Raw genomic sequence first — 47002 nt, forward strand, 5'->3', positions numbered from 1 at the left:
CGCCCGTGAGCGACTGAACCTTGAAGCTGCAAACTCTGCCCCCGAAGACCTGCGCGAGCGCCTTGCCGCCACCCAGGCGCTGGTCGACACGGACCTCACCCTCAGCGGACCGAACCTGGCCCAGACCCACGTGGATCTGAGCGCCAAAGGCCATCTCTGGCTGCGGGGCACCGCTGAGGACCAGGCCCTGGCCCTGGACCCGTTTGTGGTGAGTCTGCAGGGGCCCATCCGCCATGGCGAGGGCAGCTTTGATCTGGCCAGCCTGCCGCTCAGCCTGCTGGCCTTGCTCACCCCCGTCCCCGGAAGCCTGCAGGGATCGCTCTCGGCTAAAGGACGGTATCGGCTGGGCAACGGCCAGCCGGAGCTTGAGGCCGAGCTGGCCCTGCATCAGGGGCACCTGGGCGAAGCCGATCTTCAGCTGGAGCGGGGCAGCGTTCTGCTCAAGGATGGTTTCCTCGACACCGACCTGGCCCTGCGTGCTGCCGGAGCCACGAGCGCCGTCGATTTCACCGGCCGCATCCCACTGGATCCTCAGGCACAGGGTCTGGAGGTGCGCCTGGCCAGTCGCGGCGATGGCCTGCGCTTCCTCACGACCCTGGCCGGGTCGTCGCTCGACTGGAAAAAAGGTAGTGCCGACATGCAGCTGCTGGTGCGGGGCAGCCTGGCCGATCCGATCGCCAACGGCTTCCTGAGGCTGCGCGAGGGCGAACTGCGCTTCATCGGCCAGACGGTGACGGCCCTCGAGGCCACGATGCTGTTCGACTTCCAGGAGCTCCTGCTGCAGGAACTCACGGCCCGGGTGGGCGAGAAGGGTCAGGTCGAGGGCAAGGGAAAACTCGGTCTGGTAAGGCCGGTGTCACCTGAACCCAGCCTCACCCTCACCCTGAAGCATGTGCCTTTCAAGCTGCAGCGGATCGACGCCTTCAGCGACGGTCAACTGGCCTTTGGCGGCAGCCTGCGGGCTCCACTGCTGGGCGGAAATCTGGCGATCCGACAGGGAAGCGTCAATGTCCAGCCGGGCCAGGTGGCTGCCGGCGGTGATGGAGCGGGGGCAAACCAATCAAGCGATGGAGGCGAATCCGACGCCAGCAAGCCAGCCGCAGGAGCCAACCCGGATGTCAATGAACTGCTGCAGCGCAACTGGGCCTTTGACCAGCCGCTGGTGCTGCTGGGCCCGGAGGTGGACAGCAGCACCAGCGACGCCCTACGCAAGGCGATCCCGAATTTTCCCTACCTGCGATTCAGGGATCTGACCCTGCGGCTCGGTCCTGATCTCAAGGTGACCGTGCCGAACGTGGCCAGCTTCAGCACCGGTGGCTCCCTGCGGCTGAACGGACCGCTGGATCCGAGCCTTCAGGCCGCCGGCGTGGTGCGGCTGCTGGGCGGTCGGCTCAACCTGTTCACCACCAGCTTCAACCTCGACCCCGATGCCCCCAACGTGGCGGTGTTCACGCCGTCGTTGGGACTGCTGCCCTACCTGGACATCGCGTTGCGCACCCGGGTCTCCGAAAATCTCTCCAGCAACCTGGGCGCCAACACCGGTTCAGGACTGAGCCTGGCGGAACTGGAGGCCCAGGGAGGCTTCAGCTCCTTCAACCAGCTCAAGCTGGTGCGGATCACCGTGAGTGTCAGCGGGCCGGCCGATCGCATTGCCGAGAACCTTCGGCTCACCAGTGATCCACCCCTGCCGGAGGAGCGGTTGGTGGCCCTGATCGGCGGCAACTCCCTGGCGGGGCTGAGCGGCGGCAATGCCGGTGCCGCCCTGGCCACGGCCCTGGGGCAATCGTTGCTCTCGCCTCTGCTCGGTTCACTCAGCGATGCCTTCGGGCAGCGGGTCAGCTTCGCCCTTTACCCCACCTACGTGAGCCCGGTGGTGTCCCAGGCCGAGGAACTGCGCTCTCGCCAACTGCCGCCGCAACTGGTGCTGGGCTCGGAAATCGGCCTCGACATCACCGAGCGCTTCAATGCCGCGGTGCTGGTGGCACCGAACCGCTCCGACATCCCTCCACAGGTGACCCTGAACTACAAGGCCTCCGAGAACATCAACCTGCAGGGGTCGTTCGACACCCAAGGGGCCTGGCAGACTCAGATGCAGCTGTTCTTCCGTTTCTGACTCAGTTGTTGAAGGTGGCGCGGCAGGATCAGCCGGCCCTGCCATGGCGGCGATGGCCCAACTGATCGGGATCGACGTCGGCGGAACCGCGATCAAGCTCGGCCGCTTCGACCAGGACGGCCACTGCCTGGCGGAAGCGGAGGTGGCCACGCCCCAGCCGGCCATGCCCGGTGCCGTGACCATGGCGATCGCCGAAGCTGTGGAGACCATCGACCCGCAGCGGCTGGCGCCATGGGTGGGCATCGGCCACCCGGGCCCCAGCGACCAGGCGGGTCGTGTGGCGCGCATCGCGATCAACCTGCCCGGCTGGCAGGACGTCCCTCTGGCCACCTGGCTGGAACCGATGCTGGAGCGTCGGATCACTCTGGCCAACGATGCCAACTGTGCAGCCCTGGGTGAATTGCGCTTCGGCGCGGCACGCGGCTGCCGTGACGTGGTGCTGCTCACTCTGGGAACGGGGGTTGGAGGGGCGGTGATCCTGCAGGGCAACCTGTTTCTCGGCCATCGTGGCGCCGCTGCCGAACCGGGTCTGATCTGTCTCGATCCGGATGGACCGGAGTGCAACAGCGGCAACCGCGGCTCCCTGGAACAGCACTGCAGCATCAGCGGTCTGCAGCGGCTCAGCCCCCTCTCACCCCAGGAGCTCTGCCAAAGGGCCGATGGTGGAGATGCTGCCGCGATCGAGGTCTGGAGTGCCTATGGACGGCTGCTGGGGGTGGGGATCACCTCACTTCTGTACCTGTTCACGCCGGAGCGGGTGCTGATCGGCGGCGGCCTCAGCGGCGCCTGCCACCATTTCCTCCCAGCCGTGTGGGAGGAAGTGACGCGGCGGGTGCTGCCGGTGAGCCGCGAGGGCCTGGACATCCGCCCCTGCGAGCTCGGCAATGGCGCCGGCCGGCTGGGGGCCGCCCTGCTGGCCCTTGAGCGCCTCAGCGCTGGGGAGAGCGGCACAACTCTGATCGGCGCAGCGGAAGTCGACACGATGGAGGTCGACGGAGCGGCGGCTGACGGCTTGGGATGATGAATGGATGAGCCCGTCCATCCCCGATCCGAGCCCGGAACTGCTGCGACGCGCCGCCGCCGTTCGCCGGGCCGCCACCGCCCTGAGCCAGCTCAACGACGACGCCCGCCGCCAGGCGTTGCACGCCATGGCCGACGCCCTCGAAGCCGAGGCCGACCGGATTGTGGCGGCCAACCAGGAGGATCTCGAGGCCGCCGCGACCGACGGACTGGCCCCGGCCCTGGTGGCACGGCTCAAGCTGGATACCGCCAAACTCGCCGGCGCGATCGCCGGAGTTCGGCAGGTGGCGGACCTGAGCGATCCCATCGGCCGACGCCAACTTCACACCGAGCTGGATCAGGGCCTGGTGCTGGAGCGTGTGAGCGTGCCCCTGGGCGTGGTGGGGGTGATCTTCGAGGCCAGGCCCGATGCGGTGATGCAGATTGCCGCGCTGGCGATCCGCTCTGGCAACGGCGCCATCCTCAAGGGCGGTCGTGAAGCCAGCCGCAGCTGCCAGGCCATCCTCAACGCCCTGCAGCAGGGCCTGGCCAACAGTGCCGTGTCTCCGGACGTGCTGGACCTGCTCACCACCCGTCAGGAAAGCCTGGCCCTGCTCAAGCTCGATGGGCTGGTGGATCTGATCATCCCGCGCGGATCCAATGCCCTGGTGCGTTTCATCCAGGACAACACCCGCATCCCCGTGCTCGGGCATGCCGATGGCATCTGTCACCTCTACGTGGATGCCGCAGCCGATCCGGCCCAGGCGCTGAGGGTGGCCCTGGACAGCAAAACCCAGTACCCGGCGGCCTGCAACGCAATGGAAACGCTGCTGGTTCATGAAGCGATCGCCCCCACCTTCCTGCCACAGGCGATCGATACCTTCGCCGCCGCCGGTGTCGAGCTGCGGGGTGATCCGGCCGCATGCCGATTCGGCATCACACTGGAGGCAACGGAGGACGACTGGCGCACCGAGTACTCCGATCTGGTGCTGAGTGTGAAGCTGGTGCCGGATCTGGAGGCTGCCCTGGAGCACATCCGCCATTACGGATCGCGCCACACCGATGCGATCTGCACCACCGATCCCGTCGCGGCTGATCGGTTTCTGGCGGCGGTGGACAGCGCCGGGGTGTATCTCAACTGCTCCACCCGCTTCGCCGATGGCTTCCGCTATGGCTTCGGAGCGGAAGTGGGCATCAGCACCCAGACCCTGCCACCCCGGGGCCCGGTGGGGCTGGAGGGGCTGGTGACCTACCGCTACCGCCTGCGGGGCGACGGTCATATCGCCTCCGACTACAGCAGTGGCATGCGTCACTTCCTGCATCATCCCCTGCCCCTCTGAACAGCCCCGCATGCTCATCCATGTGCGCGATCTACGGCTCTGGGCCCACGTGGGTGTGCTGGATGAGGAGCGGCAACTGGGCCAGTGGTTCACGGTGTCGTTCAGCCTCGACGCCGGTCTGAACGCCGCCAGCCAGAGTGATCAACTTGACGACACCCTCGACTACAGCCTGGCGATCCGTGCCCTGCAGCAGCAGGCGAACCAGCTCTGCTGCCTCACGATCGAGCACTACGCCAGCCGCATGCTGGATCGGCTTGAACAGATCTATGGGCCCGTGCCGATGCGGCTGGAACTCTGCAAGTGCCAGGCACCGGTTCCGGGATTCACAGGACACGTGGCCGTGGAGCTGACGCGCAACTGGCCGGCCACGGACCTGCGATGAGCCCGCCTCTGGTGCTGGTGCATGGGCTGTGGGACACACCGCGCCTGTTTCGCCACCTCGAGGCCGCCCTGGCCGGTGGCCGAAGCGAGCGGCTCGTGCCTCATCTCCCCCATCGCTGCGGGCACACCTCCCTGACGGTGCTCGCTGAACGGCTTGGCGAACGGATCGAGGCCACCTATGGCGCCGATCTCCCCATCGATCTGCTCGGCTTTTCGATGGGCGGTGTGATTGCCCGCCTCTGGCTGCAAGGGCTGGGTGGGTATCGGCGCACACGCCGCTTCTTCAGCCTCGGCAGCCCCCAGCAGGGCAGCCTGCTGGCCCTGCCCTGGCCCCAGGCGCTGATGCCGGGCCTGGCACAAATGAAGCCCGGCAGCCCGCTGTTGCGTCAACTCAACGACGATATCTCGACGCTCAAGGCTGTGGAATGCCACAGCCTTTTCTGCCGCTGGGACCTGATGGTGGTACCCGGCTGGACAGCCGTGCTGCCGGTGGGAACGCGCCAGGAGCTTCCGGTCTGGACGCACCGGCAGCTGCTCACCGATCCCGCCGCCCTGACTCCTCTGACAGCCTTGCTGCTGCAGGAGTAAGGCAGCTCAGGCCGTCACCAGGCCCGAATGACGAATCAGGGCATCGGTGCTGGGGGCACGGCCACGGAAGGCCGCAAAGATCTCCGCCGGCGAGCGGCTGCCCCCCAGGCTGAGCACGGTGTCGCGGAAGCGGCGACCGGTGGCCACCACCGCCTCATCCCGATCCAGGCCCACCTCCTCAAAGGCACTGAAGGCATCGGCGCTGAGCACCTCGGCCCACTTGTAGGAGTAGTAGCCGGCCGCATACCCCCCCGCGAAGATGTGGGAGAAGGCGCAGAGAAAGGCGTCGTCGTCGATCGGAGCCAGGACTGTGGTGGTCCTGGCGATGGCCCGTCGCATCTGGTCTGGGGTGAGGCCACAGCTGGGCGTCCAGCTGCTGTGCAGGCGCAGGTCGGTGAGGGCGAAGTGCACCTGTCGCAGCGTGGCGCTGCCGCCCATGAACGTGCGCGCCGCCAGGAGCTTGCGGTAGTCGGCCTCGGGCAGGGGCTCGCCGCTCTGCCAGTGGCGGGCCATACCCATCAAGGTGGCGCGGTCATAGCACCAGTTCTCCATGAACTGGCTGGGGAGCTCCACCGCGTCCCACTCGACGTTGTTGATGCCGGCCGCCTGGGGCCGCTCCACGGTGGTGAGCATGTGCTGCAGGCCGTGGCCAAATTCGTGGAAGAGGGTTTCCACCTCCTCAAAGGTCATCAGGCTGGGCACCTCCCCGACCGGTGGGCTCTGGTTACAGATCAGATAGGCCACGGGCAGCACGGGCTGGCCCGCCTCACTGCGGCTGCGGCCGAGGCAGTCATCCATCCAGGCGCCACCGCGCTTGCTGCCGGGGCGGCTGAAGGGATCCAGATAGAAGAAGGCCAGCGGCTCCCCACTGGCGGCATCCCGCACCCGGAAAAAGCGCACGTCCGGGTGCCAGAGCGGCGCCTCACCATCGGCCACCTCGATGCGGATGGCAAACAGGCGCTGGCAGAGGTCAAACAGTCCCTGGAGCACCTGCTCAAGGGGAAACCAGGGCCTCAGGGCCTCACTGTCGAGATCAAAGGCCTCGCGGCGCAGCACCTCCGCCCAGAAGCTCACATCCCAGGGCTGCAGATCGCTGGCCTCCGGGGCGTCGTGGCGGCCGGCGCAGGCCGCCAGCTCCTTCAGCTCGGCCTCGGCCACCGGGTAGGCCGCAACGCGCAGCTCCTCCAGCAGACGCTCGACCGCCTCGACGGAGTCGGCCATCTTGGCGGCCAGGCTCACCTCGGCCCAGTTGGCAAACCCGAGCCGCTCCGCCTGCTCGCGCTTGAGGGTGAGGATGCGCTCGATCAGCGGGGCATTGTTGAGCTCGCCACCGGAGGCGCGGCTCACCTGGGCGCGGTAGACCCGCTCCCGCAGATCACGGCGCCGGCTGTACTTGAGGAAGGGAAAGGCGCGCGGCGCATCGAGCCCCAGGCGCCAGGGGCCCTCGGCCGCCGTGGCGGGGCTGCCATCGGCGCGGTTGTCGCCGGCCTCGCGGGCCGCCTGGGCCAGCAGCTCCCGCAGGCTGGCGGGCAAGCCCTCAAGATCGGCCTCATCGCTCAACACCAGGCTCCACTGGTTGGTGGCGTCGAGCACATGGTTGCTGAAGCTCGTGGCCAGTTCCGCCAGCTCCTGGCTGGCGGCGTTGAAGGCCTCCTGGGCCGGGCCCTCCAGACCCACGCCGCGCAGCTGCATGTCCCGCAGTTCAGCGGTGAGGATGCGCTGCTGGGTGGCATCGAGGCGCAGAGCGGATCCCTCGGCGGCGCCTTGGTGCTGCGTGTCCAACGCCTGCAGGGCGGCATAGACGACTGAACTCTGGCCAGCCCGGTTGCCGAAGGCGACCACTCCACCCTGCTGCTGCTGGTGGGCCTGCCGCAGCTCCGGCGTGTTGCAGACCCCGTTGAGATGACTCACCACACCCCAGCTCCAGCGCAGCCGCTCCCCCAGCCGCTGGAGCGGATCCATCACCTCGTTCCAGGTCAGGGGAACGTCGTCATGCAGCCGGGAGCTGAGTTGATCTTCCAGGGCCGAGAGGCCAGCGTTGAGCTCTTCCAGTAACGCCGGAATGGCCTGATCCACCTGCTCCGGAGTGATTGCATCGAACGGGGGCAGTCCCTGACCAACCAGCAACGGGAGGCTGGGATCGGCAATGGCAACGGCGCTGGGCGTCATGGCTGGGAGCAGTCTGGCTCCCATTCCACAGGGTTGGCGGAGCGGCCGTGGTTCAGCCGAGGGCGGTCAACCGACCCAGGGCGATCTGGGCCTGATCGACCAGCTCGGTGGCCAGGGCATTGGTGCTGGCTTCGTAGAAGTCGATCGCCACGCGAGGCCAGAAGCCGATCACGAGGGTCGGAACCAGCAGGCTGAGGCCGATCAGGAGCTCGCGCGGCTTCATATCGCCCACCACGGCCAGGGCGGGGATTCTGGGTCCGAAGAACACACGCCGGCAGAGCGAAAGCAGATACACCGGCGTCAGCACCAGGCCAATGGCCGCCAGCACGATCGTGATCACCCGGAATCCCACGGTGAATCCGTCATTGGCGGTCACCCCGAGGAAGACGGTGATCTCACTGACGAAGCCGCTCATGCCCGGCAGGGCCAGGGAGGCAAGACAACTGGCCAGGAAGAAGGCGAAGGTGATCGGCAGGGCCTTGGCCAGGCCGCCCATGTTCGGGATCGAGAGGGTCTTGGTGCGCTCGTAGAACACGCCGGTGACGAAGAACATGGCCGCGGCGATCAGGCCATGGCTGATCATCTGCAGCTGGGCACCGCTGATGCCGAGCGCATCAATGGCACCGATGCCCAGCAGCACGAAGCCCATGTGGCTCACCGAGCTGCAGGCGATGCGGCGCTTGACGTTGTCCTGAGCGAAGGCATTGAGGGCGCCGTAAATGATGTTGACGATCCCGAGCACGATCAGCGCAGGAGCCAGTTGCAGATGGGCTTCGGGCAGCATCTGGACGTTGAAGCGCAGCAGGGCATAGCCCCCCATCTTGAGCAGGACACCAGCCAGGAGCATCGAGACCGGCGCATTCGCCTCGCCATGGGCATCCGGCAGCCAGGTGTGCAGCGGGAAGATCGGCAGCTTCACGCCGAAGCCCACCAGGAAACCGAGATAACAGAGCAATCCGAAGGTTCCACCGGGGGAGCGGGCGGCCAGCTCGGACAGATTGAGGGTGAATCCATCACCGGACAACGCCAGGGCCAGACCACTGATCAGGATCAGCAGGGACGCCGTGGCGGTGTACAGGATGAACTTGGTGGCGGCGTACTGGCGCTGGTTGCCACCCCAGATGGCGATCAACAGATAGACGGGAACCAGCTCGAGCTCCCAGGCCAGGAAGAACAGCAGGAAATCCTGGGAGAGGAAGACCAGTCCCTGGGCTGAAGCCTGGATCAGCATCAGCGCGAAATAGAGGCGTGTCTTGCGATTCACCGACCAGCTGGCCGCCACCGCCAGCAAGGTGACCAGCCCGCTCAGCACCACCAGGGGAGCGGAGAGGCCATCGGCGGCCAGCGACCACTCCAGGCCGAGGGCAGGAACCCAGGGCACCCGCTCGACCAGCTGAAGACCGCTGAGGCCACCTTCGAAGTGGCGGCTGAACACCCAGAGCATCAGGGCGAAATCCAGCGACAGCACCCCGAGGGCGATGCCCCTCGGCAGACGGGGATCGCTGCCATCTCCCGGCAGGAGGGGCATGACCAGGGCTGCCGCCGCCGGCAGCAGCACGATCAGGCTCAGCCAGGGAAAGGAGGCGGAATCGAACACAGAGGGGGAGGACGCGACCAGAAGGAAGAGGTTGGCGTCCATCACCAGAAAGCGACTTGTTGTTGGCCTCCTGAACCCCGAACCACAACGTTCTGTGGCACGTGAAGGAAGTTGCGGCGAATCTATCAGCTCGACGGTCTCATCCTGAGCAGAAATACTCAGCCCACAGGGTTGATCTGCCGGCTCAGCGCAGGGGCAGGGGTTCCCACTGACTGCCGCGGTGGCGGATGCCCAGAACTTCGGAGCGGGCCGACACCCCCTCCCGCTCCCAGGCGGTCACCATGGCCTGGCCCACCGCCTCGGTCACAGAGTCTGTGCCCAGGGCCAGCAACGTGGGACCCGCTCCACTGATCACACAGCCCCAGGCGCCAGCCGCGATCGCCGCCTCCCGCACGGCCCGTCCCCCCTGGATCAGCCCCCAGCGGTAGGGCTCGTGCAGACGGTCGTGCATGCCATCGGTGATCAGATCCCCGTTGCCGGTGCGCAGCCCCTGCAACAGCAGCGTCAGAGCACCGAGATTCATCACCGCATCGGGGATCGGGATGCTCTTGGGCATGGCCCGGCGCGCCTCGCTGGTGGTCAGCCGGATCGACGGGATCGCCACCACGACCCTGACCTGATCCGACCATTCACAGCGCACCACCCGCCAGCGATGCGACGCCGCCTTGGCGGTGAGGCAGAGGCCACCCACAAGGGACGGCACCACGTTGTCGGGATGGCCCTCGATGTCGATGGCCAGCTCCAGCAGCTTCTCCTGACTGAGAGGTTCACCCACCAGGGCATTGGCGCCCACCAGGCCCGCCACGATTGCCGTGGCACTGCTGCCGAGGCCACGGGCCGGCGGCACCGCCAGGCGGACGCGAGCCTCCAGGGCCACCGGCTCCTCGCCGGCCTCCCGCCAGACCCGCTGGGCGGCTCGGTACACGAGGTTGTCGGGCCCACCGCGCAGGTGGGCGCCTTCGCTGCCCTCGATGATGAGATCGAAGCGATCACTGCCGCCTTCGATGCAACGCAGCTCGAAGCGGTTATCCAGCGGGAGCGCCGCTCCCAGGCAGTCAAAGCCGGGCCCGATGTTGGCTGTGGTGGCGGGCACATCCACCAACACGCCCTGGCCGATCTGGGGACGCACCATCGGTATCTGCCTTCCGCACACGGGTCCTAAGCGGCCAGTGTCCCACCCGCTGGGGCGGGAGCGGGTGCATTCAGTGCAGCAGCATGCGCGCGCGACAGGCGGCGCTGAACAGACCGATGCCTTCATCGACCACAGCCGTGATCGGCAGGGAGGCGAGCTGGGGACGCAGGCGACCCTTACCGAGGAAAGCCTCCCGAAACGTTGTGGAGCCCAGCTCATCGAGCAATTTGGCAGCAGTGCCGCCGGCCAGCCAGAGGCCTCCTCGGCTGAGGCCGGTGAGGGCCAGGTCCCCACAGACGCTGCCATAGGCCCCCAGCCACAGATCGAGGGCCTCCAGGGCAAGCGCATCGCCGCCGGCGGCGGCGCGGGCGGTGGCGGCTGGCAGATCCTCAGGAGCTTCTGTGCTGTCTCCCTGCAAGGCCGCCTGCCAACGCTCGGCCACCGGGGCCAGGGGGTGGCCCTGGGCGGCGGGCCGCTCCGCCAGCAGCCAGCGGGCCACATGGCCAAGCCCGGTGCCACTCACCACCCGCTCGATCGAGACCCGCTCCAGCTGGAGGTCTGCCTGCAACCAGCACTTCAGCTGCCATTCGGACTCGGAGCGCGGTGCGAAGGTGCCGTGGCCCCCTTCGCTGGCCATGGCCTGCAGGCCCTCACTGGTAGGAACCCCGTAGGCCACACCCAGTCCAGTGCCAGCCCCCACGATCAGCAGGGGGGCTGAAGGCTCAGGCACTCCGGGATGAAGCTGCACCTGCTGATCGGCGCCGAGATGGGGCAGGCCGTAGACCAGCACCGCGAAATCGTTCTCGAGTTCGAGCCTGGGGATCGTGCACTCGCGAGCAAGCGCCTCACTGCTCAACTGCCAGGGGAGGTTGGTGAGCTGGGCCCGCCCAGCCTGCACCGGTCCAGCCACGGCCAGACAGGCGGCATCAGGCCGCTCCTCACCCTCCAGGAACGCCTGCACCATCGGCGCCAGATCGGGCCAGGCGGCGGAGGTGAAACGCTGCTGCCGCAAACACTCCAGTCCATCCGCTGCGCTGCGGTACAGAGCCAGGAGTGTCTTGGTGCCGCCGATGTCACCTGCTAGCAGAGTGGTCATCAGGCCGGCCTCAGGCCTGGATCGGTTGGTCAGCCAGGACCAGAGCGGCCCCTCGCTGCTGATTGGCCAGGGTGGCGGCCGCGATCAGGTCAGACCCCGCCACGCTGCCCAGATCTCCATCGCGGCGGCTGCGCAGGCTGACCGCACCGGCCTCGGCTTCCTTGGCACCGATCACCCCAAGCACGGGGATCTTCATCTGCTCGCCATTGCGAATCAACTTGCCCAGACGATCGCCGGAGTGGTCGATCGTGGCGCGAACGCCGGCGGCCTTGAGCTGGGCCATCAGCGCCTCGGCATAGGGACGCACCTCATCGGTGACCGGCAGCAGACGGATCTGCTCTGGGGCCAACCAAAAGGGGAAATCGCCGGCGTAGTTCTCGGTCATGATGCCAAAGAAGCGTTCCAGCGAGCCGAAGATGGCGCGGTGGATCATGATCGGTCGCTGGCGGCTTCCATCGGCAGCCACATACTCGAGGTTGAAACGCTCGGGCAGATTGAAGTCGAGCTGGATGGTGGAGCACTGCCACATCCGGCCGATGGCGTCCTCAATTTTGAGGTCGATCTTGGGCCCGTAAAAGGCACCACCGCCCTCATCCACTTTGTAGGCCCAGCCCTTGCGATCCAGCGCCTCGATCAGACCCTGCGTGGCCAGGTTCCAGACGGCATCATCGCCGATCGATTTCTCCGGCCGCGTGGAGAGATTGATCTCGTAGCTCCGGAAATCAAAGGCGGACAGGATCGTTTCGGTCAGATTCAGCACCCGCAGGATCTCATCACCGATCTGCTCCGGCAGACAGAACACATGGGCATCGTCCTGGGTGAAGCCCCGCACCCGCATCAGGCCATGCATCACGCCGGGCCGCTCGTAGCGATACACGGTGCCGAGCTCGGCCCAACGGATCGGCAACTCGCGGTAACTCCGCAATGTGCTGGCGTAGGTGAGCACGTGGAACGGACAGTTCATCGGCTTGAGCTGGTAATGGCGCTCGTCCACCTGCATCGGCCCGAACATGCTCTCGCTGTAGAAGTCGAGGTGGCCGGAGGTCTTCCAGAGGCTGATGTCCGCCACGTGGGGGGTGTACAGCAGCTCATAGCCGTCGGCGAAGTGGGCCTCGCGCCAGAAGTCTTCGATCAGCAGGCGCATGCGGGCACCACGCGGATGCCAGAACACCAGGCCGGCTCCGGCTTCATCCTCGATCGCGAACAGGTCAAGGTCGGTGCCGAGGCGGCGGTGATCGCGGCGCAGGGCCTCCTGCTTGCGGTGCTTGTACTCCGCCAGCTGCTCGGGGGTCTCCCAGGCGGTGCCATAGATGCGCTGCAGCTGGGCCTTGGTCTCATCCCCGCGCCAGTAGGAGCCGGCAACGCTTTCGAGCTCGAAGGCCTTGGGGTTGAGTTCGCTGGTGTTGGTCACATGGGGGCCGGCGCAGAGATCCCACCACTCCTCGCCCAGCGTGTAGAGGGTGATGGGCTCGCTGAGGCCCGCCAGAATCTCCAGCTTGTAGGGCTCGTTCTGGGCCTTGATCTTCGCTTCAGCCTGCTCGCGGCTCACGGCGATGCGCTCAAGCGGCAGCCTGCGATTGATGATCCGGATCATCTCCTTCTTGATCGCCTTGAGATCGGCTTCGGTGAACGGATCCGGATTGTCGAAGTCGTAATAGAAGCCGCTCTCGGTCCAGGGGCCGATGGTCACCTGCGCCTTGGGGAAGAGCTTCTGCACCGCCATCGCCAGCACATGGCTCATCGAGTGGCGAATCTTCAGCAGCTGCTCGCTCTCGCTCGTCTTCGGCAGGACCAGCGGAGCCGCCGCTGCCTCAACGGCTGGCTCCGTGCCAGTGGTGCTGCCGCTGCCGCTCGGTGCAGGATCGGCGGAGCGGGTCACGGTCACGGCACAGGAGTCGGTCGAAGGGCGATCCTACGCAGCCCCATCGAGCCCTGAACAGCACCGATCGCTCTGGCTGGGGTGATCGTGCCTAGCCTGCTGAGATGGGCCAGTCCGCGTTTCCTGATCCCTCGGATCCACTTTCGGATCCATTGCCAAGGCCACTTCCAGAGCCAGCGACAGGGCCAGCCACGGGGCCGCTGCCGACTGGCTCTCCGGAAGGCGACCTGCTTGACGGGCTGCTCAGTCCCCTGATGGATGACTTCAGCGACTGGCTGCAACGCGGTCAGGTGTTGTTGCAGCACTGCCCGGAGGCGGTGATGCCAGCCGCCGAACGCCAGGCTCTGGCTGAGTCCCTGGAACAGGCCCTCAAGGACGTGGCCGCCGCCCGTGCCCTGCGAGCCGCCATCTCCACCCCGATGGCCCTGGACATGGAATCCCTGGCTCCCTGGCATCAGCTGGTGCTCCGGGTCTGGGCCCTGGCAAGCCGGCTTCGGCAGGCGGGCATTGTGGTTCCTGCAGCTCCCTGACCACGACAACACGGTCTATGCCTTCCCTTTCGCCGGTGCTGCCTCCGGAACGCCGTCACGTTGCCGTGGGCTATGTGCTCTGGGCCCTGGGCCTGATGGGGGTCTGCGGCCTTCAGCGCTTCTACACCCGACGGCCGGTGAGCGGCACCCTGTGGCTGCTCACCCTGGGGTGTTGCGGCATTGGCCAGCTGGTGGATCTGTTCCTCATGCCCGAATTGGTACGCACGGCCAATCAACCCCTGGCCCTGCATGAGGCCCTGGCGGCCGCCGATGCGGAGAAGACCCCCAGCCTGCAGCGTCAGCTGCTCGTTCTGGCGCGCCAGGCAGGAACCAAGGGGTTCACCATCAACGACGCCATGCTGGCGCTAGAGCTGGGCCGTGATGATGACGTCACCACGGTGCGTCAGGAAATCGATCAGCTGATGGGGGAGCACCTGCTCGACGTCGGGAACGATGAGCGCGGCCGGGTGGTCTACCGCGAATTCTGAGCTCAGGCCTGGCCTGCCTGCCGTTGCCGCTGCAGATCGGCCCGATAGAAGCGCACCAGCTGGTCTGCCCGCTTCACAGGCTGGCCGTAGGCACTGCCGCCATGGCTGGCCGGCAGGGAGGCCCACTCGTTCGCCAGGCGGGCCAGCACCGTGGCATCCAGGCCCCTGCGGTCGAACAGATCGAGAACACCGCGGCGATCCACCAGGAACAGGGCGGCCTGGTCCTGGCTGGCGGGGCCGAAGTCGGGCAGACCAAGGCGCTGCTGTGCTTCCCGCCAGGTTCCCGGCAGGAACTGGTAGGCACCGGCGGCGGCGCTGGTATAGCGCCGCCTGACCGTCACCTCGGGATGGCGCGCCAGGCTGGCAAAGCGGCCGCCCCCGTAGAGAACCCGGTAACCGTCATGGCTGCCGCCCACCCAGGTGCCTTCGGCGAAGCGGATGGTGTTGAGCAGGGCGCGGCGCTCTGGACTGATGGCATAGGCCGTGGCCTGGCCTCCGGCCAGAGCGGCGGTGGCGGCCTGGTGCTGCTGCACGGCCGGAACCGCCTCGGGCTGCCTGCCGGGTGCCGGTGCCACCAAGGGCAGGAGCGGCAAGGCGAGCAGCAGGGAGAAACGGGATCGGGTCGAAGAAATCAGAAGGGCTGATCGCGAGTCCAGAGAGACTGACGGTTAGCTGGGAGGGGCCGCCACCCCCATGCACTGGGGGGTGGACAAAGCTCCCACGGCGTGCTTTCGGACTGGGGATCATGAGTCCAGGCTCCATGAGCAAACCGCAACACAAGCCGAGCCAAGGGAGTTGACACGTGGGGCTTCGCCGTCGCTACCTGGGCATCACCACCGAGGGAACTGACAGTCTGATCAGCTGCACTGATCAACGAGCAGCCCTTCGATCAGCAGAAGATCACAATTGATGACGATCCACACCCGCAACGACTGATCGACCTATGAGCGTGGATAAAAGCCCAGCGCGTCGCGCAGGCGCTGGAGGGTGGTGCTGGCCACGGCCTCGGCCCGCTCTCTGCCCAGCTCCAGAACCTGCTGCAACTGGCTCGGGTCGCTGCGCAGATCGCGGTAACGCTCCTGAACCGGACGCAGGGCCTCCACCACCGTTTCGGCCAGCAGTGGCTTGAAGGTGCCCCATCCCATGGAGGCGCACTGGGCTGTGGCCGCCTCGCGCCCCAGGCCACTCAGAACCGCATACAGGCCCAAGAGGTTGTCGGCTTCTGGACGCTCGGGGTTGCCGAACTCGAGGCCCATGGTGGGATCGGTCTTGGCACGCTTGATCTTTCTGGTCACCAGCTCGGGGGGGTCGAGCAGGGTGATGCGAGAGCCCTCGTTGGGATCGCTCTTGCTCATCTTGCTGCGGCCATCGGTGAGGCTCATCACCCGGGCCCCGTCCTGGAGGATCAGCGGTTCAGGCACCCGCAGCAGCGGCGCCTCCTCACTGCCGAAGCGGCTGTTGATCCGCTGTTGGGCAATGTCACGGGCCAGCTCGAGGTGCTGCTTCTGATCCTCGCCAACCGGCACCAGGTCAGCGTCATAGAGAAGGATGTCCGCCGCCATCAGCACCGGGTAATCCAGCAGACCGGCGGAGACGTTGTCGCCCTGCTTGACCGCCTTCTCCTTGAACTGGATCATCCGCTCCAGCCAGTTCAGCGGGGTGACGCAGTTCAGCAGCCAGCAGAGCTCGCTGTGGGCCGCCACGTGGCTCTGGACGAACACCGTCGAACGCTGCGGATCGATGCCGCAGGCCAGGTAGAGCGCCGCTGTGGTGAGGGTGTCCTCAGCAAGCCTGGCCGGGTCGTGGGGCACGGTGATCGCGTGCAGGTCCACAACACAGAAGAAGGTGTCGTGGCTGTCCTGCAGGCCGACCCAGTTGCGGATCGCGCCGAGCCAGTTGCCCAGATGCAAGGCACCGGTGGGTTGGACACCGGAGAGAACCCGTGGCCGAGCCATCGCAGTCAGCCGGCGGCGGCGGCCACTTCAGAAGCTGTCGCTTCAGGTGTGGCTGGTTCCGAATCGGTGGATTCGCTGCTGTCGGTCTCAGAGCTGATCGGCTGATCGTCAGCCGGGGCTTCGGCAGGAGCCACCTCCTCTTCGATCGGCGTCGCGGCGGGGCGGGCCGGACGGGCAAAGGGGTTGGCCCGGGCCGCTGGTGCCGGACGGCCTTCGCCACGACGAATCTCGTTGCGGCGCGTTGGGCGGGAATCACCCGATGGCCGGGCATCACCCTGGGCGCGGTGCTCGGCCAGCAGGGCATCGAGCTGACCCTGGTCCAGCATCTGGCCCAGGCTGCGCACCGCAAAGCCCAGCACGGCCACGGTGGAGCGCAGACCGAAGGCCTCCTGCAGAGCCCGGGCCGAGCGCATCTCGTTGTCACTCAGGCGGATGCGAAAACCACCGGGCTCACGGTTGGGACCGGGGCGGCCACCACGGCTGGGTGCGTCGTGCCGGTCCTTGGAGATGGAGGGGGTGGTGTCGTCGGCCATTGCCGCAGCCCTGAGTCAGGCGCAAGTGTGCCGCATCGACGGACAGGTGGAGGCGAACGGTCGTTGCAGCCAGTGCAGACGGTGGGTCTCACCGCTGCCTTGGCGGGGCAGGACCAGCAGGGGCAGGTGAGGAACACCACACTCGAGGCTGTGGCGGTAGCAGCGCAACAACTCCAGGTAGGCCGGCAGGGTCCAGCCGTCATCACCGTGCGTCTGCCGGCTCCAGTAGCGCCGCAAGGCCTGCTGGAACGGCAGGAGGTCAAACTCCTCCCAGCACTGCAGCTGTGCGGCCCAGTCCTCCAGGCCCTCTGCCCGCAGCTGGCGGAATCGCGCGAGCTCAGGAGCCTCGCCGCTGCCATCGGGAGGCAGGGCCGTCGCCAGGGATTCGACCGGAACCACCTCGAGCCGCAACCAACAGCGGTCCAGCAGCAGTACCGGCAGCTGACCATGCCAGGCGGGAGCGGCGCGCAGGTCGGCAATCAGGCGATTCACCAGCGCCATCTGGCTCGGCCGCAGCAGCGGTGGATTCCCAGGCAGCAGATCAGCCATGGGTTCCTCGGAAGGTGATCTCCGCACTGGCGTATTCCGGGGGCTCAAGGTGGATGGTGCAACGCACCGGGCCGAAACGCTCCTCCAGGTGTTCCTCCACCAACTCAGTGATGCGATGGGCGGTGGGCAGATCGTTGGCCGACACGACGAGGTGCATGTCGATGAACACCTGCTGACCGAGCACACCACGACTGGCGATGTCGTGGCAATTCAGCACTCCGGGTACGGCCATCGCCACGGCATGGATGGCTTCCGGAGCGATCGCGATCTGGTCCACCAGCCAGGGGAGATTCGTGGTGATCACCGACCAGCACACCTTGACCAGCAGCACGCAGAGCGGGATCGCCAGCGCCACATCCAACCAACTCTGACGCAGGAACACCGCACCGCAAAGGCCGACCAGCACCACGAGGGTTGTCCAGATGTCGCTGCGGGTGTGCAGGGCGTCGGCGATCAGCAGCCGGCTGCCGAGTCTGCGTCCTTCGCCGTGTTCGTAACCAGAGAGGAGAATGTTGAAACCCAGGGCCAGCAGCAGCAGCAGCAGCTCCGGCGCATCCACCCGCAGCGGGGTCAGACCGACACTGATCCGCTGCACGGCCGTCTGCAGGATCTCGAAGGCCGCGAACAGGATGAAGGCGGCGATCGCCAGGGCGCCGACAGCCTCGTATTTGTGGTGGCCATAGGGATGATCCCGATCGGGGCGAGGATCGGAGAGACCGTTGGTGAACAGGCCCAGCAGGCTGGAGAGGCCATCGGTGGCGCTGTGCATGGCATCCGCCAGCACCGCCAGAGACCCCGTGAACAGTCCGACCGCCAGCTTCAGCAGGCTCATGACCACGTTGACCGCCAGGGCGATCAACAGGACCCGCTGCACCTGCCCGCGATTGTCGGACCCCGCCCCGACGGCCATGTCCGGATCTCGATGCGCGTGGCTCCCAAACCTATTGGCAAATCCACAGAACACGGTGCTCACAGAAGCCAGCGATGGTGGCCGGCGCTACGGGCGGCTGATCCGGAGGCGGCTGAGCTAGAGATTCGGCATGTTCGGGTCCCAGCCGTTCCTTCGTGACCAGCCCAGACCACCCCAGCCCAGCGGCTCCTGGTGCCGCCACGGATTCAGCGGCAACCGAACCGGCGACCGATCCTTCAGCTCTGGGTCCAGCGGTGCGGCGTCTGCTGCGTCGAGGGCCCTGGTTGCCCGTGGTAGTCGTGGCAGGGAGCGGCTGGCTGGTCAGCGATCTGCTCGGCCATGTCGGCCATGGGCTGATGGCAGCGGCGCTGCCGGCCGCCGCCGCCGCCGCTGGCCTGGTCTGGCTCTCCGGCAGGGGGACGGTCACCGCCAGACTGCCGGCCACCGCGAGGGGATTGCTGCAGCGCTGCGAAGGCCTGATGGAGCAGTTCGGCCAGCTGGAAGGGGCGGAGGGGCCTCGGCAGCAGGAACGACGGCGCGAACTGCAGGAGTGGCGCTCCAGCCAGGAGGAGCCCGGCCTGAGCCTGGCGCTGGTGGGGGTTCAACTTCCGGAAGCCACCGCGATGACGCCGATGCGTGACGCCCTGCGGGGTCGGGCCGCCCTGGCGTTGCACTGGGCCCGGCCTCTGCCGGCGAGCAGCCCGGACTGGCGCTGGCCAACCCTGTTCGAGCGCTGTGATGTGCTCCTTTACCACCTGCGGCTGCCCCTCAGCGCCGCGGATCTCCGTTGGCTGGAAGGCCTGGACGACTGTCCCTGTCTGTGGCTGCTGGCCACGTTCCACGGGTCCGTGCAAGACGGGTCGGCGCAGCGCATGCGCCAGGAGCTGGCCGCCCAGCTGCCTGCGGGGCAGGCGGCGCGGGTTCTGTTCTGGGATGGGTCGAGCGAGACTCTCGCGGCTGCCCTGGAACCGCTGGCGCTGGATCTGCGGCAGCGACCGTTGCAGCTCCGTCGTGACGCCCGGCTGCGCAGCCTGCGCCTGCTGCATCGCCGCTGGCAGGCCGACCTGGAACAGCTGCGCCGCCAGCGCTGGATCCAGCTGCAGCAGCGCACCCAGTGGATCGTGGCGGCGGGGGTCTTCGCCGCTCCGGTGCCCAGCCTGGATCTGCTGGTGCTGGCGGTGGCCAACGGCCTGATGCTGCAGGAGATGGCGCGCCTCTGGGGCTGCTCCTGGTCGATGGCACAGTTGCGCGACGCGGCCCTGGAGCTGGGCAAGGCAGCCCTGGCCCAGGGCGTGGTGGAGTGGAGCACCCAGGCCCTGGCCGCCGCGATCAAGCTGCATGGAGCCACCTGGTTGATCGGTGGCACGGTGCAGGCAGTCAGCGCGGCTTACCTGACGCGGGTCGTGGGCCATGCCATGGCCGACATGCTGGCCCTGACCGCCGGAGTGGCCGCCCCTGATCTGGAACGGATCAAGCGCCAGGCACCGCTGCTGGTCGCCCGGGCCGCCGAGGCCGAGAAACTCGATTGGGCAGCCTTCCTGCAGCAAGGTCGCAACTGGGTGCAGGAACAGTCCAACCGCATCAACGGCGCCGTACCAGCTCTGCCGCAGGCCTCGACCTGAACAGATGTAACAGGATCGTTACTTCTGAAGTAAAGCAACCTGAAGCAACGAAACAATGTATTTCCCAGGCAGCGAATCGCCAGCGCTCTCTAATCAGTTCACGTAACGTTTTTCTAACCGTTCGGGATCATCCCGTCGGCTGATCGCTTCGGTTGCATTCCGGGTTTCCCCGGCTGATGTTCCCTGGAGCGGTTGCGGGTTGCCGCTGTGTCGCCAGACGTTGCCCGGCCCATGGTCTCCCCATAGCATCGGCAGCTCTCAGTGCACCAGCGCAGTGCACAAACGCAGCGCACAAGCGGACCCCATACCTCCATCCCATCCGTCCTCTTCATCCATGACCACTGCCGTCCGCAGCGGCCGCAGCGGAAGCTGGGAAAGCTTCTGTGAGTGGGTCACCTCCACCAACAACCGCATCTACGTGGGTTGGTTCGGTGTGCTGATGATCCCCTGCCTGCTGGCCGCCACCATCTGCTATGTGGTGGCGTTCATCGCCGCCCCTGCCGTCGACATCGACGGTATCCGTGAGCCGGTCGCCGGCTCGCTGATCTACGGCAACAACATCATCTCCGGTGCTGTTGTTCCCTCCAGCAACGCCATCGGCCTGCACTTCTACCCCATCTGGGAAGCCGCCAGCCTCGATGAGTGGCTGTACAACGGCGGTCCCTATCAGCTGGTGGTGTTCCACTTCCTGATCGGCATCTCCGCCTACATGGGCCGGCAGTGGGAACTCTCCTACCGCCTCGGCATGCGTCCCTGGATCTGCGTCGCCTACAGCGCTCCGCTGTCGGCAGCCTTCGCCGTGTTCCTGATCTATCCCTTCGGTCAGGGCTCCTTCTCCGATGGCATGCCGCTCGGCATCTCGGGCACCTTCAACTTCATGCTGGTGTTCCAGGCTGAGCACAACATCCTGATGCACCCCTTCCACATGCTGGGGGTGGCCGGTGTGTTCGGCGGCAGCCTGTTCTCCGCCATGCACGGCTCCCTGGTGACCTCGTCGCTGGTGCGTGAAACCACTGAGAGCGAGAGCCAGAACTACGGCTACAAGTTCGGCCAGGAGGAAGAGACCTACAACATCGTGGCTGCCCACGGTTACTTCGGTCGCCTGATCTTCCAATACGCCTCCTTCAACAACAGCCGCAGCCTCCACTTCTTCCTGGCCGCCTGGCCGGTGGTCGGCATCTGGTTCACCTCCCTGGGCGTGAGCACGATGGCCTTCAACCTGAACGGTTTCAACTTCAACCAGTCGATCCTGGATGGCCAGGGCCGGGTCGTGAACACCTGGGCCGACATCCTCAACCGCGCTGGTCTGGGCATGGAAGTGATGCATGAGCGCAATGCGCACAACTTCCCGCTCGACCTGGCAGCCAGCAGTGCCGCACCTGTGGCCCTGACGGCACCCACCATCGGTTGATCCCAGGGGGCCGCTTCGCCACGCTGATCCCACGATCCCAGCGGAAGCGTCTCGATTCGATCCACAGCCCTGCAGGGTTACTCCTGCGGGGCTTTCTGATGCCTGCCCGTCGCTGGTTCAGCGGCGGGGTCTGCCCGCCAGGGTGCCTAGGCTCTTTCTGGTTATGCCGGCCAGCTTTCCGGCTTTCTGTTCCACCGTGCCATCCCCGTGCTTCGTCCATCGACACCACGCTGACCAGACCAGATGGCCCAGGCGAGCCGGCCTGGCCCTGATCGCGCTCCCCCTTCTGCTGGTCACGGCGGGGTGCTCCGCTCCTCCCACGGTGTCGCCACGGGATCAGGTTTCAGCAGGCTCACCCTCAGCATCCGAGGGGCGTCCCTTGGTGCTCACCACCTTCACGGTGCTGGCGGACATGGCCCGCAACGTGGCCGGAGATCGACTGGAGGTGGCCTCGATCACCAAGGTGGGGAGCGAAATCCATCACTACGAGCCCACGCCCAGCGATCTGCGCCGCGCCCAGGGTGCGGTGATGGTCCTGGAAAACGGCTTCAATCTGGAGCGCTGGGCCCAGCGTTTCACCGACACCATCCAGGGAGCACGACGGGTCGTGGTGACCGAGGGTATGGATCCTCTGCCGATTCGCAGCGATGGACTGGAGTCCACCGGCAGCACAGGCCCAGGCGTGCCCAATCCCCATGCCTGGATGTCGCCCAGCCGTGCCCAGCACTATGTGGACACGATCCGGGACGCCTTCATCGACCTGGATCCGGCCGGAGCCGCCACCTACCGCCGTAATGCCGAGGCCTACAAGCAGAAGCTCGCCCAGCTCGATCAGGATCTGCGTCGCTCCCTGGCGAGGGTGCCGCCCAACCAGCGGATGCTGGTGACCTGCGAGGGAGCGTTCAGCTATCTCGCCCGCGACTACGGATTGCAGGAGGGCTACCTCTGGCCAGTGAACGGTGAAGGGGAAGCCACCCCTCGGCGACAGGCCCGTCTCACCGACGAAGTGCGTCGCCGGAAGGTCCCGGCGGTGTTCTGCGAAAGCACCGTCAGCGACAAAAGCATGCGCCAGTTAGCGGCGGCCAGTGGAGCCCGCTTCGGCGGTACGTTCTACGTCGATTCGCTCTCGGATCCCACAGGTCCCGCGCCTAGCCTGTTGAAGTTGCAGCGACACAACGTCGATCTGATCGTGAAGGGGCTCACGAATGACTGACGCCGCCTGGGGTGCCGATCACAGCACGGCAGGCCAGCTCCGGTCAGGCCTGCGGCTGGAGGTGGAGAACGTCAGTGTGGATTATCACGGAAGCGTTGCTCTGCACGGAGCCAGCCTGGTGCTACCTGCCGGCAGTATCTGTGGTCTGGTTGGCATGAATGGGGCTGGCAAATCCACCCTGTTCAAGGCCTTGATGGGCTTCATCCAACCCTCCTGCGGACGCATCCGCGTCAATGGACTGGGGGTTCAGGATGCGCAGCGCCAGCACGCCGTGGCCTACGTGCCCCAGAGCGAGATGGTCGACTGGGACTTCCCGGTGAGTGTGGAGAACGTCGTGATGATGGGGCGCTATGGCGCCATGAACCTGCTGCGCATCCCCCGTTCCTCCGACCATGCCGCCGTGCGTCATGCCCTCGAGCGTGTGGAGCTGTGGGCCCTGCGCCACCGCCAGATCGGTTCGCTCTCCGGCGGACAACGCAAGCGGGCCTTTCTGGCCCGTGCCCTCGCTCAGGGCGCCTCGGTGCTGCTGTTGGATGAACCCTTCAATGGGGTCGACATCCGCACCGAAAAACTGATCGTTGATCTGCTGCTGCAGTTCCGCCAGGAAGGTCGCTCGATCCTGATTTCGACGCACGACATGGCCCACGTGCGCAGCTTCTGCGATCAGGTGGTGCTGATCAACAAGACCGTGCTGGCCTACGGCGAAACATCCGAGGTGTTCACACCCGAGAATCTGGCCCGCACCTTCGGTGGCGAGGTGCCCGTGATGGGACCGGCCGCCACTGGTGGCGAGGGCTGCTGAGATGGATCTCGCCACCCTGTTGCTGGAGCCCCTGCGCCACGACTTCATGGTCAAGGCGCTGCTGGTGAGCCTTTTGGTGGCAAGCGTCTGCGGCATGCTCTCCTGCTTCATGACCCTCAAGGGCTGGGCCCTGATGGGGGATGCCGTATCCCACGCCGTGATGCCGGGCGTGGTGATTGCCTACGCCCTGGGGCTGCCCTACGCCCTCGGTGCCTTTGTGTTCGGTGTGGGCTCGGTGGCCTCGATCGGTTTCATCAAGCAGAAGACACGGGTGAAGGAGGACACGGTGATCGGCCTGGTGTTCACCGGATTCTTTGCCCTGGGAATCACGCTGGTCTCGAAGGTGCGCAGCACGATCGATCTCACCCACATTCTCTTCGGCAACGTCCTGGGAATCTCGCCGGAGGACGTGACCCAGACCCTGGTGATCTCCCTGATCGTGCTGGCGGTGTTGCTTGTGTTCCGCCGCGATCTGGTGCTGTTCTGCTTCGATCCGACCCACGCCCGCTCGATCGGCATCCGCACCGGAGTGCTCCACTACCTGCTGCTGTCGATGCTGTCGCTGGCGGCGGTGGCCGGGCTGCAGACCGTGGGCATCATCCTGGTGGTGGCCATGCTCGTCACCCCTGGGGCCACCGCCTATCTGCTCACCGATCGATTCGACCGGATGTGCTGGCTGGCCATGGCCAGTGCCTCCCTGGCCAGCCTGCTGGGGATCTATGCCAGCTATTGGTTCGATGCCTCCACGGCCGGCTGCATCGTGCTGTGGCAGACAGGCCTCTTCCTGATGGCCCTGCTGTTCGCGCCTCGCCATGGACTGCTGGCCCACCGCCGCCACCAATCCCAGCCACGATGATGGCGCCTGAGTCTCTGGCAGATCAGCGCTGGCCCTGGTGGCCCCTGCTGCCCCTCTACCCCTACGGCCAACGTCGCACCGTGGTGCGAGAACTGATCGCCGATCAGGTGTGGAGCTTCGAGCAACTGCAGGGGATCTACTACGTGGCCGTGCCGATCCGGATGACGGTGCTGCGGCTGCAGCAGGGACTCCTGCTCTACGCGCCGGTGGCACCAACGCCAGAAGTACGGCGCCACCTGGCTGCCCTGGAGCAGATCCACGGACCGGTCTGCACGATCGTGCTGCCCACCAGCTCCGGCCTCGAGCACAAACTGCCGGTTCCGGCCATGGCCCGCGCCTTTCCCAAGGCGCAGGTGTGGGTCAGTTCAAGTCAGTGGAGCTTTCCGCTGAATCTGCCCCTGAGCTGGCTGGGATTTCCTGCCAGGCGCACCCACATCCTCGGCAGCGAGGGCTATCCCCATCCCGGTGAGCTGGAGTGGTGCAGCCTCGGTCCACTCAATCTCGGTCTGGGAACCTTCCAGGAGGTGGCCTGCCTGCACCGCGCCAGCGGCAGCGTGCTGATCACCGACGCCCTGGTGAGCATCGGGGATCAGCCACCGCAGCTGTTCGACGCCGACCCGACGCCACTGCTCTTCCACGCCCGTGAACGGGCTGAAGAGCCCCTGGTCGACAGCCCGGCCCAGCGGCAGCGCGGCTGGAAGCGGCTGGTGCTGTTCGCGTCCTACCTCAGGCCCGCCAGTGTGGCCGTACCGCCCCTGGCGCAGGTGCTCGGCCACAGCCTCGCGGCAGGTCTTCGCCAGAAGCGGGCTCACTTCGGCTTCTATCCCTTCCGCTGGCAGCCGGGCTGGGAGCAGGACTTCGAGACCCTGCGGGGCGGCCAGAGCCTGCAGGTTGCCCCGGTGCTGGAGCGGCTGGTATTTCCGCGCTGCCGTCAGGCGCTGGTGGACTGGCTGGTCCAGCTGGGCCGCTGGGGCGAGATGCGGTGGTTGATCCCTGCCCACTACGACGCCCCGGTGCCCTGTCACGGCTCCGATCTGGAAGGATTGGCCAGCCAGCTTGAGCAGCGCAGCTGGGCACCGGATAGCGGCGGATGGGAAGTGCTCGCCAGCATCGACCGGCAATTGCTGCGCCTGGGGCTGGTTCCAGAAAATCCCTGATCTGGGATCAGAACTGTCAGTTCAGAGCTTCAGTTCGCCTGGGCAGGCTTCGTCGTCGTCGTCAAGGCCGCCGATGCCGATCAGGGAGGAATCCAGTTCCATGCGCTGCTCCATCTGGCGAAGGAAATAGCCCGTCATCATCGCGGAGGCCAGAAGACCGGCGAGATTGTCACGGCTGGCCTGGATCTTCACCTCAAACTGTTCACCCGGCAACATTCCGAGCAGACCCTGCACATTGTGGCGAATGATTTCCTGCATATCCGGGCTGGCCGAGCGCGCCACGCGCTGGAGCACATCCGGGGATTGTTCCTGCAGGTACTGAATCAGCGAATTGCTGCTGATCGCTTCGGTATCGGTCTTCAGGAACTCCGGGTTGAACATCTCCCTCCGGGGTGCTCTGGAACACGCCTGCACCCTAACCCAAGTGTTCGTTAGCACCATCGAGATCAGCGGACGGCAATCGCGGCAACGATCCGAAGCGTTGCAACGGCCAGTACCGCCACAGGGCCGAGCCGATCAGGCAGTCATCCGGCAAGCTTCCCCAGAGGTGGGAATCGAGGCTGCTGTTGCGGTTATCGCCCAGCACGAAATGATGTCCCGCAGGCACGGTGAGGGGTTCCAGGTCGTAATCGATCAGCTCAGGAGCCCAATCGAGGGAAACGGGTTCGCCGTTGCGCCAGAGGCGGCCCTGCCGCACCTCCACCCGATCGCCAGGTTCGGCCACGATCCGCTTGATCAGGGCAGCCCTGGGGTCGTAACCCGCCGCGATCAGAGGGCTGGGGGGATGGAATACCACGATCGTGCCCAGGGGCAGGGGCAGATCCAGCCGGGCGCGCAGCTTCTCCACCAGCACCCGATCCTCCAGCTGCAGGGTGGGCAGCATCGAGCCGGAGGGAATCCAGCGCGGTTCCAGCACCCACCAACGCAGCAGCAGGGCCAGCACCAGCCACAGCAGCAGCGACTGCAACTGGCGCCGCACGGCCTGCCACCAGCTCGCGCCCTCGGCTGCCATCGGGGAGGTGGACTCGTTGCTCGGCATCGCGAATCGTCGGGGGCGGGCCGGCCGGTGAGGATGATCGGCCCATCTTGACCAACGGAGGCAACGCCAGTGGCGGCCGCGGCCCAATGCAACCTGCAGGCGGCCCTCACCCTGCTGGCGGAGCTGCAGAGGGCTGGCCTGCAGCATGTGGTGTTGTGTCCCGGCAGCCGCTCCGGTCCTCTGGCAGTGGCCGCAGGGCTGCAACAGCAACGGGGCCTGCGGCTGCACACCGCGATCGACGAGCGCTCGGCAGCCTTCTTCGCCCTCGGATTAGGTCGTGCCGAGGGTCGGGCCGCCGCGGTGGTCACCACCTCCGGCACGGCGGTGGCGAATCTGCTGCCGGCCGTGGTGGAGGCCGACTACGGCGCCATCCCCCTGCTGCTGCTCACGGCCGACCGTCCCGTCGCCCTGAAGGGATGCGGTGCCAATCAGACCGTGAACCAGCAGGATTTTCTGCGCGCCAACTGCCGCTGGTATGGAGAAGGCCCGCCCGAGGGACTGGCCGATGCCAGCGAGACATCGCTGCGCAACCTGGCGTGGCAGGCCATGGCCGCCACCGCCGGATCCCCTGCTCCATCAGGACCGGTGCATCTGAATCTGCCCTTCAGCGAACCCCTGCACGGCAACGCCACCGACCTGCTGGCTCTGGCGGCGGCAAGCCTTCCAGAAACACCCAATCGAGCGTCTTCAGAGCTCCTCGATCCATCCGTTGCACACCCGTTCAATCCTGAGCCTCCTGATCAGCCCGTCGGGCAACGTGCCGAGCCCTTAGGACAACCTGCCCAGCCAGCGGCCACCCACTCCAGCCCTTTGGCCGGTTCACCTGGCGATGCACCCCACCTGGATCCCGACCTCCCCGGAGTGGTGGTGGCGGGACCCTGGCGCGGGCCGATGGCAGCCTTTCCTGCCTTCCTGGAGGCCCTGCGCCAGTGGCAACGGCGCAGCGGCTGGCCGGTGCTGGCCGATGCGCTCTCCAGCCTGCGTGGCTGTCCTGGTCTGGAACTGATCTGCAGCTACGACCTGCTGTTGTGCCACCCCGACCTGCTGTTGTGCCACCCCGACCTGCTGTTGTGCCACCCCGACCTGCTGCTGGGCCCGACCGATCTGGCCAGCCCTCAAGGGCAGCCCTTGCAGGTGCTGCGGCTGGGTCCACTGCCGGCCAGCCGACGGTTGCAGCAGTGGCTGGGCACTGGCCACCAGCGGCAGGTACTGATCAGCGAAGCGGAACCACGGCCCCTGGATCCGCTCGGCACCGGAGCCCTGCAGTGGGATGGGGGGTTGGTCTCCTGGCTGGCCTCCGCCCCACCGGCCTGGCGATCGGGCTCCCCGGCGCCCGACTGCCTGGCCCTGGGGAGGCAATGGCACCAGGCAGAACAGGCGATGCAGACGTGGCTGGATCAGAAGCTGCAGCCAGACCCTTCCGCCGGGCTCAACGAACCGGGCCTGGCCCGATGGTTGAGTCAGCGGCTGCCGGCCGATCTGCCGCTGCTTCTGGCCAACAGCAGCCCCGTGCGGGACTGGGAGAGCTTCGGGTCATCATGCGCCCCGCACCGCCCCGTGTTCTCCTTCCGCGGCGCCTCCGGCATCGACGGCACCCTCTCGCTCGCCTGCGGCATCGCCGAAGCCCTGGGGGCGGCGGTGCTGGTCTGCGGTGATCTGGCCCTGCTGCACGACTGCAACGGCTGGCTCTGGCAGCAGCAGCTGCGCGGCCGGCTCACGGTGCTGCTGATCGACAACGGCGGCGGCGGCATCTTCGAGCAGCTCTCGATTCGACCCAGCGACGAGGCACTGCTCGATTTCGAGCGTCTGTTCGCCATGCCGCAGGCGGTCGATCCCTGTGCCCTGGCCGCCGCCCACGGAGTCCCGGCCCGTTCGATCAACAGTTGGAGCACCCTGGAGGAAACCCTGGCCTGGGCCCTTCAACTCCCGATGGCCCTGGTGCGGTTGCGGACCGACCGCCGCGCCGATGCCAGCCGGCGCCAGCACTTGCGCACAATGGCGGCAGCACGACCCGATCCCTCTTGAGCACGCCCCCCCAGCCGGTGATCTGGCAGAGCACCGGGTCGTATGAGGACATCCGCTTCGAGATCAGTGAGGAGGGAATCGCCCGCATCACGATTGATCGTCCCCATAAACGCAACGCCTTCCGGCCCCGCACGGTGCAGGAGCTCTGCGACGCCTTTTCGCGGGTGCGCGACAACCCCCGTATCGGCGTGGTGCTGTTCACCGGTGCCGGTCCGGCGGCCGATGGCGGTTGGGCCTTCTGCGCCGGCGGCGACCAGAGCGTGCGGGGTGACGGCGGTTACCTGGATGAGACGGGCCTGCCTCGCCTCAATGTGCTCGACCTGCAACGGCTGATCCGCAGCCTGCCCAAGGTGGTGATTGCCCTGGTCGCCGGCTACGCCATCGGCGGCGGCCAGGTGCTGCATCTGCTCTGTGATCTGAGTCTGGCGGCGGAGAACGCGGTGTTCGGCCAGACCGGGCCCCGGGTCGGCAGCTTCGACGGCGGTTTCGGCGCCGGCTACCTGGCCCGGGTGGTGGGGCAACGCAAGGCCCGCGAGATCTGGTTTCTCTGCAGGCAATACAACGCCCAGGAGGCCCTGGCGATGGGGTTGGTGAATCAGGTGGTGCCCCTGGAGCAGTTGGAGGCCGAGGGAGTGAGCTGGGCCCGCCAGGTGCTGCGCCACAGCCCCACGGCGATCCGCTGCCTCAAGGCCGCCTTCAATGCCGAAACCGACGGGCTGGCGGGCCTGCAGGAACTGGCGGGTCAGGCCACCCATCTCTTCTACCGAACCGATGAGGGCCAGGAGGGTCGCAATGCCTTCCTTGAAAAACGCGAGCCCGACTTCTCCTCCTCAGCCTGGCTACCTTGAAGGTGGATCACTGCCATCGGATCTGCTCCAGCTCGTGCGCCCCGCCCACCGATCCGAACCGCTACCTGAACCGCTGTTGTGGTCACGGCCGATGCCGGACAAGCGGTTCCAGCCGTTCCAAAAGGCGGATCCCATCTGCCGCGGGCTGCGCCAGACCGCCCTGGCTGGACTGATCACCCTGGGGCTGGCAGCGGGACTGATTGCTCCTGACGCCCATGCCAGCACTCAGACCAGTGCCGGCAGCCAGCTGGTTGACACCAAGCAGGGCGTGGCCGTGGCCACCCCAGCCTCAGACGAGGCCCCCGGTGGACGGGAGCTGGTGCTGGATCGCCGCCAGCGACGCCTGCTGGTGCTCGAGAACGGCCAGGAAATCCGGCGCTTTCCGGTGGCGGTCGGCATGCCGGGCTGGGAAACCCCCGTGGGCCGGTTCGAGGTGATGGAGCTGCGGACCAATCCGGTCTGGCAGCACCCGGCCAACGGCCGCCTGATTCCCCCCGGACCGGCCAACCCCCTCGGCAGCCGCTGGATCGGCTTCTACCGCGACTGCAAGGGCCGCCGCGGCTTCAACGGTCAGGAGCACCTGGTGGTGCAGGGGTGCGTCACCGCCGGCTTCCATGGCACGCCCAACCGCGCCAGCGTCGGGCAGGCGGTATCGCACGGCTGCGTTCGCCTGTACGACGAGCACGTGCAGGCGCTGTACAACCTGGTCCAGCTGGGAACCCCCGTCACGGTCCTGCCGTGACGGTGCCGAGCCGACAGGACTGACCAGGCTGAACGGGGCAGTCCGTTGGCATGGCTCTGTGGAAAGCGCCCGTAATATGCCGCCACCTCTGGCAGGATTTCGATGCGGGTGTTGTTCGCCGCCGCAGAATGCGCGCCCATGATCAAAGTGGGCGGCATGGGGGACGTAGTGGGCTCCCTGTCCCCTGCCCTGGCTGCGCTTGGCCATGACGTGCGCATCATCATGCCGGGTTACGGCAAGCTCTGGAGTCTTCTGTCAATTCCAGACGAACCGATCTGGCGTGGACACACGATGGGCACCGATTTCTCGGTGTTCGAAACCCGCCACCCCACCAACGGGCTGCCGATCTATCTGGTGGGTCATCCGGTGTTCGATCCGGAGCGGATCTATGGCGGTGAGGATGAGGATTGGCGCTTCACCTTCTTCGCCAGCGCCACCGCAGAATTCGCCTGGAACGGCGGTTGGAAGCCGCAGGTGCTGCACTGCCACGATTGGCACACCGGCATGATCCCGGTGTGGATGCATCAGGACCCCGAGATCAGCACGGTCTTCACCATCCACAACCTCAAGTACCAGGGTGCCTGGCGCTGGAAGCTGGAGCGGATGACCTGGTGCCCCTGGTACATGCAGGGCGATCACACCATGGCGGCGGCGCTGCTTTATGCCGATCGGGTGAATGCCGTCTCACCCACCTATGCGATTGAGATCCGCACCCCCCAGTACGGCGAACACCTCGACGGGCTGCTCAATTACATCAGCGGCAAGCTGCGCGGCATTCTCAATGGCATCGACACGGAAGACTGGAATCCGGCGACCGATCCCACCCTGCCGGCCACCTTCACGCCGACCGATCTGAGCCCTCGGGCGCGCAACAAGCGGGCGCTCCAGGAACGCATGGGTCTCAGCCTGAGCCCGCGCACCTACCTGATGGGCATGGTCAGCCGGCTGGTGGATCAGAAGGGGGTGGATCTGCTGCTGCAGGTGGCAGACCGGGTGCTCGCCTACACCGACAGCCAGATCGTGGTGCTCGGCACCGGCGATCGCGGTTATGAATCGGGGCTGTGGCAGATGGCGGCCCGCCATCCGGGCCGCTTCGCCGTGTTTCTCACCTACGACGATGCCCTGTCACGGCTGATCTACGGCGGCAGCGATGCCTTCCTGATGCCCAGCCGCTTCGAACCCTGCGGCATCAGCCAGATGCTGGCGATGCGCTACGGCTCGGTGCCGGTGGTGCGCCGGGTCGGCGGACTGGTGGATACCGTGCCGCCCCACGATCCGATTGCCGGCACGGGAACGGGCTTCTGCTTCGATCGCTACGAGCCGGTCGACTTCTTCACCTCGATCGTGCGCTCCTGGGAGGCCTACCGCCACCAGAGCAGCTGGGAGGAGTTGCAGCGCCGCGGCATGACCCAGGACATGAGCTGGAGCCGCTCCGCCCTCGAATACGACGTCATGTACCGCGATGTCTGCGGCGTCAAGGAACCCACCCCCCTGGCGGAGGACGTGGAGCGCTTCTCCCAGGGCCAGGATGCCGATCCCAGTCTGCGGGGTGGCCAGGCACCCGCTCCGGATGCCTCCCTGAGTCAGGAAGGGCGTGGCAGCCGCAATCCGCTCAACCTGCTGCGCCGCCGCCTCAATGGGTGAATGGGAACGGGGCGAACCGGTCACCCTGGAGTCTCGCCCCGCCAACACCGCCCCCCTGCCGGTTGTCTACGAAAGTCCGTGGCGGCTGCTGGGCCGCGACCTGACCGCCCTTACGGCCAGCCTGCGGCTGTTGGCCCGGGAGCTCCTGAGGCGCAACAACAGCGGCGATCTGCCGCGACCGGGGCCCTGGCCCCGCGACCTTGCGCCCCTGTTCTGGCCGCTGGTTCTGGCGGTGGCGCTGACGCTCAGCGGCCTGCTGTTCTGGACCCTGCAGCGTCGCCCTGCCGCGGCTCAGCCTCCTGCTGCCCAGGGGGTGATGGACGGCACCCGGCTGACCAGTGGTGGAGAAAGCCCAGGCACCCAAGCCCAGCTGCCCCCGATCGAGCGCAACACCAACAGCCAGCAGCCCAGCGCGACGATCAAGGCCACCAAGGGCACAACAACAGCCAACGGCACGGATCAGGAGCTGCCCCAATCGGAGGACATCACCGAATCAGCTGACCCACAGCCCACCGACACCGCGACCACGAACTCACCGACCAGAGCCAGTCAGGCGGACAGCGGCTACATCGCCGATGGCGACGGTCTGATCGAAGGACCGGCCACCTGGCTGGAGCTGATCGAGCAGCCGAAACTCGGCAGCGTGATCCTGCGGCTGGATGCGCCCTACAGCCTGCTTCGGCCGGAGCAACGGCAACAGCTGGCCGAGCGCTGGTGGGAGCGCGCCCAGGGCCAGGGCTTCGAACGCCTGGAGCTGCGCGACATCCATGGGCGCCTGCTGGGACACTCCGCCAGGCTCGGATCCGGCATGATCCTGCTCGATCCTGGCCTGCTGCCCCCATGGCAATCCGCCTGAGTGAACTGGAGGAGCTCTGGGGCGCGCCCCTGCGGGCAGCAGCGGAGCATCAGGACGTCCAGCCCGGGGCAGGGCTGACGGAGCTGCGCACGGAGCTGCGTATCGAACCCGATGCCATCTGCACCGACAGCCGCCGCCTCCAACCGGGAGATCTGTTCGTGCCCCTGGTGGGCGAGACCTTCGATGGCCATGCCTTCCTGGAGCAGGCCCTGGCCGGCGGCGGTGCTGCGGCAGCGATCGCCCAGGCCGATCGGCTCACGGAAGCCCAGCAGCAGCAAATGGCCGACCTCGGCCGCCCGCTCTGGCTCGTGCCGGACACGCTGCTGGCTTATCAGCAGCTGGGAAGGCTCTGGCGCGACCAACTGCGGGCTCCCGTGGTGGCCGTGACCGGCTCAGCCGGCAAGACCACCACCCGGGAGCTGATCCGCGCTTGCCTGGACTCCTTGGGGCCGGTGGTGGCGAGCAGCGGCAACGAGAACAACGACATCGGCGTGCCCCTCACCCTGCTCAAGGCCCGCACGTCCACAGCCGCCCTGGTGGTGGAGATGGGAATGCGCGGCCTGGGTGAGATCGAACGGCTCAGCCACTGCGCCACTCCCGATGTGACCGTGATCACCAACATCGGCACGGCCCATATCGGCCGCCTCGGCAGCCGTGAGGCCATCGCCCAGGCCAAGTGTGAAATCTGCCTCGGCCTCAAACCCGACGGCCTGCTGGTGATTCCGGCAGGGGATCCGCTGCTTGAGGCGGAGTTGGCGAGAGTCTGGTCGGGCGCGGTCTGGCGGGTGGCCCTCAGCAGCGACCCAGCTACGGAACCGCTTCCACCGGCTGATTGGATCGGTCATCTCAACGACGATGGCAGACGCCTGGAGGTGCACCACAACGGCCGGATCGAGTCGGTGAGCCTGCCCCTGGAGGGACAACACAACGCCAGAAACCTCCTGCTGGCGCTGGCCGTGGCCGATCGGCTGGGCGTGGAACCCCAGGCCCTCACGGCTCTGGAGGTGGACGTGCCCGGCGGCCGCAACCGGCGGCGGCAGATGGGTGGCCTCACCGTGCTGGATGAGACCTACAACGCCTCGCCGGAGGCGGTGCTGGCGGCCCTGGAGCTGCTGGCATCCCAACCGGGACGCCGGTTCGCCGTGCTCGGCACCATGCTGGAGCTGGGTGATCGCAGCCTGGACCTACACCGTCAGGTGGCCGAACGCGCCGCGGCCCTGGGATTGGATGGACTGGTGATCGTGGATGGTGGCGCGGAAGGCGAGGCCATGCTCGAAGCGGCACGGTCTCTGCCCAGGCTGGCGCGCGTCTCTGAGGCGATTGAAGCGATGGATCCGCTACGGGGCTGGCTCAACGCCGGCGATGTGGTGCTGCTCAAGGCGAGTCGGGGCGTGGCCCTGGAACGGCTGTTGCCGTGTCTGGAGCAGGAGAGCTGGAACTGATCGAAGCCTTCAGCCCGTTGTGAGCGCTCAACCCGGCTGACGACGAGAGGCGAGCAGCCGATCCACCTGGCAGGTGTTCCAGGTGGAGCCTCCCCAGCGCTCGCCGATCGCCGCAGCCAGGGCCGAGGCCACCAGCAGCCAGGGCAACAGCTGGGCATCACCCTGCAGGGTGAACACAAACACCCCACAGAACAACGGGGTGCGGCAGGCCCCGCTAAACAGCGCCGCAGCCGCCACCGCAGCAACCGCCGCCTGCTGATCGGCTGGCAGGGCCTGGATCCAAGGGGCGATCAGCACCGCACCGAGGCTCATGGTGTCGTGCATCAGGCCACCCGGTGCCCCCACGGAAATGCTGAGCAACGGACCCAGCAGACGGGGCAAGCCCGCCCAGACCGGCGAGGACGAGTCACCAGCCAGGCCCGGGCCGAGGGAGAGGGAGCCATCGTTGAGGCTGAGACCACCGCTGGCGAGGGCCAGCAGGGCAAAGGCCGTGGCCAGCGCCAGGGCCGCCCGCCAGGGGTGGCTGCGCAGCAGGCCGGCCACCCAGGCGCTGCAGGGAATCAGCAAGCGCACGAACAGCACCCCGAGCAGACCCATCACCAGCGTGGTGAGCAGCAGGGTGGGCCAGAGGGCAGGAGGCAGAAGCCGCCCCAGGGGCAGCTGGGCCAGCGCCGCCAGCCGGGCCGGCTGAGCCTCGGAGGCGGAGCCGAAGGCCTCGGACAGCACCGTGCCGAGACCCGCCAGCAACAGGGTCGGGAAAACCAGCGGAAAACCCTTGACGGCGCTCAGCTCCTCGAGGCCATAGGCCACCCCCAGCAAGGGGGAGCGGAACGCGGTGCCAAGTCCGGCCGCTCCTCCGATCGCCACCAGCAATGAGGTGGGCAGCAGGCGAAGTGGGGTGAGCCAGCGGCGCAGGCCCAAGAGGCAGGAGGCGCCCAGGGCGGCAGACGGGGATTCCGTCCCCACCGACAACCCAGCCAGATGGGTGAGGGCCAGGAGCGGCAGCCGTGCGAGCTGAACCCGCCAATCCAGGCTGGCCAGATACGCACCTTCGTCGCGGGAGTAGCTGCCGTCGGACGCCTCGGGGGCCGGGCGCTGCAGCAGCAGCAACCCCGTGAGGCCCCCACCTCGGCCCCTTGCCAGCGGACCCCAGGCCAGCCGCACGAACAGCAGCGTTCCCGCCAGGGTGATCAGCGGCAGCCAGAACGGCAGGGCCTCGGACCCGCCCAGGGGCCACAGCCGCTGCAGACGGAATCCCTGCGCCGACAGCCATTGATAGGGCTGCTCCGCCGCGGTGATCACCACGGCGGAGAGCAGCAACGAGAGCAGCAGGGGCAGGGAGAGCAACATGGTGACCCCCTGGCGATCAGGCCGGACCGGGCCAGTTCTCCTTGATCAGCTGGCGGGCCCGGCCGATTGCCAGGGCACCGCTGGGTACGTCCTTGGTAAGGGTGGAGCCGGCCCCCACCGTGACCCGTTCCCCGAGATTGATCGGGGCCACCAGCACCGAGTTCGCCCCGGTCTTGCTACCGGCCCCGATCACGGTGCGGTGCTTGCGGAGGCCGTCGTAGTTGGCGGTGATCGTGCCCGCACCCACATTCACGCCGGAGCCGAGATCGGCATCGCCGATGTAGCTGAGGTGATTCACCTTCACCTCCGCCTCCAGCGCGCTGTTCTTGATCTCCACGAAGTTGCCGACGCGGCAGCCAGCCGCCAGGTTGCTGCCGGCCCGGAGCTGGGCGAAGGGCCCGATCGCGCAGCCATCGGCGACAACAGCGCCGCGCACCACCGAGTGGAGCACCTCCACGCCACAACCGAGTTCAGAGTCTTCGATCAGGCAGCCTGGACCGATGCGGCAGCCATCGCCGATCACGCTGCTGCCCCTGAAATGGCATTGCGGTTCCACCACCACGTCGCGGCCGAAACGGCTGCCATCGCTGAGGGTGCAACTGGGTGGATCCACGAAGGTGACCCCCTCGGCCATCCAGTGGCGCCGCAGCCTGTCCTGGAGCACGGCTTCACACTGGCTGAGCTGCAGGCGGTCGTTGACGCCGTTGATCTCATCGGGATCGCTCACCTCCAGATGGAAGGCCGGCTGCAACAGAGCCACCGTGTCGGTGAGATAGAGCTCCCCCTGGTCGTTGTCTGAAGTGAGCAGGGGCAGCACCGCCGCCAGTTTTGGCCAGTCGAAGCAGTAGATGCCGCCATTGATCAGGTCGGTGTCTCGCTGGGCCGGGTTGCAATCGCGATGCTCCACGATGGCGCTCACCTGCCCCTCGGCATCGGCGAAGACGCGGCCGTATCCGGTGGGATCGTCGAGCCGGGCGGTGAGCAGGGTCACGGCAGCGCCGCTCTGGCGATGGCGGTCCAGCAGCTGCTCCAGGGTCTCCGGCCGCAGCAGCGGCACATCGCCGTTCAACACCAGCAGCTCGCCGCTGAAACCGGCCAGAGGCTCGAGCAACTGCTGAACGGCGTGGCCGGTGCCGTTCTGCGGCTGCTGCAGCACGTACTCCAGACCGTTCAGATGGCTCAGCTCCTGCTCGACGCGCTCGGCCTGGTGGCCCACGATCAGCAGCTGCCGCTCAGGCTCCAGGGTTCGGCAACTGCGCAGCACCCGCTCCACCAGGGTGGCGCCGGCCAGCGGCTGCAACACCTTGGGGCGGTCGCTCTTCATGCGGGTGCCCTTTCCGGCGGCCAGAACGGCAACGGCGAGCATCAGTGAAGGCGGCATCTGCGGCGGAATCTACCGGCGGTGACCCTCCAGGCCCCAGCGACGGCGCCAGGCACTGCTGGGTTCAGCGCCCGCCATGGCCTGCTCCAGCTGGCGGCGCTGATGGATCGCGGCCGCGGTGGAGCAGCCGCTCGGGTCGCGGTAGGGGTGGCCGGCGCTGGTTGTGAGGTGCTCCCACTCCATCGGCGTGAGCGGCCGCAACCTGTCGGATGGGGGCAGCGGCTCTGGACTGGCGGCCGTGCCCCCACTCCAGCGGCGGCGGCCAGAACCCGCGCCAGGCATCGCCGGATTCGGGGGCGATGGGATCGTGCTCAACTGAAGACCAGCCCGACGCAGGGTCTGGCGCACGGCCGCCGCCGAGCAGTAACTCAGCCAGCGCCCCTGGGGGGCCAACAGGCTCGCCATCGCAACTAAGACCTCCTCCGTCCAGAGCTGCGGGCAATGGGCTGGCGAGAAGGCATCCATCAGCACCAGGTCACAGCGGCCGGCCAGCTCAACGGCCAGGCGAGGCAGGCTGCGGCGCGCATCGCCCCAGAGCATCGAACCGCGAAACACCGGATCCAGCGGTGGAGGATCCAGAACCGCCCGATCCAGCAGACCCGAACCCTGACAACCTGAATCCTGCGGGGCCAAAACCTGACCCACTTGGCGGTGAAGGGTCTGCAGCACTGCCAGGGTGGAGGGCAGCCACTGGGAGCGGAAGCCTGGGTCGGCCAGGGCAAGGGCGAGCGGTTCGGGATCCAGCTCCAGGCCCCACCAGCGCAGCCGCAGGCCTTGAGCTGCGGCGGCCTCGATCAGGGCGGCAGTGTTGGTGCCGGTGCCCACACAGCACTCGACCACCAGCAGTTCCCGGCCGGCCGGGAAACGCTTCAGATCGGCCGGCCCCACGAACTTGGCCAGGGCTTCGGCCAGGGCTCCCTCGGCGCTGTGGAACGCCTCACGGAAGGCGGTGCTGTAGAGGCTGAAGCTGCCGTCGGCCGTGCAACGGGACTGGAGAGCGCTGCTGGAAAGGTCTTGCAGGGAGCCGGCCGAGCGGTTCGTGGCTGAGGCGGCCACGGACCTCAGGCCCGCAGGCGAGCCAGATCGTCCCAGAAGCCGGGATAGGACACGGCTGCCGCCTCGGGCCGCGCCAGGCTGGTGGCACCCTCTGCCACCAACGACGCCACCGCCAGGCTCATGGCCACCCGGTGGTCGGTCTCGCTGTCCACGCCGGTGCCGCGCAGCACGGTGGGACCCGTGATCGCCAGGCCATCGGCGAACTCCTCCAGGCGAGCGCCCATGGCGCCGAGCTGGCGAGCCATCACCGCCAGCCGGTCAGTCTCCTTGACCCGCAGCTCCTCGGCATCGCGGATGCGGCTGACCCCCTCGGCAAAGCAGGCCGCGACGGCCAGCACCGGAATCTCATCCACCAGACGGGGAATCAGATCGCCGCCGATGTCGAACGCCTGCAGGGGCCCATGGCAGACGTGCAGATCCCCCACCGGCTCGCCCGCCACATCACGGGCATGGCGCACCTCGATGGCGGCACCCATCTGCTGCAACACCTCAAGAATGCCGGTGCGGCTGGGATTGAGTCCCACATTTTCGACCGTGAGCTCGGCTCCAGGGGTGATGGCGGCAGCCACCAGCCAGAAGGCCGCGGAGCTGATGTCGCCAGGCACCACCACGCTCTGCCCCCGCAGAGCCGGGCCTGGGGTCACGGTCACGTCGTTGGCGGCGGAGCCACCCACCACCAGGTGGGCGCCGAAGGCCCGCAGCATCCGTTCGCTGTGGTCGCGCGACTGGGCCGGTTCGATCACGGTGGTGGGACCCTCGGCGGTGAGGGCCGCCAGCAGGATGGCGCTCTTCACCTGGGCCGAGGCCACCGGGGTGTAGATGGTGGTGCCGCGTAAGGGCTGACCCAGCACCGCCAACGGCGCAAAGTTGCCACCCTTGCGGCCATGGATCTGGGCACCCATGCCGGCCAGGGGTTCCCCGACACGCCGCATCGGCCGACCCCGCAGGGAACGATCGCCGCTGAGTACGAAGTGGCGGCCGCAGCGACCCGCCAGCAGCCCCAGCATCAGCCGCATCGTGGTGCCGGAATTGCCGCACTCGAGCACATCGCCCGGTTCCTGAAGCCCATCCAGCCCCACCCCCTGCACCAGCACCGGCTGGCCGGCCTCGATCGGCGAGACCTCCACCCCCATGGCCCGCAGGCAATCGGCGGTGCTGAGCGGATCCTCGGCGGGCAGCAACCCCTCAATGCGGGTCTCCCCCTCGGCGATGGCGCCGAACAGCAGAGCCCGGTGGGAGATCGACTTGTCGCCCGGCACCCGCACCGTGCCCCGCAGGGAGCCTCCGGCCGGCAGGTGCAGCGGGGCTGGAATCGCGGCGGCGGAGGTCAAGGGAACCGGTCGGAGCGGGATCTTGATCCTATGGAGAGCCCGCTGCGGGCTTCCGCTGGGAGGGCTCAGCCGGGGTTGGGCTTGCCAGGGCACCGGGCGAGCAGGGCCGCTGCAGCCAGGATCAGGGCCACCAGCAGGGCCGACAGCAGCATCGCCGCCACGATCTGCCCCTGCTCCAGGGCAAAGGCGACGCCGAACGCCCCCACCACGCCGATCAGCCCAACGGGTCAGATCAGCCGATCAACCCAGCAGCAGGCCCTGCTCCTCCCCGATCGAAGCCTCGGCACTGCGCAGATCGAACAGCAGTTCAGCCAGAGTGAGGCGGCCCAGCTCCCGCTCCATGGCGCGGCGCAGGCGCTGCTCCAGGGCCGCCGCGACCCGATCGCTGGCCTTGGGCAGCTCCAGGGAGGCGGGGTCTTCGCTGGGGTCGGCGGAGACCGCCGCCAGAATGGCCGCCAGGGGGATTTCCTCTGTTGGCAGAGCCAGACGGAAACCGCCGCGGCGACCGCGGCGGGATTCGAGCAGCCCGGCGCGGCGCAGCCCCAGGAGCTGCTGCTCCAGCATCGGCGCGGGCAGCTCCAGAGCAGTCGCCAGGTCGGTGCTGGATCGCCAGACCTGCGGCGCCAGGGCCAGCTGCAACAGGGCCTTGAGGGCGTAGAGCCCACCTTTCTTCAGCATGGCTCTGGCCGCTGGGGCGTCATCGCAGGTTGGCCAGCCGTTCCAGCACGTGCTCGAGGGTGTACCCGAACAGGGCCGGATCGGGCTGGTTCTGGCCCACGTCCGCCAGCCCCAGCTCCTGCCAGCGGGCATCGAGGCGGGCCTCCAGCTCGGCAGGCCGGCGGAGTGGTTCACCCCAGGGATGGCGCTTCTCGGGGCCGATCTTGGTGGTGGCATCAATCGCCAGGCGGCCACCCAGACCCAGCCGCTCGCTGGCGAAATCAAGGCTGTCGAACGGGGTGTTCTCCAGCACGAACAGATCCCGCTGGGGATCCACCTGGGCACTGATCGCCCAGATCACCTGGCGGGGATCGCGGATGTTGATGCTCTGATCCACCACCACCACGAACTTCGTGTAAGTGAACTGCGGCAGAGCACTCCAGAAGGCCATGGCGGCACGCCTGGCCTGGCCGGGATAGGCCTTGTCGATGGCGATCACGGCCAGCTTGTAGCTGAGGCCCTCCATCGGCAGGAAGAAATCGACGATCTCCGGGATCTGCTGCCGCAGGATCGGGGTGTAGATGCGGTTGAGGGCGATGGCCAGCATCGCGTCCTCCTTGGGGGGCCGGCCGCTGAAGGTGGTGAAGTAGATGGGGTCGCGCCGCTGGGTGACGCACTGAAACCGCACCAGCGGTGAGGCCTCGACACCGCCGTAGAAGCCCATGTGGTCGCCGAACGGGCCATCGGCCAGCTCCTCGCCGGGAGTGATCGTGCCCTCCAGCACCAGCTCACTGTGGCTGGGAACTTCCAGATTCACCGTCTTGCACTTGGCCAATCGCACGCCCTCACCGGCGTAGAGGCCGGCAAACAACCACTCGCTCAACTGCACCGGGATCGGCGTCGCCGCCGCCATCACCAGCAAGGGGTGCACCCCGATGGCGATCGCGATCTCCAGCGGCTTGCCCAGCGCCGCCGCCTTGCGCAGGTGGCGAGCGCCGCCCCGCACACTCAGCCAATGCACCGTCATCGTGTTGATCGACTGCCGCTGCAGGCGGTAGACGCCCACGTTGGGGGTCCCCGTTTCCGGGTCCTTGGTGATCACCAGACCCAGGGTGATGATGCCGCCGGCATCGCCCGGCCAGGGCCGCAACAGGGGCAGGGCATCGAGATTCACCTGGTCCCCCTTGAACACCTGCTGGTGGCAGGGGGGGGTGAGGTCGAGATCGGGGCGGGCCTTGACCAGATCCCAGAGCAGGCCGCCGAACCTGGCTGCTTCCTGCAGCCCCTTGGGGGGGCGAGGCTGTTGCAGCAGGGCCAGCCGCTCGCCGAGGGCCTCGAGCTCCTCGGGTCGCTCCATGCCCATGCTCCACAACACCCGCTCCTGGGTGCCGAGCAGGTTCACGGCCACCGGCATCGTGCTGCCGTTCACGTTCTCGAACAGCAGCGCCGGCCCGCCAGCGCTCAGCACCCGATCGGCGATGGCCGCCAGCTCCAGATCGGGATCCACCGGGGCGGTGATGCGGCGCAGCTGACCGCGCTGCTCCAGCAGGGTGAGATACCCGCGCAGATCACGGCGGGACGCGCCGTTGAAACCCCGGAATGAACCCGCGTCCACCGTTGGCCCGCCAGCCTGAACGCCGATGCTCCGCACCATCACCAATCCCTTGCGGTGCCTACTGTGACGCACCCCTGTGGCGACCGCGGCCGTGCTCCTGTCCTATTTCCATACCTCCGAATGCGTCCCCCCGGTGACCTCCATAGCGGAAGGCGGCCCGGATGCCGCGGTGGTGATCGATGTGCTGCGAGCCACCACCACGATCGCCTGGTCCCTGAAGAACGGCGCCGAAGCGATCCAGGCCTTCGCCGACCTGACGGAACTGAACACCGCCGCCGCCGCCTGGCCCGCCGAACATCGCCTCAAGGCCGGAGAGCGCGGCGGCAAGCGGGTGGAGGGCTACGACCTGGGCAATTCGCCCCTGGCCGTGGTGCCGAAGCTGGTGGCCGGCAAACGCATCTTCATGAGCACCACCAACGGCACCCGCTCCCTGGCGGCGGTGCAGGCGGTGCCCCAGCTGCTCACGGCCTGCCTGCCCAACCGCAGCGCCGTGGCCCGGCGACTGGTGGAGACCGGCGCTGAGCGGGTTTGGATCGTGGGCAGCGGCTGGGAGGGGGATTACTCCCTGGAAGACAGCCTCGCGGCCGGCGCGGTGGCCTCGGCCGCCATGGAGATGGCGGTGGCCCCCCACGTTGGCGTGCGCTGCGGCAATGACGAAATGCTCGCCGCTCTGGCCCTCTGGCAGCAGTGGCGCCACGACACCGAAACCTGCCTGCGTGCCGCCAGCCACGGCCAGCGGCTGATCGGGCTTGGCAACCACGACGAAGACTTCGCCTGCTGCGCCGCCGTGGACACCCTGACGATCGTGCCGCGGCAGAGTGCTCCAGGGGTGCTGGAAGCCAGCTGATCCGGCCCTTTTCGGTGGAGAGAGCGGCGGGCTGGAAGGGGCTGGGCATGTCCCTTACAGTTCGCCGGTCGTGACGGGATGACGGGTGAGCAGTTTTCTGGCGGCAGCACTGCAACTCACCAGCACTCCGGATCCTGACGCCAATCTCGCGGCTGCCGAGGAGCAGATCGAACTGGCGGCCCGCCGTGGCGCTGAGCTGGTGGGACTGCCCGAGAACTTCGCCTTCATGGGAGAAGACAGCACCCGGATCGACCTGGCCGCCGACCTGGCCGAGCGCTGCAGCCGCTTCCTGGTCACCATGGCGCGCCGCTACCAGGTGACCCTGCTCGGTGGCGGTTTTCCCGTGCCGGCCGGTCCTGGTCACACCTTCAACCGGGCCGAGCTGGTGGGCAAGGAAGGACAGCTTCTGGCCCGTTACGACAAGATCCATCTGTTCGATGTCGACCTGCCGGACGGCATCACCTACCGCGAGTCGGCCACGGTGCAGCCCGGCCAGCAGCTGCCCCCCGTGGTGGATGTGCCCGGCCTCTGCAGGATCGGTCTGTCGATCTGCTACGACGTGCGCTTTCCGGAGCTCTATCGCCACCTGGCCCAGGCGGGAGCCGAACTGCTGATGATCCCGGCGGCCTTCACCGCCTTCACCGGCAAGGATCACTGGCAGGTGCTGCTCCAGGCCCGGGCGATCGAAAACACCGCCTATGTGGTGGCCCCGGCCCAGACCGGCCTTCACTACGACCGGCGTCAGACCCATGGCCATGCGCTGGTGATCGATCCCTGGGGCACGGTGCTGGCCGACGCGGGCGTGGCCCCCGGCCTGGCCGTGGCACCGGTGGATCGGGATCACGAAGGCCGGGTCAGGGCTCAGATGCCGAGCCTTCAGCACCGCCAACCGGCGTTGTTCTGACCGGTATGCCGTTCTTTCGCATGCCCCTGTTTCGGATGACGCTCAAGCGCCTGCCGCTGTTCCTTGCCCCACTGCTGCTGGCGTTCGCCGCGCTTCCCGCGTGGGCTGCCAGCACCCTTGGCGCCTGGCGCATCACCCGCGAGGGCATTCTTGAGCTGCGCACGACCCCAGGCGTTCAGATCCAGGCCTTCTTCGAGGAGGGATCCGGGGGGCGCGGCCCCCGGATCTGGGTGGATCTGCCCGGCGCCCCCCAGCGCAGCCGCTCGATCAGCGGTGGCGGAGCGATTCGAGAAGTACGGATCGGAAAGCCCGATCCCGGAACCACGCGACTCGTGGTCGAGTTTCAGCCAGGCACCCGTCTCGACCCCCGCCAGCTGAGGCTGGTCGGCACCTCCCGCGACCGCTGGCGCATGGATCTGCCGGGGCTTCCGAGGCGCTCGGCAGTCGCCATGGGCGAGGGCGATATCAACGCTGCCACGGTGGCCAGCGCCGGATGGACCAGAGGTGGCGGCAATTTCAGTTCGGCCACCACACCACTGTCAGCCGATGGCCTGCCAGTGGTGCCGAGAGGCCGCTTCAAGGTCGTGATCGATCCAGGCCATGGCGGCCCCGATCCAGGTGCGGTCGGGATCGGTGGATTGCGTGAAACCAACGTGGTGCTTGATGTGGGGCTGCAGGTGGCCCAGCTGCTCCAGGCCAGAGGCGTGCAGGTTCTGATGACCCGCACTTCCGAGGTGGACGTCGACCTGCCCCCGCGGGTGTCCCTGGCCAACAGCAACCGCGCCGATGTGTTCGTGAGCATCCATGCGAACGCTCTGAGCATGGCGCGGCCGGACGTGAACGGAATCGAGACGTTCTATTTCCAGGGCAGCAATTCCAGACAGCTGGCCGCGTCTCTGCAGCGGCAGATGCTGGCGATCTCTCCCGGCACTCCGGATCGGGGTGTCCGCACCGGGCGCTTCTACGTGATCCGCCGCACCGTGATGCCGGCCTCCCTGGTGGAGATGGGATTCGTGACCGGCAGGATCGACGCCCCCCGCCTGGCCGATCCGAACTTCCGCCGCCGCATGGCCCTGGCCCTGGCGACCGGAATCCTCGAGTACCTGCAACGCTCTTGAGCCTTCTCATCGGCCTGTTCGACAGTGGTCTCGGTGGTCTGACCGTGCTGCGCCAGATCCAGGCGCTCTACCCCCATTCCCCCTGCCTCTACCTCGGGGATACCGCCCGGGTTCCCTATGGCGAGCGCACCCCTGACGACATCCGCGCCATCGCCGCTGAGGTGGTGCACTGGCTGCGGCTGCAGGGGGTGGGTGTGCTGGTGATGGCCTGCAACACCTCCAATGCCCTGGCCCTGGATGTGGCCGTGGCCGAAGCAGGTGTGCCAGTGGTGGGCCTGATCGACAGTGTCGCCAGCGAACTCTGCAGCGACCGGATCGGGGTACTCGCCACCCCAGCCACGGCGGCCAGCGCGGCCTATGGCCGAGCGATCCATGCCTGCCGTCCGACGGCCCGGGTGATCGAGGTGGGCTGCCCGGCCTTCGTGCCCCTGATCGAAGCGGGCAATCTGGAGGATCCAGCCCTGGAAGAGGCGGCTCGGGGGTACCTCCAGCCGATGATCGCCGGCGAGGTGGACACGATCGTGCTGGGCTGCACCCACTACCCCCTGCTGCGCCCCTTGCTGCGCCGGCTGCTGCCTCAAGGGGTTCGCCTGGTCGATCCGGCCCAGGCTGCCGCCCGGCGTCTCGGGCCCCTGCTCGGCAACCTGGGCGATTCGCCGGAAGTGGACCTGGAGGACGATCCGATCGACCCGCCGAGGCTGCTCTACCGCTACTGCGTCACCGGCTCGGCCAGTGGCTTCGCCAAGGCCGCGACCCGTTGGCTGGAGCGGCGGCCACGGGTGGAGACGGTGGAGCTCCGGACGCCCTCCTGATCCTTCTAGGATCGGCTCACCAGGGAGGTGTCGTGGCCACGGTTGCAGAACTTCTTCAGCCGGTCGAGGCCGATCTCGACGCCTTGCTTGCCGATCTGCGCAGCCTGATCGGAGCCGGTCATCCGATCCTTCAGGCAGCTGCTGAGCACCTGTTCGCCGCCGGCGGCAAGCGCCTGAGGCCTGGCATCGTGTTGCTGCTCTCGCGGGCCATCGATCCTGATGGGGCCCTCGGTTCACGCCATCGGCGTCTGGCCGAGATCACCGAGATGATCCACACCGCCTCCCTGGTGCATGACGACGTGGTGGATGAAGCCTCCACCCGCCGTGGTGTGGCCACCGTGCACAGCCGCTTCAACTATCGGGTGGCGGTGCTGGCAGGGGATTTCCTCTTCGCCCAGGCCAGCTGGCATCTGGCCAACCTCGACGACCTCGAGGTGGTGAAACTGCTCAGCCGGGTGATCATGGACCTGGCGGACGGGGAAGTACGCCAGGGCCTGTTCCGCTACGACACCGGCCAGAGCTTCGAGACGTACCTCGAAAAGAGCTACTGCAAGACCGCTTCCCTGATCGCCAACAGCGCCCGCGCTGCCGGCGTGCTGGCCGAACTGCCGCAACCACGCCTGGAAGATCTCTATCGCTTCGGTCGTCAGCTGGGCCTGGCCTTCCAGGTGGTGGACGACATCCTCGATTTCACCGGTAGCGACCAGCAGCTCGGCAAGCCCGCCGCCAGCGACCTGGCCGCCGGCTACCTCACGGCTCCGGTGCTCTACGCCCTGGAGGAGAAGCCAGCTCTGGCTGGGCTGATCGAGCGGGAATTCTGTGAAGCGGGCGATCTTGACCAGGCCCTGGCTCTGGTGCGGGGCTGCGAGGCCATTCCCCGTTCCCGTGCCCTGGCCGAACAGTTCAGCCGCGAAGCCCATGAAGCCCTGCAGTGGCTGCCGGCCTCCGAAGCCAGCACCGCCCTGCTGGCCCTGCCGGAGTTTGTGCTGAGCCGTCTGTACTGAGACCGGGCCGGTGCAACCTGGGTTGGCTGACGCCGCAGAATCACGGACCTAGAACGCAGGCAGCTGCACTCCACCTCATGGGCCTGCCGTCGTTCTCGCTCCGGAGCCTTCCGCTGGCTGCCACCACCGCAGCCGCCGCCCTGGTGATGGTCTGCGCATCCCCTGGGGTCGCCCAGCAGATGGACGCCAGCCAGGTGCGAGCCGCCAACCTGGCCCGGATGGAGGCGGAACGCATCAACGGCGGGCTGAGCCGCTACACCACAGCTGCCTGCATGCACCAGCGCGGCGGCGGCGACTGCATGATCCAACGCACGGATCAGGGTTATCTGTTCGAATTTCTGGGGGGCGTGCCCGGCTGGCAAACCATGAACAAGCCCGCCACCATTCAGACGACGATTCTAATCTCGCCTGACGGCCGTGACATTCGCCAGGTGGACTACAACGGCACTCCCCGTTAACCGTGACCCAGAACCCGCGCGACTCTGACGCCACTGCTTCCGCCGTCTCCCCGGACGGCCCCGACGCCCCACCCGATCCGGAGCTGATCCTGCGGTCGATGGGCCACCAGTTAAGAGTTTGCTGAAAAACCCCGCCACCTCTGCGAGAATGGGCCAACTGCCCCAGGTTTGATGCGAGGTCAGCAGGAGCGCAGCGGCTCCTTGTTCTCCTACGTCTCGATCGAGGAGCGGATCCCGGCCAGCCATCCGCTGAGGCGGATCAGGAAGCTGGCGGATCAGGCGCTCGATCGACTCAATCCCACCTTCTGTGCGCTGTATGCCTTGGAAGGTCGTCCATCGGTGCCGCCGGAGCAGCTGCTGCTGGCCTCGTTGTTGCAGGCGTTCTACGGGATTCGCTCCGAGAGGCTGCTGCTGGAGCAGCTCCAATACAACCTGCTGTTCCGCTGGTTTGTGGGCTTGAGCCCTGACGATGCGATCTGGCATCCGACCACATTCACCAAGAATCGTGATCGGCTCCTCACTGACGACGTCATGGGGCTGTTCCTGGAGAAGC

At 67.3% G+C, this 47002-nt stretch carries 45 protein-coding genes (1 of these 45 running past the window's edge); 26 read left to right on the forward strand and 19 right to left on the reverse strand.

Annotation, left to right across the window (positions count from 1 at the left end):
* The 5 genes in view from VB777_RS07615 to VB777_RS07635 are tightly spaced (at most 52 nt apart) and all read left to right on the forward strand, a layout consistent with a single transcriptional unit that may run on beyond the window.
* A protein-coding gene (locus VB777_RS07615) for a translocation/assembly module TamB domain-containing protein (RefSeq protein ID WP_323248069.1) crosses the window boundary here: on the forward strand, positions 1 to 2113 show its 3' portion. The gene continues 2321 nt to the left of window position 1, outside the view; 2113 of the gene's 4434 nt are visible here — the last part of the coding sequence; its start codon lies beyond the left edge, outside the window; the stop codon is at positions 2111 to 2113.
* A 52-nt stretch (positions 2114 to 2165) separates the two neighbouring features.
* Entirely contained in the window at positions 2166 to 3134 is a 969-nt protein-coding gene (locus tag VB777_RS07620) for an ROK family protein (protein ID WP_416223830.1), read from the forward strand.
* A gap of 7 nt (positions 3135 to 3141) precedes the next feature.
* Complete coding sequence (locus VB777_RS07625; RefSeq protein ID WP_323248072.1) at positions 3142 to 4452, forward strand: glutamate-5-semialdehyde dehydrogenase; 1311 nt, start codon at positions 3142 to 3144, stop codon at positions 4450 to 4452.
* A gap of 10 nt (positions 4453 to 4462) precedes the next feature.
* A complete protein-coding gene (folB, locus tag VB777_RS07630; protein WP_322757003.1) occupies positions 4463 to 4834 on the forward strand; it encodes a dihydroneopterin aldolase in 372 nt (123 codons plus the stop codon).
* On the forward strand, positions 4831 to 5421 hold the full coding sequence (locus VB777_RS07635) for an esterase/lipase family protein (RefSeq protein ID WP_322757004.1): 591 nt from the start codon (positions 4831 to 4833) through the stop codon (positions 5419 to 5421). The genes folB and VB777_RS07635 overlap by 4 nt, the downstream gene beginning before the upstream one ends.
* A gap of 6 nt (positions 5422 to 5427) precedes the next feature.
* Here the strand turns inward: VB777_RS07635 and VB777_RS07640 are convergent, their stop codons facing one another.
* The 5 genes from VB777_RS07640 to thrS form a co-directional block, all read right to left on the reverse strand.
* Positions 5428 to 7590, reverse strand: coding sequence for a M3 family metallopeptidase (locus tag VB777_RS07640; protein WP_323248075.1), 2163 nt, complete (start codon positions 7588 to 7590; stop codon positions 5428 to 5430).
* A 52-nt stretch (positions 7591 to 7642) separates the two neighbouring features.
* Positions 7643 to 9229 carry an NAD(P)H-quinone oxidoreductase subunit 4 gene (locus VB777_RS07645; protein ID WP_323248077.1) on the reverse strand — a complete coding sequence of 529 codons (1587 nt, stop codon included), beginning with the start codon at positions 9227 to 9229 and terminating at the stop codon, positions 7643 to 7645.
* A 142-nt stretch (positions 9230 to 9371) separates the two neighbouring features.
* Entirely contained in the window at positions 9372 to 10319 is a 948-nt protein-coding gene (thrB, locus tag VB777_RS07650) for a homoserine kinase (RefSeq protein WP_197155190.1), read from the reverse strand.
* A 70-nt stretch (positions 10320 to 10389) separates the two neighbouring features.
* Positions 10390 to 11415: a glucokinase gene (gene glk / locus VB777_RS07655; protein WP_197170146.1), complete on the reverse strand. Its 1026-nt coding sequence runs from the start codon at positions 11413 to 11415 to the stop codon at positions 10390 to 10392.
* A 10-nt stretch (positions 11416 to 11425) separates the two neighbouring features.
* On the reverse strand, positions 11426 to 13156 hold the full coding sequence (gene thrS, locus VB777_RS07660; RefSeq protein ID WP_323248126.1) for a threonine--tRNA ligase: 1731 nt from the start codon (positions 13154 to 13156) through the stop codon (positions 11426 to 11428).
* Positions 13157 to 13521: 365 nt separating this feature from the next.
* Between thrS and VB777_RS07665 the strand changes: the two genes are divergently transcribed.
* The gene (locus VB777_RS07665) at positions 13522 to 13824 is read left to right on the forward strand and encodes a DUF2605 family protein (protein WP_322758826.1); all 303 of its coding nucleotides are present in this window, start codon (positions 13522 to 13524) and stop codon (positions 13822 to 13824) included.
* A 17-nt stretch (positions 13825 to 13841) separates the two neighbouring features.
* Positions 13842 to 14312, forward strand: a complete 471-nt coding sequence (locus tag VB777_RS07670) for an NINE protein (RefSeq protein ID WP_322757007.1) — start codon at positions 13842 to 13844, stop codon at positions 14310 to 14312.
* A 2-nt stretch (positions 14313 to 14314) separates the two neighbouring features.
* On the opposite strand, the gene VB777_RS07675 is transcribed toward VB777_RS07670, so the two are convergent.
* From VB777_RS07675 to VB777_RS07695, 5 genes are all read right to left on the reverse strand, one after another.
* Positions 14315 to 14905 carry a glycoside hydrolase family 104 protein gene (locus VB777_RS07675; RefSeq protein WP_197155182.1) on the reverse strand — a complete coding sequence of 197 codons (591 nt, stop codon included), beginning with the start codon at positions 14903 to 14905 and terminating at the stop codon, positions 14315 to 14317.
* 348 nt (positions 14906 to 15253) lie between these two features.
* A complete protein-coding gene (trpS, locus tag VB777_RS07680; RefSeq protein ID WP_323248080.1) occupies positions 15254 to 16267 on the reverse strand; it encodes a tryptophan--tRNA ligase in 1014 nt (337 codons plus the stop codon).
* Positions 16268 to 16272: 5 nt separating this feature from the next.
* Positions 16273 to 16800 (reverse strand): hypothetical protein, encoded by a 528-nt coding sequence (locus VB777_RS07685; protein ID WP_323248082.1) that lies wholly within the window; start codon positions 16798 to 16800, stop codon positions 16273 to 16275.
* A gap of 15 nt (positions 16801 to 16815) precedes the next feature.
* Positions 16816 to 17349: a hypothetical protein gene (locus tag VB777_RS07690; protein ID WP_323248084.1), complete on the reverse strand. Its 534-nt coding sequence runs from the start codon at positions 17347 to 17349 to the stop codon at positions 16816 to 16818.
* Positions 17342 to 18259 carry a cation diffusion facilitator family transporter gene (locus VB777_RS07695; protein WP_322757009.1) on the reverse strand — a complete coding sequence of 306 codons (918 nt, stop codon included), beginning with the start codon at positions 18257 to 18259 and terminating at the stop codon, positions 17342 to 17344. Before VB777_RS07695 ends, VB777_RS07690 begins: the two co-directional genes overlap by 8 nt.
* Before the next feature lie 155 nt (positions 18260 to 18414).
* Between VB777_RS07695 and VB777_RS07700 the strand changes: the two genes are divergently transcribed.
* The 6 genes from VB777_RS07700 (at position 18415) to VB777_RS07725 (ending at position 25320) form a co-directional block, all read left to right on the forward strand.
* A complete protein-coding gene (locus VB777_RS07700) occupies positions 18415 to 19881 on the forward strand; it encodes a YcjF family protein (protein ID WP_323248087.1) in 1467 nt (488 codons plus the stop codon).
* A gap of 334 nt (positions 19882 to 20215) precedes the next feature.
* Positions 20216 to 21292, forward strand: a complete 1077-nt coding sequence (psbA, locus tag VB777_RS07705; protein ID WP_197155171.1) for a photosystem II q(b) protein — start codon at positions 20216 to 20218, stop codon at positions 21290 to 21292.
* A gap of 382 nt (positions 21293 to 21674) precedes the next feature.
* Positions 21675 to 22505 (forward strand): metal ABC transporter substrate-binding protein, encoded by an 831-nt coding sequence (locus VB777_RS07710; protein ID WP_322758828.1) that lies wholly within the window; start codon positions 21675 to 21677, stop codon positions 22503 to 22505.
* Positions 22498 to 23307, forward strand: a complete 810-nt coding sequence (locus VB777_RS07715; protein WP_197155167.1) for a metal ABC transporter ATP-binding protein — start codon at positions 22498 to 22500, stop codon at positions 23305 to 23307. The genes VB777_RS07710 and VB777_RS07715 overlap by 8 nt, the downstream gene beginning before the upstream one ends.
* Position 23308: 1 nt before the next feature.
* Positions 23309 to 24163, forward strand: coding sequence for a metal ABC transporter permease (locus VB777_RS07720; RefSeq protein WP_197155166.1), 855 nt, complete (start codon positions 23309 to 23311; stop codon positions 24161 to 24163).
* Positions 24160 to 25320: a DUF4336 domain-containing protein gene (locus VB777_RS07725; protein ID WP_416238323.1), complete on the forward strand. Its 1161-nt coding sequence runs from the start codon at positions 24160 to 24162 to the stop codon at positions 25318 to 25320. Before VB777_RS07720 ends, VB777_RS07725 begins: the two co-directional genes overlap by 4 nt.
* A gap of 21 nt (positions 25321 to 25341) precedes the next feature.
* Here the strand turns inward: VB777_RS07725 and VB777_RS07730 are convergent, their stop codons facing one another.
* Positions 25342 to 25701 (reverse strand): DUF760 domain-containing protein, encoded by a 360-nt coding sequence (locus VB777_RS07730; protein WP_197155164.1) that lies wholly within the window; start codon positions 25699 to 25701, stop codon positions 25342 to 25344.
* Positions 25702 to 25735: 34 nt separating this feature from the next.
* Entirely contained in the window at positions 25736 to 26332 is a 597-nt protein-coding gene (gene lepB / locus VB777_RS07735; protein WP_322758829.1) for a signal peptidase I, read from the reverse strand.
* A 96-nt stretch (positions 26333 to 26428) separates the two neighbouring features.
* On the opposite strand from lepB, the gene menD reads away from it, so the two are divergent.
* The 6 genes from menD to VB777_RS07765 all read left to right on the forward strand — a co-directional run bounded on the left by menD (position 26429) and on the right by VB777_RS07765 (position 33916).
* Positions 26429 to 28384: a 2-succinyl-5-enolpyruvyl-6-hydroxy-3-cyclohexene-1-carboxylic-acid synthase gene (gene menD, locus VB777_RS07740; protein ID WP_323248091.1), complete on the forward strand. Its 1956-nt coding sequence runs from the start codon at positions 26429 to 26431 to the stop codon at positions 28382 to 28384.
* Positions 28381 to 29232 (forward strand): 1,4-dihydroxy-2-naphthoyl-CoA synthase, encoded by an 852-nt coding sequence (menB, locus tag VB777_RS07745; protein WP_231597876.1) that lies wholly within the window; start codon positions 28381 to 28383, stop codon positions 29230 to 29232. The genes menD and menB overlap by 4 nt, the downstream gene beginning before the upstream one ends.
* Before the next feature lie 91 nt (positions 29233 to 29323).
* Positions 29324 to 29974, forward strand: a complete 651-nt coding sequence (locus VB777_RS07750; protein WP_323248094.1) for a L,D-transpeptidase family protein — start codon at positions 29324 to 29326, stop codon at positions 29972 to 29974.
* 102 nt (positions 29975 to 30076) lie between these two features.
* Positions 30077 to 31618 carry a glycogen synthase GlgA gene (gene glgA, locus VB777_RS07755; RefSeq protein ID WP_323248097.1) on the forward strand — a complete coding sequence of 514 codons (1542 nt, stop codon included), beginning with the start codon at positions 30077 to 30079 and terminating at the stop codon, positions 31616 to 31618.
* A complete protein-coding gene (locus tag VB777_RS07760) occupies positions 31611 to 32474 on the forward strand; it encodes a hypothetical protein (protein WP_323248099.1) in 864 nt (287 codons plus the stop codon). The genes glgA and VB777_RS07760 overlap by 8 nt, the downstream gene beginning before the upstream one ends.
* Positions 32459 to 33916 carry a UDP-N-acetylmuramoyl-tripeptide--D-alanyl-D-alanine ligase gene (locus VB777_RS07765; RefSeq protein WP_322757016.1) on the forward strand — a complete coding sequence of 486 codons (1458 nt, stop codon included), beginning with the start codon at positions 32459 to 32461 and terminating at the stop codon, positions 33914 to 33916. The genes VB777_RS07760 and VB777_RS07765 overlap by 16 nt, the downstream gene beginning before the upstream one ends.
* A 27-nt stretch (positions 33917 to 33943) precedes the next feature.
* Here the strand turns inward: VB777_RS07765 and VB777_RS07770 are convergent, their stop codons facing one another.
* The 7 genes from VB777_RS07770 to VB777_RS07800 form a co-directional block, all read right to left on the reverse strand.
* Positions 33944 to 35266, reverse strand: coding sequence for a chloride channel protein (locus VB777_RS07770; RefSeq protein WP_323248101.1), 1323 nt, complete (start codon positions 35264 to 35266; stop codon positions 33944 to 33946).
* A gap of 16 nt (positions 35267 to 35282) precedes the next feature.
* Positions 35283 to 36632, reverse strand: a complete 1350-nt coding sequence (glmU, locus tag VB777_RS07775) for a bifunctional UDP-N-acetylglucosamine diphosphorylase/glucosamine-1-phosphate N-acetyltransferase GlmU (RefSeq protein ID WP_323248103.1) — start codon at positions 36630 to 36632, stop codon at positions 35283 to 35285.
* A 27-nt stretch (positions 36633 to 36659) separates the two neighbouring features.
* Positions 36660 to 37703 (reverse strand): MnmC family methyltransferase, encoded by a 1044-nt coding sequence (locus tag VB777_RS07780; protein WP_323248105.1) that lies wholly within the window; start codon positions 37701 to 37703, stop codon positions 36660 to 36662.
* 5 nt (positions 37704 to 37708) lie between these two features.
* Positions 37709 to 39034 carry a 3-phosphoshikimate 1-carboxyvinyltransferase gene (gene aroA / locus VB777_RS07785; protein ID WP_197170130.1) on the reverse strand — a complete coding sequence of 442 codons (1326 nt, stop codon included), beginning with the start codon at positions 39032 to 39034 and terminating at the stop codon, positions 37709 to 37711.
* A gap of 65 nt (positions 39035 to 39099) precedes the next feature.
* Positions 39100 to 39243 carry a hypothetical protein gene (locus tag VB777_RS07790; protein WP_323248107.1) on the reverse strand — a complete coding sequence of 48 codons (144 nt, stop codon included), beginning with the start codon at positions 39241 to 39243 and terminating at the stop codon, positions 39100 to 39102.
* Positions 39244 to 39274: 31 nt separating this feature from the next.
* Entirely contained in the window at positions 39275 to 39712 is a 438-nt protein-coding gene (locus VB777_RS07795; protein ID WP_197155152.1) for an Rrf2 family transcriptional regulator, read from the reverse strand.
* Positions 39713 to 39731: 19 nt separating this feature from the next.
* The gene (locus tag VB777_RS07800) at positions 39732 to 41345 is read right to left on the reverse strand and encodes a UbiD family decarboxylase (protein WP_323248109.1); all 1614 of its coding nucleotides are present in this window, start codon (positions 41343 to 41345) and stop codon (positions 39732 to 39734) included.
* Between the two features lie 52 nt (positions 41346 to 41397).
* Between VB777_RS07800 and VB777_RS07805 the strand changes: the two genes are divergently transcribed.
* From VB777_RS07805 to VB777_RS07835, 7 genes are all read left to right on the forward strand, one after another.
* Positions 41398 to 42153 (forward strand): 2-phosphosulfolactate phosphatase family protein, encoded by a 756-nt coding sequence (locus tag VB777_RS07805; RefSeq protein ID WP_323248131.1) that lies wholly within the window; start codon positions 41398 to 41400, stop codon positions 42151 to 42153.
* Positions 42154 to 42238: 85 nt separating this feature from the next.
* Positions 42239 to 43057, forward strand: coding sequence for a carbon-nitrogen hydrolase family protein (locus tag VB777_RS07810; protein ID WP_197155148.1), 819 nt, complete (start codon positions 42239 to 42241; stop codon positions 43055 to 43057).
* A 35-nt stretch (positions 43058 to 43092) separates the two neighbouring features.
* Positions 43093 to 44175, forward strand: coding sequence for an N-acetylmuramoyl-L-alanine amidase (locus VB777_RS07815; RefSeq protein ID WP_197172392.1), 1083 nt, complete (start codon positions 43093 to 43095; stop codon positions 44173 to 44175).
* Positions 44172 to 44987 carry a glutamate racemase gene (gene murI, locus VB777_RS07820; protein ID WP_197170128.1) on the forward strand — a complete coding sequence of 272 codons (816 nt, stop codon included), beginning with the start codon at positions 44172 to 44174 and terminating at the stop codon, positions 44985 to 44987. Before VB777_RS07815 ends, murI begins: the two co-directional genes overlap by 4 nt.
* Before the next feature lie 32 nt (positions 44988 to 45019).
* Complete coding sequence (gene sds, locus VB777_RS07825; protein WP_323248112.1) at positions 45020 to 45991, forward strand: solanesyl diphosphate synthase; 972 nt, start codon at positions 45020 to 45022, stop codon at positions 45989 to 45991.
* Between the two features lie 77 nt (positions 45992 to 46068).
* Complete coding sequence (locus VB777_RS07830) at positions 46069 to 46449, forward strand: hypothetical protein (protein WP_197155143.1); 381 nt, start codon at positions 46069 to 46071, stop codon at positions 46447 to 46449.
* A 171-nt stretch (positions 46450 to 46620) separates the two neighbouring features.
* A partial coding sequence (locus VB777_RS07835; protein WP_323248114.1) for a transposase occupies positions 46621 to 47002 on the forward strand: 382 nt, incomplete at its 3' end.

This window comes from Synechococcus sp. CCY9202 (genome assembly GCF_034931685.1).
Lineage (GTDB): Bacteria > Cyanobacteriota > Cyanobacteriia > PCC-6307 > Cyanobiaceae > CBW1002.

Coding starts and splice junctions, on each gene's coding strand:
- VB777_RS07620 (WP_416223830.1), top strand. CDS start 2,166: ATGGCCCAACTGATCGGGATCGACGTCGGCGGAACCGCGATCAAGCTC.
- VB777_RS07695 (WP_322757009.1), bottom strand. CDS start 18,259: ATGGCCGTCGGGGCGGGGTCCGACAATCGCGGGCAGGTGCAGCGGGTC.
- VB777_RS07760 (WP_323248099.1), top strand. CDS start 31,611: ATGGGTGAATGGGAACGGGGCGAACCGGTCACCCTGGAGTCTCGCCCC.
- VB777_RS07770 (WP_323248101.1), bottom strand. CDS start 35,266: ATGTTGCTCTCCCTGCCCCTGCTGCTCTCGTTGCTGCTCTCCGCCGTG.
- VB777_RS07730 (WP_197155164.1), bottom strand. CDS start 25,701: ATGTTCAACCCGGAGTTCCTGAAGACCGATACCGAAGCGATCAGCAGC.
- VB777_RS07690 (WP_323248084.1), bottom strand. CDS start 17,349: ATGGCTGATCTGCTGCCTGGGAATCCACCGCTGCTGCGGCCGAGCCAG.
- thrB (WP_197155190.1), bottom strand. CDS start 10,319: ATGGTGCGTCCCCAGATCGGCCAGGGCGTGTTGGTGGATGTGCCCGCC.
- VB777_RS07725 (WP_416238323.1), top strand. CDS start 24,160: ATGATGGCGCCTGAGTCTCTGGCAGATCAGCGCTGGCCCTGGTGGCCC.
- glmU (WP_323248103.1), bottom strand. CDS start 36,632: ATGCTCGCCGTTGCCGTTCTGGCCGCCGGAAAGGGCACCCGCATGAAG.
- VB777_RS07685 (WP_323248082.1), bottom strand. CDS start 16,800: ATGGCCGACGACACCACCCCCTCCATCTCCAAGGACCGGCACGACGCA.
- glgA (WP_323248097.1), top strand. CDS start 30,077: ATGCGGGTGTTGTTCGCCGCCGCAGAATGCGCGCCCATGATCAAAGTG.
- VB777_RS07640 (WP_323248075.1), bottom strand. CDS start 7,590: ATGACGCCCAGCGCCGTTGCCATTGCCGATCCCAGCCTCCCGTTGCTG.
- folB (WP_322757003.1), top strand. CDS start 4,463: ATGCTCATCCATGTGCGCGATCTACGGCTCTGGGCCCACGTGGGTGTG.
- lepB (WP_322758829.1), bottom strand. CDS start 26,332: ATGGCAGCCGAGGGCGCGAGCTGGTGGCAGGCCGTGCGGCGCCAGTTG.
- VB777_RS07720 (WP_197155166.1), top strand. CDS start 23,309: ATGGATCTCGCCACCCTGTTGCTGGAGCCCCTGCGCCACGACTTCATG.
- glk (WP_197170146.1), bottom strand. CDS start 11,415: ATGACCACTCTGCTAGCAGGTGACATCGGCGGCACCAAGACACTCCTG.
- VB777_RS07635 (WP_322757004.1), top strand. CDS start 4,831: ATGAGCCCGCCTCTGGTGCTGGTGCATGGGCTGTGGGACACACCGCGC.
- VB777_RS07795 (WP_197155152.1), bottom strand. CDS start 39,712: ATGCTGAAGAAAGGTGGGCTCTACGCCCTCAAGGCCCTGTTGCAGCTG.
- VB777_RS07625 (WP_323248072.1), top strand. CDS start 3,142: ATGAGCCCGTCCATCCCCGATCCGAGCCCGGAACTGCTGCGACGCGCC.
- psbA (WP_197155171.1), top strand. CDS start 20,216: ATGACCACTGCCGTCCGCAGCGGCCGCAGCGGAAGCTGGGAAAGCTTC.
- trpS (WP_323248080.1), bottom strand. CDS start 16,267: ATGGCTCGGCCACGGGTTCTCTCCGGTGTCCAACCCACCGGTGCCTTG.
- VB777_RS07670 (WP_322757007.1), top strand. CDS start 13,842: ATGCCTTCCCTTTCGCCGGTGCTGCCTCCGGAACGCCGTCACGTTGCC.
- VB777_RS07800 (WP_323248109.1), bottom strand. CDS start 41,345: ATGGTGCGGAGCATCGGCGTTCAGGCTGGCGGGCCAACGGTGGACGCG.
- thrS (WP_323248126.1), bottom strand. CDS start 13,156: ATGAGCCATGTGCTGGCGATGGCGGTGCAGAAGCTCTTCCCCAAGGCG.
- VB777_RS07765 (WP_322757016.1), top strand. CDS start 32,459: ATGGCAATCCGCCTGAGTGAACTGGAGGAGCTCTGGGGCGCGCCCCTG.
- VB777_RS07830 (WP_197155143.1), top strand. CDS start 46,069: ATGGGCCTGCCGTCGTTCTCGCTCCGGAGCCTTCCGCTGGCTGCCACC.
- VB777_RS07815 (WP_197172392.1), top strand. CDS start 43,093: ATGACGCTCAAGCGCCTGCCGCTGTTCCTTGCCCCACTGCTGCTGGCG.
- VB777_RS07645 (WP_323248077.1), bottom strand. CDS start 9,229: ATGGACGCCAACCTCTTCCTTCTGGTCGCGTCCTCCCCCTCTGTGTTC.
- VB777_RS07715 (WP_197155167.1), top strand. CDS start 22,498: ATGACTGACGCCGCCTGGGGTGCCGATCACAGCACGGCAGGCCAGCTC.
- VB777_RS07750 (WP_323248094.1), top strand. CDS start 29,324: ATGCCGGACAAGCGGTTCCAGCCGTTCCAAAAGGCGGATCCCATCTGC.